This window comes from uncultured Phascolarctobacterium sp., from assembly GCF_958349595.1.
Taxonomy (GTDB): Bacteria; Bacillota; Negativicutes; order Acidaminococcales; family Acidaminococcaceae; genus Phascolarctobacterium.
In genome coordinates this window covers 1-57,671 of record NZ_CATWDQ010000006.1, presented here as the reverse complement: position 1 = coordinate 57,671, position 57,671 = coordinate 1, and the positions used below count along the sequence as shown (strand labels likewise).

49 protein-coding genes and 1 tRNA gene (1 of these 50 running past the window's edge) are annotated in these 57,671 nt (G+C 47.4%); 7 read left to right on the top strand and 43 right to left on the bottom strand.

Translation table 11 applies throughout. The features are described 5' to 3' along the window. The 11 genes from Q4G98_RS06485 to clpB form a co-directional block, all read right to left on the bottom strand. Positions 1-527, bottom strand: the 5' portion of a protein-coding gene (locus tag Q4G98_RS06485; protein WP_177560747.1) for an HD domain-containing protein. 22 nt of this gene lie to the left of the window's left edge; only the first 527 of its 549 coding nucleotides appear in the window; it begins with the start codon at positions 525-527; its stop codon lies off the left edge, out of view. A 24-nt stretch (positions 528-551) separates the two neighbouring features. Further along, positions 552-2,084, bottom strand: coding sequence for a citrate lyase subunit alpha (citF, locus tag Q4G98_RS06480; RefSeq protein WP_298565420.1), 1,533 nt, complete (start codon positions 2,082-2,084; stop codon positions 552-554). A gap of 2 nt (positions 2,085-2,086) precedes the next feature. Continuing rightward, a complete protein-coding gene (locus tag Q4G98_RS06475) occupies positions 2,087-2,962 on the bottom strand; it encodes a CoA ester lyase (protein WP_298565418.1) in 876 nt (291 codons plus the stop codon). 4 nt (positions 2,963-2,966) lie between these two features. Next, entirely contained in the window at positions 2,967-3,245 is a 279-nt protein-coding gene (gene citD, locus Q4G98_RS06470; RefSeq protein ID WP_301961894.1) for a citrate lyase acyl carrier protein, read from the bottom strand. Positions 3,246-3,366: 121 nt separating this feature from the next. Beyond that, positions 3,367-4,251 (bottom strand): LysR family transcriptional regulator, encoded by an 885-nt coding sequence (locus tag Q4G98_RS06465; RefSeq protein WP_298565416.1) that lies wholly within the window; start codon positions 4,249-4,251, stop codon positions 3,367-3,369. A gap of 96 nt (positions 4,252-4,347) precedes the next feature. After that, a complete protein-coding gene (locus Q4G98_RS06460) occupies positions 4,348-5,265 on the bottom strand; it encodes a hydroxymethylglutaryl-CoA lyase (RefSeq protein WP_298565414.1) in 918 nt (305 codons plus the stop codon). A gap of 1 nt (position 5,266) precedes the next feature. Continuing rightward, a complete protein-coding gene (locus tag Q4G98_RS06455; RefSeq protein ID WP_298565412.1) occupies positions 5,267-6,457 on the bottom strand; it encodes a CaiB/BaiF CoA-transferase family protein in 1,191 nt (396 codons plus the stop codon). Positions 6,458-6,470: 13 nt separating this feature from the next. Further along, positions 6,471-7,604, bottom strand: coding sequence for a metallo-dependent hydrolase (locus Q4G98_RS06450; protein ID WP_298565410.1), 1,134 nt, complete (start codon positions 7,602-7,604; stop codon positions 6,471-6,473). A gap of 21 nt (positions 7,605-7,625) precedes the next feature. Next, complete coding sequence (locus Q4G98_RS06445) at positions 7,626-8,828, bottom strand: acetate/propionate family kinase (protein ID WP_298565408.1); 1,203 nt, start codon at positions 8,826-8,828, stop codon at positions 7,626-7,628. 140 nt (positions 8,829-8,968) lie between these two features. Continuing rightward, positions 8,969-10,675 carry an FAD-dependent oxidoreductase gene (locus Q4G98_RS06440; protein ID WP_298565406.1) on the bottom strand — a complete coding sequence of 569 codons (1,707 nt, stop codon included), beginning with the start codon at positions 10,673-10,675 and terminating at the stop codon, positions 8,969-8,971. A 114-nt stretch (positions 10,676-10,789) separates the two neighbouring features. Further along, a complete protein-coding gene (clpB, locus tag Q4G98_RS06435) occupies positions 10,790-13,339 on the bottom strand; it encodes an ATP-dependent chaperone ClpB (protein ID WP_298565404.1) in 2,550 nt (849 codons plus the stop codon). A gap of 196 nt (positions 13,340-13,535) precedes the next feature. Here clpB and Q4G98_RS06430 point away from each other — a divergent pair, with 196 nt between their 5' ends. The 3 genes from Q4G98_RS06430 (at position 13,536) to Q4G98_RS06420 (ending at position 15,850) form a co-directional block, all read left to right on the top strand. Next, positions 13,536-14,594, top strand: a complete 1,059-nt coding sequence (locus Q4G98_RS06430) for a hypothetical protein (RefSeq protein ID WP_293545689.1) — start codon at positions 13,536-13,538, stop codon at positions 14,592-14,594. 171 nt (positions 14,595-14,765) lie between these two features. Beyond that, positions 14,766-15,134 (top strand): CidA/LrgA family protein, encoded by a 369-nt coding sequence (locus Q4G98_RS06425; protein ID WP_177560759.1) that lies wholly within the window; start codon positions 14,766-14,768, stop codon positions 15,132-15,134. After that, positions 15,134-15,850 carry an LrgB family protein gene (locus tag Q4G98_RS06420; protein WP_293545693.1) on the top strand — a complete coding sequence of 239 codons (717 nt, stop codon included), beginning with the start codon at positions 15,134-15,136 and terminating at the stop codon, positions 15,848-15,850. The genes Q4G98_RS06425 and Q4G98_RS06420 overlap by 1 nt, the downstream gene beginning before the upstream one ends. A gap of 397 nt (positions 15,851-16,247) precedes the next feature. Here the strand turns inward: Q4G98_RS06420 and Q4G98_RS06415 are convergent, their stop codons facing one another. Further along, on the bottom strand, positions 16,248-17,519 hold the full coding sequence (locus tag Q4G98_RS06415) for an SLC13 family permease (protein ID WP_177560761.1): 1,272 nt from the start codon (positions 17,517-17,519) through the stop codon (positions 16,248-16,250). 675 nt (positions 17,520-18,194) lie between these two features. On the opposite strand from Q4G98_RS06415, the gene Q4G98_RS06410 reads away from it, so the two are divergent. Next, positions 18,195-19,541, top strand: a complete 1,347-nt coding sequence (locus tag Q4G98_RS06410) for a hemolysin family protein (RefSeq protein WP_298565401.1) — start codon at positions 18,195-18,197, stop codon at positions 19,539-19,541. A gap of 115 nt (positions 19,542-19,656) precedes the next feature. Here Q4G98_RS06410 and Q4G98_RS06405 read toward each other — a convergent pair whose 3' ends face one another. The 12 genes from Q4G98_RS06405 to Q4G98_RS06350 form a co-directional block, all read right to left on the bottom strand. Continuing rightward, positions 19,657-22,197, bottom strand: coding sequence for an autotransporter outer membrane beta-barrel domain-containing protein (locus Q4G98_RS06405; RefSeq protein WP_298565399.1), 2,541 nt, complete (start codon positions 22,195-22,197; stop codon positions 19,657-19,659). A 279-nt stretch (positions 22,198-22,476) separates the two neighbouring features. Continuing rightward, on the bottom strand, positions 22,477-23,991 hold the full coding sequence (locus tag Q4G98_RS06400; RefSeq protein ID WP_298565397.1) for an inorganic triphosphatase: 1,515 nt from the start codon (positions 23,989-23,991) through the stop codon (positions 22,477-22,479). Positions 23,992-24,003: 12 nt separating this feature from the next. Then, positions 24,004-24,261 carry a hypothetical protein gene (locus Q4G98_RS06395; RefSeq protein ID WP_298565395.1) on the bottom strand — a complete coding sequence of 86 codons (258 nt, stop codon included), beginning with the start codon at positions 24,259-24,261 and terminating at the stop codon, positions 24,004-24,006. 6 nt (positions 24,262-24,267) lie between these two features. Beyond that, on the bottom strand, positions 24,268-24,915 hold the full coding sequence (locus Q4G98_RS06390) for a TVP38/TMEM64 family protein (RefSeq protein WP_298565393.1): 648 nt from the start codon (positions 24,913-24,915) through the stop codon (positions 24,268-24,270). A 148-nt stretch (positions 24,916-25,063) separates the two neighbouring features. Next, positions 25,064-25,783: an ABC transporter ATP-binding protein gene (locus tag Q4G98_RS06385; RefSeq protein WP_177560766.1), complete on the bottom strand. Its 720-nt coding sequence runs from the start codon at positions 25,781-25,783 to the stop codon at positions 25,064-25,066. Then, positions 25,776-26,558 carry an ABC transporter ATP-binding protein gene (locus Q4G98_RS06380; protein WP_298565391.1) on the bottom strand — a complete coding sequence of 261 codons (783 nt, stop codon included), beginning with the start codon at positions 26,556-26,558 and terminating at the stop codon, positions 25,776-25,778. The genes Q4G98_RS06385 and Q4G98_RS06380 overlap by 8 nt, the downstream gene beginning before the upstream one ends. Beyond that, the gene (locus Q4G98_RS06375) at positions 26,555-27,619 is read right to left on the bottom strand and encodes a branched-chain amino acid ABC transporter permease (protein WP_177560768.1); all 1,065 of its coding nucleotides are present in this window, start codon (positions 27,617-27,619) and stop codon (positions 26,555-26,557) included. Before Q4G98_RS06375 ends, Q4G98_RS06380 begins: the two co-directional genes overlap by 4 nt. A gap of 5 nt (positions 27,620-27,624) precedes the next feature. After that, positions 27,625-28,545, bottom strand: coding sequence for a branched-chain amino acid ABC transporter permease (locus tag Q4G98_RS06370; RefSeq protein WP_293545702.1), 921 nt, complete (start codon positions 28,543-28,545; stop codon positions 27,625-27,627). 94 nt (positions 28,546-28,639) lie between these two features. Continuing rightward, positions 28,640-29,794 carry an ABC transporter substrate-binding protein gene (locus Q4G98_RS06365; protein ID WP_177560791.1) on the bottom strand — a complete coding sequence of 385 codons (1,155 nt, stop codon included), beginning with the start codon at positions 29,792-29,794 and terminating at the stop codon, positions 28,640-28,642. Positions 29,795-30,175: 381 nt separating this feature from the next. Beyond that, positions 30,176-32,542: a homocysteine S-methyltransferase family protein gene (locus Q4G98_RS06360; RefSeq protein ID WP_298565388.1), complete on the bottom strand. Its 2,367-nt coding sequence runs from the start codon at positions 32,540-32,542 to the stop codon at positions 30,176-30,178. A 4-nt stretch (positions 32,543-32,546) separates the two neighbouring features. After that, positions 32,547-33,179, bottom strand: a complete 633-nt coding sequence (locus tag Q4G98_RS06355; RefSeq protein ID WP_301961893.1) for a vitamin B12 dependent-methionine synthase activation domain-containing protein — start codon at positions 33,177-33,179, stop codon at positions 32,547-32,549. After that, entirely contained in the window at positions 33,176-34,027 is an 852-nt protein-coding gene (locus Q4G98_RS06350; RefSeq protein ID WP_293718929.1) for a methylenetetrahydrofolate reductase, read from the bottom strand. The genes Q4G98_RS06355 and Q4G98_RS06350 overlap by 4 nt, the downstream gene beginning before the upstream one ends. Positions 34,028-34,319: 292 nt before the next feature. On the opposite strand from Q4G98_RS06350, the gene Q4G98_RS06345 reads away from it, so the two are divergent. Next, positions 34,320-35,525, top strand: a complete 1,206-nt coding sequence (locus tag Q4G98_RS06345) for a CaiB/BaiF CoA-transferase family protein (RefSeq protein WP_298565382.1) — start codon at positions 34,320-34,322, stop codon at positions 35,523-35,525. A gap of 72 nt (positions 35,526-35,597) precedes the next feature. Here the strand turns inward: Q4G98_RS06345 and Q4G98_RS06340 are convergent, their stop codons facing one another. From Q4G98_RS06340 to Q4G98_RS06325, 4 genes are all read right to left on the bottom strand, one after another. Beyond that, on the bottom strand, positions 35,598-36,887 hold the full coding sequence (locus Q4G98_RS06340) for an ATP-binding protein (protein WP_298565380.1): 1,290 nt from the start codon (positions 36,885-36,887) through the stop codon (positions 35,598-35,600). 32 nt (positions 36,888-36,919) lie between these two features. Next, positions 36,920-38,200, bottom strand: coding sequence for an ArsB/NhaD family transporter (locus Q4G98_RS06335; protein WP_177560774.1), 1,281 nt, complete (start codon positions 38,198-38,200; stop codon positions 36,920-36,922). Between the two features lie 200 nt (positions 38,201-38,400). Beyond that, positions 38,401-39,672 carry a C4-dicarboxylate transporter DcuC gene (gene dcuC, locus Q4G98_RS06330; protein ID WP_177560775.1) on the bottom strand — a complete coding sequence of 424 codons (1,272 nt, stop codon included), beginning with the start codon at positions 39,670-39,672 and terminating at the stop codon, positions 38,401-38,403. A 61-nt stretch (positions 39,673-39,733) separates the two neighbouring features. Then, on the bottom strand, positions 39,734-41,278 hold the full coding sequence (locus Q4G98_RS06325; protein WP_298565462.1) for an acyl-CoA carboxylase subunit beta: 1,545 nt from the start codon (positions 41,276-41,278) through the stop codon (positions 39,734-39,736). A 365-nt stretch (positions 41,279-41,643) separates the two neighbouring features. Between Q4G98_RS06325 and Q4G98_RS06320 the strand changes: the two genes are divergently transcribed. After that, entirely contained in the window at positions 41,644-42,510 is an 867-nt protein-coding gene (locus Q4G98_RS06320) for a LysR family transcriptional regulator (RefSeq protein WP_177560776.1), read from the top strand. Between the two features lie 112 nt (positions 42,511-42,622). Here the strand turns inward: Q4G98_RS06320 and Q4G98_RS06315 are convergent, their stop codons facing one another. From Q4G98_RS06315 to Q4G98_RS06260, 12 genes are all read right to left on the bottom strand, one after another. Beyond that, a complete protein-coding gene (locus tag Q4G98_RS06315) occupies positions 42,623-43,189 on the bottom strand; it encodes a chromate transporter (protein ID WP_177560777.1) in 567 nt (188 codons plus the stop codon). A gap of 12 nt (positions 43,190-43,201) precedes the next feature. Continuing rightward, positions 43,202-43,771, bottom strand: a complete 570-nt coding sequence (locus Q4G98_RS06310) for a chromate transporter (protein ID WP_293545623.1) — start codon at positions 43,769-43,771, stop codon at positions 43,202-43,204. 204 nt (positions 43,772-43,975) lie between these two features. Further along, positions 43,976-44,332: a molecular chaperone Hsp90 gene (locus Q4G98_RS06305; protein WP_298565377.1), complete on the bottom strand. Its 357-nt coding sequence runs from the start codon at positions 44,330-44,332 to the stop codon at positions 43,976-43,978. Positions 44,333-44,411: 79 nt separating this feature from the next. After that, positions 44,412-44,840 carry a MarR family winged helix-turn-helix transcriptional regulator gene (locus tag Q4G98_RS06300; RefSeq protein ID WP_293545620.1) on the bottom strand — a complete coding sequence of 143 codons (429 nt, stop codon included), beginning with the start codon at positions 44,838-44,840 and terminating at the stop codon, positions 44,412-44,414. Between the two features lie 95 nt (positions 44,841-44,935). Next, positions 44,936-45,023: transfer RNA gene (locus tag Q4G98_RS06295), tRNA-Ser, on the bottom strand. A gap of 56 nt (positions 45,024-45,079) precedes the next feature. After that, a complete protein-coding gene (tadA, locus tag Q4G98_RS06290; protein ID WP_298565374.1) occupies positions 45,080-45,589 on the bottom strand; it encodes a tRNA adenosine(34) deaminase TadA in 510 nt (169 codons plus the stop codon). A gap of 7 nt (positions 45,590-45,596) precedes the next feature. Next, positions 45,597-47,525 (bottom strand): ATP-binding cassette domain-containing protein, encoded by a 1,929-nt coding sequence (locus tag Q4G98_RS06285; RefSeq protein WP_298565372.1) that lies wholly within the window; start codon positions 47,523-47,525, stop codon positions 45,597-45,599. Between the two features lie 100 nt (positions 47,526-47,625). Then, positions 47,626-48,615, bottom strand: coding sequence for a UDP-glucose 4-epimerase GalE (gene galE, locus Q4G98_RS06280; protein WP_293718939.1), 990 nt, complete (start codon positions 48,613-48,615; stop codon positions 47,626-47,628). A 12-nt stretch (positions 48,616-48,627) separates the two neighbouring features. Then, positions 48,628-49,509 (bottom strand): UTP--glucose-1-phosphate uridylyltransferase GalU, encoded by an 882-nt coding sequence (gene galU / locus Q4G98_RS06275; protein WP_367949980.1) that lies wholly within the window; start codon positions 49,507-49,509, stop codon positions 48,628-48,630. A 93-nt stretch (positions 49,510-49,602) separates the two neighbouring features. After that, positions 49,603-50,976, bottom strand: a complete 1,374-nt coding sequence (locus Q4G98_RS06270) for a phosphomannomutase (protein ID WP_293545614.1) — start codon at positions 50,974-50,976, stop codon at positions 49,603-49,605. 113 nt (positions 50,977-51,089) lie between these two features. After that, the gene (locus Q4G98_RS06265) at positions 51,090-51,869 is read right to left on the bottom strand and encodes a retron system putative HNH endonuclease (RefSeq protein ID WP_177560783.1); all 780 of its coding nucleotides are present in this window, start codon (positions 51,867-51,869) and stop codon (positions 51,090-51,092) included. Then, positions 51,866-53,218, bottom strand: a complete 1,353-nt coding sequence (locus Q4G98_RS06260; protein WP_298565369.1) for an AAA family ATPase — start codon at positions 53,216-53,218, stop codon at positions 51,866-51,868. The genes Q4G98_RS06265 and Q4G98_RS06260 overlap by 4 nt, the downstream gene beginning before the upstream one ends. 116 nt (positions 53,219-53,334) lie before the next feature. Between Q4G98_RS06260 and Q4G98_RS06255 the strand changes: the two genes are divergently transcribed. After that, positions 53,335-54,552 carry a DUF401 family protein gene (locus Q4G98_RS06255; protein WP_298565368.1) on the top strand — a complete coding sequence of 406 codons (1,218 nt, stop codon included), beginning with the start codon at positions 53,335-53,337 and terminating at the stop codon, positions 54,550-54,552. A gap of 124 nt (positions 54,553-54,676) precedes the next feature. Here Q4G98_RS06255 and Q4G98_RS06250 read toward each other — a convergent pair whose 3' ends face one another. The 3 genes from Q4G98_RS06250 to dapF form a co-directional block, all read right to left on the bottom strand. Continuing rightward, entirely contained in the window at positions 54,677-55,099 is a 423-nt protein-coding gene (locus Q4G98_RS06250) for a hypothetical protein (RefSeq protein WP_177560786.1), read from the bottom strand. A 158-nt stretch (positions 55,100-55,257) separates the two neighbouring features. After that, positions 55,258-56,454, bottom strand: coding sequence for an LL-diaminopimelate aminotransferase (locus Q4G98_RS06245; RefSeq protein ID WP_298565365.1), 1,197 nt, complete (start codon positions 56,452-56,454; stop codon positions 55,258-55,260). A gap of 33 nt (positions 56,455-56,487) precedes the next feature. After that, positions 56,488-57,354: a diaminopimelate epimerase gene (dapF, locus tag Q4G98_RS06240; protein ID WP_366917018.1), complete on the bottom strand. Its 867-nt coding sequence runs from the start codon at positions 57,352-57,354 to the stop codon at positions 56,488-56,490. Positions 57,355-57,671 lie beyond the last annotated feature (317 nt).

Here is a 57,671-nt window from a genome sequence, read left to right as displayed (position 1 = left end):
TTCAATCCTTCAAAATTCATCATATCGCACTTATTCACAATAACCGCTTCCGGGCTTCTGAGCGTCCCATCACCCTCTTTAGCATGGTTAGCAATAATATGCGCTACCTCAAAAGGCAGTTCGTGCTTAACGGCCAACGCACAGCCCGAAAAAGGATGCCGGAGATTTTTACCCAGTTTTGATTTTTGTGTTTTTCCTTCAGCATTTTTTTCATACTCGATCAATTTTCCCACATCATGCAGTAACGCTCCCGCAATCAAATAATCTTTATCTAGTTTAAATTTTTCTCCGTAAACACCCCATTCTTCATAGACCTTAAGAGCCATTCGCGTAACCGTTCTGACATGGGTTCTGTAACTGATCATAGTATCTGGAATCAACAGGGTAAACGGCAAGCTATCTATATCGCTCAATTTCCAGCCGCCGATCACCAAAGCTTCCTCGCAGGTATCGATAACCTTTTGCTGGAGAACTTTGTCTGTAATCAGTCCAATTTCCGGAAAAGCTTCATACCAATTGTTATACATATTTTCCACCTCTTTTACTAAAATTCACGGCAAATCATAAACAACATCAATAATCGTTCCATCTCGATATTCCACCAGACCGCAGATTTTTTCTCCTATTACTGTTTTTTCTGCGCTACCAGCCAGTCTTCTGGCTTTCTGATACAGTTCTTCCACAGTGACAACAGGCAGCGAAGTTTTACGCAAAGCTGTATCTAAATCCATACGCCTGGGATTAACTGCAATCCCATAATCAGTAACTAAAACATCAACTGTTTCACCAGGAGTAACTACTGTTTGGACATTCTCCAGCAACATCGGCAGCCTACCGCGCAAAAGCGGCAGAGCAACTATCGTCACTTTGGCACCAGCCGCGGCATCTGGGTGTCCTCCCGGTGCCCCTATCAATTTGCCATAAGAATCGGTCAAAACATTGACATTAAAATTAATATCCACTTCTGTTGCACTCAGAACTGCAACATCCAGCAAATTTACATATGGATTGGCACTAAAGGGATTAGCATAAGCCGATGCAGAAATTTCATGGTGCCTGTTGTTCACATACAAAGATGCGATAGCTTTTGCATCAAAATCCTGCGGATCAAAAAATGTTTTTATATATCCTTCAGCCAGCATTTCTGTCAAAAAACCTGAAGCACCTCCTATGCCGGCCGCGGCTTTAATATTGGCAAGTTGCATTTCTTTTTGTATAAATCCAGCTGCAGATATCGCGATACCGCCGCTGCCAAACTGAAAAATAACCCCTTCGCGTAAAATACCCGCATATTTTATAACGTCAGCCACATACTTGGAAATAACCAACTCGGCTGGATTCTTGCTAACCCTTATAGAACCAGTTGCAATCCCTGCTGGATCACCTATACTTTCAATTTCCACTATATAATCTACCTGGGTCTGCGGAATACTTATATAATCCAGCGGTTCCGTAACTAACCCGTCAGTAACCGCAACTACATGCTCCGCATATTCTGCATCCGGCATTGCATATCCTAACGAACCACAGGCGGATCTGCCCTGAACACCATTAATGTTCCCATAAATATCACAGGCCGGAGCAGCAATAAAAGCTACGTCGATATGCAATTCTCCGCTTTCAATAGCTCTTGCCCTGCCACCATGTGTGCGAAAAACAACTGGTTTGTCCAACTTATTTTTTTGGATGAAAGTGCCCAATTTTCCTCTGGCGCCACTGGTATCTATAGCCGTAATCGTCTTGTCTTCCAGATACGGTAAAAGCGCATCCTGTACCAGACTTAATGAACTGGCTGATAAAGTAATATTTTTAATACCTTTAGCGGCAATTGCTGCTATAACCTTTTGCATCACCAGATCACCATTGCGTAAAGCATGATGGAAGGAAATTGTCGTTCCCTCTTTAAGCTCTACTGCATCCAAAACTTTATCCAGTTTCATTATTTTATTTTGCCCAGGCCCAGCATACTTCAGCGGCCTTTTTGCCATTTTACCTTCAGGCTTTACTGTAAAGGGCCCCTGATAGGCTATTTTATTTTCAAAACCTGCTATCTTGTTAATTTTTTCCATAAGGCCTTTTTCCATTTTTAAACCTCCATACCAGCTGCTTTAGCATAGGATAAAATCGACATGGCCCTTGTTACCATCGGTTTATCAATCATTTTTCCGTTGAGAGCAGTAACTCCCGAAGCATTTTTCAGAGCTTCCTCATAAGCATCTAAAATATTTTTGGCAGTATTTATTTCTTTACCAGTGGGGGTATATAGTTCGTGTACGATACCGATTTGATTTGGATGCACCACTGATTTACCGGTATAACCTAATTGTTTACCAAGTTTAACATCTCGTTTCAGGCCTTCGTCATTTTTAATATTACTGTAAACATAATCCATTGCCATAATCCCCGCCGCATGTGCATTCAAAGAAATCAGATTACGGGCAAACAATATTTCCAAAGCTTCCTCTGAACGTTCCATACGCATATCAGTTCTGAAATCTTCAGCCCCTAACCCAATAGCCAACATTCTCTCAGAGGCACTGGCTATTTGATAAGAATTTATGACCCCTAAAGCAGTTTCAATACTGGCAACAATTTTTATCGTTCCGGCCTCTATTGAATGAGCTGCTTCTATTTCACTAATCAATCGATCCAAATTCCTTATATCGTCTGCAGTCTCAGATTTCGGCAACCTTAAAAAATCAGGTTTTAAAGGAACCATACTGCGTACATCAGCTTCATAATAAGGAGAATCTGCCTGATTAATCCTTATTCCTATCCTGCAATCAGGCCTATTATACTGTAAAGCATATTTAACCAATATTCTGGCACTGTCTTTTTCAAACACCGATACAGAATCTTCCAAATCATAAATAATACAGTCGGGACGATAAATTTCTGCACCAACGATCTTTCGCGGATCATTGCCTGGCACAAAAAACATTGTTCTGTATAAAGAGTTCATAGTACTACTCCTTTTCTGCCAAAGCTCTTTGGATAGCAGTCTCTGTTCTAGCCCGGATCACAAAGTCCAAAGCTCCATAATCTTCAACTGCAATCCTTGCATGCTCTACATTTGCTTTGCTTAAAATCTCTCGAATACTGTTTTCAATAGACTGCCCATATTTAGTCAAGGCCTTACTTATGATTTCTATTTTGATGCCGCCGCTTTTCATAATTTCTAAAGTCACTGATGCATCTCCCTTATTATTTGTCCCCGCAACAAATTCATGTCCTCTAAATACCATATTCACACCACCTTTTATAGTATTATCTTGATTCAATTATATATACTTTCAGGATATATGAAAAATAGGCATTTTCGATGTCAACCATCAAAAATGCCTATCTCAGAACACTTATAAAGATTTAATGATTTCTTTGGAAACTATCAAAATCCGAATCTATCACAAACTCAAGAAAAACTTTAGGAAGTTTTAAATCAAGCAATTCTTTTTTATAAATCAGCCATGTATTACGTTTTACCCTGCTTCCATCCTTATGTACCAGAGGAACAGAATGCAGCTGCGGATATTCTTCGATCAAAATAGACGGCAGTAAACCATAACCTAATCCATTAAAAACCATTTCTTTGCATAAATCCAGATTACTGACGCGCGTACCAATAATCGGCGGTTCTTCAAAAATCTCATACCACCATTTGTCCAGCAAATTCTGATAGTATTGGTCGGTATAGTAATCTACACGCACCATATGCGGTAAATCACTCAAAACAAAAGGCTTCGCCGCAACAGCACAAACATAATTAGTTGCCAGAAGTATCCGTTCATATTCCGGCCAGTCAAATTTGTTTCTTACGAAACCAAAGTGCACATTCAATGCTCCCGTCAAGCTGATAACATCACTGCTTTGCGCAACCTGCACATCAAATTTTGCTTTTGGATACATATCCTGAAACTTTCCCAGCAGTTTAGGTAAAAAATAACGTGCCAAAATACTGGGAGCAGCAATACGCAAAATCCCAGCTACATCTTCCTGCATATTCGTAATAGTTTCCCTGAAATCCTGTAATTCACCAAGTATCTTTTCCGCAAATTTAACGGTATATTCACCGGTTTCCGTAAAAGTTATCCCTTTATTACCGCGATACAGCAGCTTGGTCCCTAAAGATTCCTCTATTTGCTTAATCCGCGCTGTCAAAGTAGGCTGAGAAATATACAATATCTTTGCCGTTTTTGTAATATTCTTCTGTTCATAAAGCGTTTTTAAAATCAGCCAATCCCGTTCTTCCATAATGCACCGCCTAGCATAACACCATCTTTGCTTTCATTATAGCATGTTTGTTTTTCTCCGGTTTCATTAAACAATAAATAAAATCATATTTGTTGTTTACTTTTTCATGATATCGCAGCAGCGACCCGCCCGTAAAATAGAACTGGAACGGGCTCCACCTATATAATCTTCTACTTTATGACCAAGCGCAATATATTTTTCTAAATCAATACCGGTTGCGATTCCCATTTCTTCTGCCATATTTATCAGATCTTCTGTTGCGATATTTCCAGAAGCTCCAGGAGCAAACGGACAGCCCCCTAATCCTGCGAAGCACGCATCATAGGTAGTGATTCCTGCCATAAGCCCAGCCAGAACATTAGCCAATCCCATACCACGCGTATTATGGAAATGCAGCACCCAGTCAATATCCGGGAACAATTTCTTGACTTCTGTTCCATATTTGTAAACCTGTAATGGATTAGCCATACCAGTAGTATCCGATAAAGAGATCTCTCTGATACCCAACTTTCTTATCTGCACAATAATGGCAATTACCTGTTCCAACGGAACAGCACCGTCAATAGAACAACCAAACGCAGTAGAAACAGCTCCCGATAAACTTATTTTCTTTTGAACAGCATAATCAGCTATCTCCGCAAAAGACTGAACTGCTTCTTCGGGAGTTTTATTCATGTTGCGCAGGCAATGTGAACGACTTGCCGAAACTGTTATTTTGGCTTTATCAATGCCTGCGGCTTCTGCTCTTTTCAGTCCCTGCATGTTAAAAATCAGGGCTCTGTACTCAACGCCTTTCTTCTTATGTATTTTCTGCGCAACCTGATCCGTAGCGGCCATTTGCGGCACAGCTTTGGGACTGACGAAAGAACCTACCTCAATAACACTTACACCCGCATCTGCTGCAGCTTCAATCAGCTCAATCTTTTTTTCCACAGTCAGAAGTTCTTTTTCATTTTGTAAGCCGTCTCGTGGTCCGACTTCGCAAACCTTTATAGAACCAGGCAATTTTTTCATCTTAAATCACGCCCTCTTTTTTCAGTTCACCTAAATAACTTTCATTATATTCCAGCAGCTTTCCATATACTTCCTGATTATGTTCCCCTAATTCCGGTCCTACCCATTTTATTTCTCCAGGAGTTTCGCTGAAAACAGGAGTTATCCCCGGCATTTTAATTGAGCCCAATACGGGATGCGGCATTTCCACGATGTCATTCCTTACCTGATAATGCGGGTCTGCAAAAATGTCTTCAATACTGTACACTAAATTAACAGGTACTCCCGCTGCATCAACAATTGCTTTTAATTCCAGATAATCCTTACTTCCGATCCAGTCGCTGACTATTTTATCCAGAGAACTGTCATTTTTAACACGATCCCGCATCGTCACATATAACGGATCAGCCAGCAAATCCTCTCTGTGCATGGCCGTGGTCAAATATTCCCAGGTCCTGTCAGTACTACAGACAAGAACTACCCATTTTTCATCTTTAGTTTTATAAGTTCCTCCAGGGCTCGAAGTCCCGTTCAGTTTAGGACGGCGTTCCCTGATAATTCCATTTTTGTCATAATCAGCACATAGTATTTCCATAAACCTGAAAACACCTTCATATAAGCTTACATCGATCTCCTGTCCTTTACCATGCAGAGCGTCGCGATGATATAGCGCCATCATCGTACCCATTGCCGTATATAAGCCGGCAATATAATCAGTCAGCGAAAAAGACGGGCTTACCGGAGGTCTGTCCGGATACCCTGTAATATAGGTCATTCCTGAGAAGGCCGTAGCCGGTGTACCAAAACCAGGAATATTTTTATACGGACCTGTTTGCCCATAACCAGTAACATGGCTGAGAATGATATCAGGCTTTCTTTCCTTCATCTTTGCGTAGCCGATGCCCCATTTATCAAGTGTCCCAGTCCTGAAATTTTCAATTACAACATCACTTTTTTCTACTAACTGTAAAAAGATTTCCTTGCCTTTTTCCGTACGCAGATCCAGTGTAACCGATTTTTTATTACGCCCCATACAGGCAAATCTCAGCGCCTGGCCGCCATGATAAGGTCCCAGCCTCCGAAAAGGGTCTCCTCCCTCCGGCATTTCTATTTTTATAACCTCTGCACCAAAATCTGCCATCAGTCCAGCGGCAAATGGAGCCGCAATAACTGTCGAAATATCTAAAACCCTTACGCCCTCCAGTAATTTCATAATACTTCTCCTCTCACAATGCTATATTACGGTATAAAATCTCCCCGCCAGCAATTGTCATCTGTGGTACCAGTACAGTTTTACCTATTCGCGTTTCTTTCTGCGTGTCCGTAAAACACATATACTTGTCGCAAAGCTTAAAGACCGCTATGTCAGCGTCAAAACCTTCCTGCAGTGATCCCAACTGTTTGTCCATTTCCAAGATCTGTGCCGGTATGCTGGTACATCTTGCAACAACATCCAGTAAATCCATACCCAATAATAAATATTTAGACATAATATATGGCAGTGAAAAAACCGGGTCTTGAAAAAGCGTCTTCCCTGTCAGATCTGTTGAAATAATATCCGGCGCAAAACCTTCAGCCAATGCCCTTTCAGCTACTTTAAATGACCAGTGATTGCCGCCATTGGCTGCATCCATGATAACACCGCGTTGCTGTGCCTCACGAACCTTTGGCAAAACCTTCCCTGCAGCATCCATAATCGTCTGGCCAGTCCCATGATAACAATGTGCCAAAACATCACCAGGCCGCAGCAACTCTGCAATTCGGCCCATACCTTCCGGCGGATCAGTCACATGCACAACGAGCCGTGTTTTTAACCGTTCTGCCAAAGCCACGGCTTTTATCAGTACGTCTATTCCCAAATAACCTACTATTTCCTTACTGATTCTTACTTTAAGTCCTAATAAAATGTCCTTATGCTCAGCAAGAAGTTTCTGCAGTTTACTTTCATCCCAATATTGAGGGTCTACATTCTCATGATATTTCATTGTTGCCAACCCGCTTGGGCAAACGTTAAGAAAAGCTTTGATACGCATTTTTGATTGACTGACAATATTTTTCAGAAAACATTCCACATTAGCAGTACCGGCGCTTCCAGCATCAACAGTTGTCGTTACGCCCTGTGGGATCAAGCTCAGATCAGGATCAATACCTATTTCTGTTCCACTGTAAAAAACATGGCTATGAAAATCTATTAATCCCGGCATCACCAGACAACCTTTAACATCAACAGCTACATCTGCTCCTTTAAACTTTTTCCGGGCAACTATTTTACCATCCTGAATATAAATATCCCTCTGCTGTTTTTTTCCAAGTACAGGATCCAGTACTATACCATTTTTCAATAAAATATTTTTCTGCATTTTTTCAGGCCTCCTTTGCTTTTATCCATATTGTTCAAATAACCGTTTTGTTTCTCTGGCGATCATCAATTCCTCATTCGTCAAAATCGTCCAAAGTTCTACGTCCGAATCATCCTTATTGACCTGCGCATCTTCACCCCTGATTTCATTCTTTCGCAAATCAATTTTAGCGCCGATGACTTCTAAGCCATCGCAGATCTTAGCACGCATATAAGGAGAGTTTTCGCCCAGCCCTGCCGTAAAAACGATTGCGTCCAATCCGCCCATAGATACCACGTAACTCCCGATATATTTTTTCACCTGATACGCAAAAACATCTATCGCCAGCTGCGCCCTGGTATCGCCAAATCTGGCCGCACTTTCCAAATCCCTGAAATCGCTGGACAGCCCTGACAAACCCAAGATCCCCGATTTACTGTTCAAATACCGGTAAACCTGTTTGCCTGTCATATCCTCCTGTTCCATGATAAAAGGAATAATAGCGGGATCTATTTCTCCTGATCTGGTACCCATAATCAAACCTTCCAGCGGCGTAAATCCCATACTGGTATCTATTGACCGGCCATACTTTACCGCATCCACACTGGCACCGTTGCCCAGATGACAGGTGATTATTTTCAACTCCTCAAGCGGACGTCCCATTTTCTGCGCCAGTGTATTGGTAACATACTGATGGGAAATGCCATGAAAACCATAACGTCTTATACCATATTTGATATACAGCTCATAGGGCAAGCCATACAAGTACGCTGTTTCCGGCAGCGTCTGGTGAAACGCGGTATCAAAAACAGCGACCTGTACCACCTGCGGAAACAGCTCCAGACATATTTTGATCCCTTCCAGATTGACTGGATTATGCAGCGGAGCGATCATAATACAGGAACTGATCGTTTTGATTACTTCGTCCGTGATCACAACCGCCTCTGTAAATTTTTCGCCGCCATGCACGACCCGATGCCCGATACAATCTATTTCACTCAACGCATCGATAACTCCATAATTGGCGTCCGTCAAACTATCTAAAAGCAGTTGGATACCAGTCCTGTGGTCAGGTATGGTATGCTTGATCTCAATAACATATTCCTGTTTGCCCTGCAACTTTAACCGGCTGCCGTCCATACCAATCCGCTCAATCTGTCCTTTGACAAGCAACTGTTCCGTTTCCATTTCCAACAGCTGGAATTTGATCGAAGAACTACCGCAATTGATTACCAAAACCTTCATAATATCAACGCTCCTGCCTTTTACAATTCTTTAAATTCATTATATTCTAAGCCAATTTAAATGAAAAATAGGCAATTTCTATATTGAATATAGAAATTGCCTATTGCAGGATTTAAGTCTGTATTATTTTTCTGTAAAGCTTACTTCTTGTCGCCGCTTTCGGTTTCATAAGGCCAGCCGCTCAAGCTGCCTTCCAGGCTTTGTACGTTTTTATAACCCAGCGCCCGCAGCATCGTTTCGCCTTCATAACCGCGCAGGTTGATCTGGCAAGAGCAGACCAGTTTCGCCTCTTTATCCGGCAAAACCGTTTCAGCTTCACTGCGCACCTTGCCCAGCGGCAGGTTGATGATATTAGCGCAGCCGGCGATACGATTGGCTTTAAATTCACCGGGCGACCGCACATCGACCAGCGTATATTCGCAGTTTTGCCGCAGCTCTTTAAAATCTTTAGGATTGATGCTGCGCAGTCGTCCGCAGATCTTATTCAGCAGCACATTGGCCGCAGTCGCTATATTATCGATCGGCCCGTTAAAAGGCGGCGCGTAAGCAAAATCGATATTGCTCAGATCCTCTAAAGTAGCGCCAAAGCTCAGCGCTGTCGCCAGAGCATCAACACGTTTATCGACACCGCCGGTACCGACGACCTGGGCCCCGATGACCTTTTGCGTTTTGACATCTGCCAAAAGCTTCAGCACCAGACGCTGTGCGCCCGGCATATAGCCAAGTCTGTCAAATCCTGGCACTACTACCGACTCAAATTCGATACCGGCAGCCCGAGCAGCCCGCTCGTTAAGGCCGGTGCTGCCAGCCTGCCAGTTCAGTATCTGGCAGATACCAGTTCCTAAAATACCGGGATATTTAATGCCGTCGCCGCAAATATTGTCGGCGATCACACGGCCATGCTTATTAGCCGTTGAGCCCATCGGCGCAAACATTTTCGCCTTGCTGACGATGTTAGTATTTTCCGCACAATCGCCGCCCGCATAAATAGACGGATCACTGGTCTGCAGATACTCGTTGACTGCGATCGCGCCGCTGGGACCAATCTCCAGCCCGGCCGCCTTCGCCAGCTCAACATTAGGGCGTACGCCCACAGCAACAATCACCAGCTGCGCCGGGATCGTCCTTTTATCTGTCTTAACCGCGGTAACACGGCCATTGACGCCTTCAAAGCCCAGCGTCTTTTCCTGCAGATACAGCCTGATGCCTGCTTTCTCCACCGGCTTTTTCACCAAATCAGCCATTTCCAGATCCAGCAGCTGCGGCAGGATCCTGTCCTGCATCTCCACGATGTTCACTGTCAATCCCTGTTTATGGAAGGCCTCGGCAAGTTCCATACCGATCAGGCCAGCGCCGACGATAACCACGTCCGTCACCTTGTATTCCTGCATCTCCGCCTTGACCTGTAAGGTTTCCCACGGGAACCAGAAATTATGGATACCGCCCAGGTCAGCGCCCGGCAGCGGCAATTTTACAGGTGTCGAACCAGTGCCCAGTACCAGCACGTCGTACTGCATTTCTTTTACTGTACCGTCAGCTTTGTCCAAAACCGTTACCGTTTTTCTGGCACGGTCTATTTTCTGCGCCTCATGTCCTGTCAGCACGTCGAAGCCCTTGACCGTTTTAAAAAATTCCGCATCACGGACAAATCCCTGCGGCGTATGGGTAAAGCTGGTAAAATCCTCTACATCGCCGCCGATATAATACGGAAAGCCACAGGCGCCGTAGCTGACCTGCTGACCCCGTTCCAAAACAGTGATTTCCGCATCCTTATCTCTGCGGCGCAAACGTGAAGCTGTTTTCATGCCGGCAGCAACGCCGCCGATGATCAATACCTTTTTAGCCATTGCGATCGCTCCTTCCAAAGTAAAAATTTACTTTATATCTTCATTATATACGCAAACAGGGCTGCGTTCAATGAACACAGCCCTGTTTTCCAAAAATCTTTACTTACTAAATACTCAGACAGTCCGTTCTATATCGATAGCGCCGTTTTTCAGCACTACACGAACAGTTTCGCCACTCTTAATCTCGCCGCTGACGATCTTCTTACCCAAAAGGTTTTCGACCGTGTGCACGATCAACCGTTTCAGAGGCCGCGCACCAAAGGCAGGATCAAAACCGGCTTCCGCCAGATAGGCAACAGCCTCGTCGCTGTAGGTCAGTGTCAGATCAAGCTGTTTTTCCAATCTTTCGTCCAGTTCCTTCAAGATCATTTTCACGATATCGTGGATCTGCTCTTTCTCCAATGCCTTAAAGACCACGATATCATCGACACGGTTCAAAAATTCCGGACGGAAGAACTGCATCAGCATGCTTTGTACTTCCTCGCGGGAGATCTGCCCCTGCTTCTTCATGATCTCGGCCGAGCCCAAATTACTGGTCATAATGATCAGCGTATTCTTAAAGTCTACGTTACGTCCCTGACCGTCAGTCAGACGGCCATCGTCCAATACCTGCAGCAATACGTTGAAGACATCGGCATGCGCTTTTTCGATCTCGTCCAGCAAAATTACCGAATACGGATGGCGGCGTACAGCCTCGGTCAGCTGACCGCCTTCATCGTAACCAACATAGCCCGGAGGCGCGCCGATCAGACGGGAAACGGTATGCTTCTCCATATATTCGCTCATATCGATACGGATCATATTACGCTCGTCGTCAAACAAAATCTCGGCCAGCGCCTTCGCCAGCTCCGTCTTGCCGACACCGGTAGGCCCCAGGAAGATAAAGGAACCGATCGGCCGGCTGGGGTCTTTGATCCCCGCACGGGCACGCACAACTGCCTCGCTGACCGCTTTAACAGCGTCGTCCTGGCCAACTACCCGCTGATGCAGGATATCCTCCAAATGCACCAGTTTTTCGCGTTCGCCGCCGCTCAGCCGGGATACCGGAATACCGGTCCAGGTGCTGACGACCTTGGCGATATCTTCCTCGTCAACCTCTTCCTTCAGCAATATGTTGTCGTTGGTATTTTTATTATGGGCCTCCACCTCGGCCAGTTCTTTTTCCAACGCCGGCAAACGGCCATACTTCAATTCTGCCAGTTTATTCAGATCATAGCCGCGCTCAGCACTTTCCATTTCCTGTTTTACGGCGTCGATTTCTTTCTTTACCTCACGCACACGGGCGATAGAAGCCTTTTCAGCATCCCAGCGTTTGACCAGCGCTTCGTTTTCCTTCCGCAGTTCGGCCAGTTCTTCTTCAATTTTCGCCAGACGATCCTTCGACTGCTCGTCCTGCTCTTTCCCCAAAGCCTGAGCTTCGATCTCCAGCTGCAGGATACGGCGCTTACTCTCGTCCAGCTCGGCCGGCAGCGAATCGATCTCCGTCCGCAGACGGGCAGCCGCCTCGTCCACCAGGTCGATAGCCTTATCCGGCAGGAAACGGTCATTAATATAACGGTTACTCAAAACAGCAGCAGCTACCAGCGCCGCGTCTTTGATCCGTACGCCGTGATGCACTTCATAACGCTCTTTCAGACCACGCAGGATCGAAATCGTATCCTCAACACCCGGCTGCTTGACCATTACCGGTTGGAACCGCCGTTCCAGAGCGCTGTCTTTTTCGATATACTTACGGTATTCATTCAGCGTCGTTGCGCCGATACAGCGCAGCTCGCCGCGGGCCAGCATCGGTTTCAGGATATTGCCAGCGTCCATTGCGCCTTCGGCAGCGCCGGCGCCGACCACCGTATGCAGCTCGTCGATAAACATAATGATCTGCCCGGCAGAATCAGAAATCACCTTCAACACCTTTTTCAGACGCTCTTCAAACTCGCCGCGGTATTTGGCGCCTGCTACCAGTGCCGCCAGATCCAGAGCATACAGCGTCTTGTTCTTCAGATTTTCCGGTACGTCGCCGGCCACGATACGCCGTGCCAAACCTTCGGCGATAGCAGTTTTACCAACGCCAGGTTCGCCTATCAGCACCGGATTGTTTTTCTTGCGGCGCGACAGGATCTCGATCACACGGCGGATCTCCTCATCACGGCCGATAACCGGATCCAGCTTACCGTCCATAGCCTTGGCAGTCAGATCCTGACCATATTTTTCCAGGGTCTGTTTACTTTCTTCGTCAGCCTGTCCGTTAGTGTAAGCCATATATAGCCCTTCTGCTTTTTTCTTATCGATACCGTATTTTTTAAGCAGAGACACAGTATCACTGTCACCATCGCTGGCTAAAGCCGCTACCAAATGACCGATGTTTACCTCGCCCTGACCGGCAGCCTGTGCCGCCAGACCTATCACACGGGCCAAAGCCGTACTCATCGTCAGCTGACGGTCCTGCCCTTTGACAGAAGGTATCCGCTGCATCAGCGCCTTGGCTTCCTGCGCAAAAGTTTTTTCATCAGCCTTGACATTGGCCAGCAAAAACTTAAAAAAGCCCTCGCTGCTGCTCAAGGCCACTAAAAGATGCGCACAGGCCAACTCCTGCTGATAATTCATTACAGCCTGCTGCTGTGCGGCTTCTAAAATACTTTTTACTTCTTCACTGTAGCGTTCTTGCATAGCGCTACACCTCCTGACTATCATCAAATTTTAATCTTTTAACTTGTTTTTACAGAAATTTTTTTATCGTCACGCAGGGAAACTAAACTCTGCGGCGAATACACAAAATAAGTATTGCACTGATTGCAACAGCTGTCACTCTCACAGCCGCGGCAGCTGCGACCCAACTATAAAAAATCATTATATGGAGGCAAGTATGAATACATCCATGATCGTTTACCGACTGTTCGACGTCGCCGACGAAATCAATCTGGATCTTGTGCAGGCCCTATGGACAAGCCGTAACAAGATCGCATCCCGTTTACGTCTCGACAGGATCTCTACAAAATCCATCACCTTTAAAGATCCGCCGGTTTTGGTCGAACTTGGCTCCCACGAAATGGAGCTGGGCGGCAAAACCTATCTGGCTGAAATCAAAGCCCGCATTTTTGACCTGGGCGTTATCAGCCTGATCCTGCGCATTCCCTTCGAAGACGATGTTACCTACGACGAATATCTCGATATGGCCATCGTCAGCGAAAATATGCCCGAAGACGAGATCCGCAGTTATCTGGACGCCGTCCTCGAAACTATCCGTCCCGCCTGCTCCAACGAGCGCGTTTCGGACTTTGACGAAGACTTTGTCGTTTATTACTTCCAGGAAAAACGAGCCGACTGGGATCTGGTCCCCTTACTCTTAAAAGACCGTACACCTGTCAGCCAGCAGACCCGCCGGGAAACGCTGGAAAACAGCTTCTCCTACGCCGACGACGTTACCTATCTGGCCTGGGATTCGGCAGTTGTCTACGATCCCAGCGGCAGCCTTGACGTGCCCGACCTGCTGGAATTTGCCAACGCGCAGTTTTTAGAACTGCGTTATTATGACAACGCCCTCAACAACGCCATCGACAAAACCTATGACGAGCTGGAAGAAGCTAACATGACCAGCAAGGCCACCCGCCTGGAAAGCTATCGCCAGATCCGCGGCAACCTGATGGAGCTGATGGCCGATGTCAGCAGCCTGACCAGTAACATCAACAATGCCCTGCAGGTCACCGAAGATATCTTCTACGCCCGCATCTACACCCGTTATCTGTCCCTGCTGCGCGCTTCCGTCTGGAAGGACAACATCGAAAATAAGATCCATGTTATCCAGCGCAGCTACACGCTGCTCAACGAAGAAGTATCCATGTACCGCTTCGAGCTGCTGGGGCTTTTTGCCATGGGACTTTTGGGACTGATATTTTTGACCAACCTCTATATCGCCTTTAAATAAGGTAATTTTCAAGGAAGCTGGCACTGCCGGCTTCCTTAATTTTTATTATAAGCGCCAAAAGTCAAAAAGTCAAATATTTTTATTATTATTTTAATTCGGCATAATCTTGACAATCATCTGCACAATAGTACAATAGTAGTTATTCCAAATTATAGATTGAGGGGAATTATTATGACACCTGGTTCTATCTTACGTGGTACAGCTATTTTACTGGCTCTGCAATGGGTCAGTGTTTTATTTCTACAGGCGCTGCACATCGCTTTTCCTCCGGCGCTGCTGGGCATGATCCTACTGGCAGTCTTACTTTTGACCGGCGTTATCCGCGAACAAAGCGTTGAAGACGCCTGCACCATACTTATCGAAAAAATGGGTATGTTGTTTTTACCGGCCGGCATCAGTATGCTGCTTTATCTGGATATCATCAAAGCGGAAAGTATAGCCATTTTTGTCACTATCATCGTCAGCAGCCTGATCATTTTAGTTACTACAACAGCTTTTGTCGAGCTGCTTTCACGGCCTAGAAAAGGAGGTAAAAACTGATGCTGTTTCCCGAAGCTTTGCTCAATTCACCCATGTTCGGCATTGGTCTCACCATCATTGTTTATGTTTTCTGCGAGTTGCTCGTCAACCGCCTGGAACTCAACATCATTCCGCCTTTTGTGCTGGCCTGCCCCATCATCATGGGCATCATCTATTTTCAGGCGCCTCATATCACTTACGAGCAATACGCCTCCGGCGCCAGTTTTATCAACTTTCTTCTGGGACCGGCTACAGTAGCTCTGGCTCTGCCGTTGTACCGCAACCGCAAAACCTTAAAAGCCAACTTTTTTATCATTGTCAGCGGCGTGCTTGTCGCTACCACCGTTGGCATCACAGCCATTTTTATCTGCGGCACTCTGTTCGGTGCCAGCCAGCAAGTGTTGCTCTCGCTGGTTCCTAAGTCGGTAACTACGCCTATCGCCATGGATATTTCCAACGTCATCGGCGGTATCCCCTCCTTAACGGCAGCCTGCGTCATCTTCACCGGTATGTTCGGCTCCACCTTCAATCATAAGATCCTTGAGCTGCTGGGCTTTAAAAACGATATCGCCATCGGTCTGGCCATCGGTGCCTCCAGCCATGGCCTGGGCACCAGCGCCTGCGTCAATAAAAGTGCAGTCCAGCTGGCTATCGGCGGCGTTGCTATTGGACTTACCGGTATCGCTACTTCTATTTTAGCGCCGCTGCTGCTGCCTCTGCTGACTAAATTGTTTTGAATAAAGCTTTAATTATTTAAGAAATAGAAAGTCCATTCCTCAAATGAGGAATGGACTTTCTATTTTTGCATGTCATTGCAAATATCCATAAAAAAGCAGAAGCACTTATAAGTACTTCTGCTTCAGTGAAAGATTACCTTACGCGCTTTCTCAGTTGGTTCTAATTAGTCGAAAAAGCCGCGCTTACGAATTTTAATTGTTAAAATCAACTTTTAACCAGCCACCAGCAAGTAGAGAAAATAATTGCAACAATACCACCTGCAATAGCTTCTGCTCCCATACCAGTCACACCTTCTTTCACTTTAAATCCCGGGTAAACTGGCAGGAATGCCACCCAAAAAGCATTCCTGCTGTAAAAAGGAGAAATTTATGTACAGTTCTTCCACAGCCGTCCCAATTAACCGGGGAAGAATGGCCATACCATCGGAATAACGATGATAGAAACGATAAAGCAGAGAATTACCAGCGGTACGCCTACTTTTACATAGTCCATAAACTTATAGTTACCAGGCCCCAATACCAAAGTACAGGGCGGAGTACCTACCGGAGTTGCGAAAGCGCAAGAAGCTGCGACACCGATAGCCATCAATACTGCTTTCGGGGAAGCTCCCAGCTGCTGCGAAATGGCTACGCCTACCGGAGCCAACAAGGCTGCAGCAGCCGTATTCGACATAAACTGCGTCAACGTACAGGAGATGATAAACAATACTGAAGTCATAATGATCGGGGTAGGAGAACCTCCCATCAGGCTTACTGCCCACTCGGCGATCAATTTACCGGCGCCGGTCTTATCCATTGCCGTAGATACAGGCATCATACCTGCAAACAGGAAGATCGTTACCCAGTCGATGGACGCATAAGCCTGCTTTTCAGTCAGGCAGCCCGTCAGCACACAAACCAGGGCGCCGATGATAGCGGCCATTTCCAAAGTTACGCTCTTCAGATCAAGTGCCATAACGATAACAACTACTGCCAGGATCAAACCGGAAATAACTTGTTTTTTACTGTCATGTACTGTCGCTTCAATTTCCTGTTCGATTTCCTGATCTGCGTCCAATTCAGCTTTCGGCAGCAGATACTTGCCGATAAACATCATATAAGCAATAGCCACAATAGTCAGAGGAACACCTATCCAGGCAAACTCGAAGAAAGAGAAGGGCGCATACCCAAAAGAAGTCAAAGCGCCGGAAACGATAATGTTAGGCGGAGTACCTACCAAAGTAATGATACCGCCAACACCTGCGGCGTAAGCCAACGGCATCAACTGGCGTGAAGCAGGGATCTTTGCCGCAGCACAGATGCCCAGAACAACCGGCATCAGGCAGGCTGCCGTACCGGTATTAGACAGAACAGAAGATAAACCTGCACCAACGATCATGATACCAAACATCAAACTGTTTTCACTGGTACCTGAAAGTTTAACGATAGAGATACCAATCTTCTGGGCCAGTCCAGTATGGAACATAGCCGCACCAACAACGAACATACCAGCAAAAAGCACTACTGTTGAATTAGAAAGTCCCGAAAAAACCTGTTTAGCCGGGATAAATCCCAAAAGTCCGCAGGCGATAGCGCCGCCCATAGCGGTAATGGCCAGAGGAATAAGTTCAGTAATAAATAATAAGGCCACTATTGCTAAAACAATTAAACATTTGACTGCTGAAGACATAAACTCACCTCATTTCCTAAAATAGTTTATACATAATCCTCCTTTTTGTTTACTTAATCACCCTTGTGATTACATTTTCATTGTAGAATTTTATAATTACACCGTCTAGTTTAACAATGTATGAAAATAGCGAACATTATTGTTTCTAATAGTTTAATTAATTTAAACAATATTTCAATTTTTTGTTACTGTAGCAACATGGGGTCTAAACTGGCCTGGAGCCAGCTTTTATCGGCATTGTTGCTACTGCATATTTTAAATATTATAGATATATTTCAGCTTTTATTTTTTGCCATAAATTTCAAAAACACTTGCAATAAAATATTAAAGCACTTCCATCTCTTTTTCAGGCGCAACTGCTGTTTTAATAATGTACACTCAGCCCGACTGCCAAAATGCGCTTAGCCTGAGTTGATTATCAGCACAGCAACTGCAAAACATTATTTCCAAACATCTGAATATTTTGAAAAACTGCGATATACAGCGTCTAGGCTACTATACATTCTTCGCAGGAAGTAGTTAAGCCCTGACCTGCCAAAACGGCTTATCAACAACTGATTTATACTAAAATGAAACTTTATTTATAACCTCGACCTATGATAAAATTATTTTTATATAATATACTGCTTTAAGCAGCAACGGAGGTGAACATGTTTCCGCAGGGAAACAGATTCTTTGGAATATCTCAGTATAATCTTTAACATCATTATTATTTTATTTTTAGTCGCGCTCAACGGTTTTTTCGTTGCATCAGAATTTTCTATAGTTAAAGTGCGTCCTTCGCGCCTTGACACTTTAATAAAAGAAGGCAACAGGCAGGCTGTCCATGCCCGTCAGGTCACCGAACATCTTGATGCCTATTTATCAGTGACCCAACTGGGCATCACCCTTGCGTCCCTTGGTCTTGGCTGGATCGGCGAACCGGCTGTAGCCAAAATGCTGACGCCGTTATTTCATTTATTCCATGTACCGGCACAGCTTGAGCATACGATTGCCTTCGTTGTCGGTTTCTCTGTCATTACCGCTCTGCATATCGTACTGGGCGAGCTGGTTCCAAAATCCTTATCGATCCAGAAAACAGAAAAAGTAGTGCTTTTTGTCGCCTGGCCGCTGATCATGTTCAATAAACTGATGTATCCGGCCGTCTGGTTTCTCAACCATGTTGCCAACTGGACCCTGAGGCGTATGGGTATCCACGCTGCCAGCGAAGCTGAGGAAGCGCATAATGAAGACGAGATCCGCCTTTTGATGGAACAAAGCTATAAATACGGCTATATCGACAAAAGCGAGCTGACCTATCTGGACAATGTTTTTGATTTTTCCGAGCGCCACGCCAGCGAGATCATGGTCCCGCGTACAGATATGATCTGTATGTTTCTGGATGACACCTTTGAGGAAAACATCCAGGTCGCTCTCGGTGAACGCATGACCCGTTACCCGATCTGCGAAGAAGATAAAGACCATATCATCGGCTTTCTGCACATCAAAGACCTGCTGCGGGCTTTAAACGCCGGTCAGAAACCTGATTTACGCACCCTGGCGCGTGAAGTTCTGGTCGTGCCTGAATCCATGCCGATCAGTAAGCTGCTGCGCCTGCTGCAAAAACAACGTAAACAGCTGGCAATTTTGATCGATGAATACGGCGGCACCGCCGGTATGGTCACCATCGAAGATATATTAGAAGAAATCGTCGGCGAGATCCAGGACGAATTTGACGAAGAACGCCCGGAAATAGAAGCTGAAGGCGATAAGATCTATTCCATCGACGGTAAAATGCTGCTGGAAGACGTCAACGACCTGTTCGGTCTGGAATTATCCTCTGAAAGCTGTGACACCATCGGCGGCTGGGTCTATTCCCAACTGGACTATCCACCTCAATTAGGTCAGACTGTAAAACTGCCCACTGCGGAATTTTCAGTCGAAGAGCTGGATAACATCCGTATCACACGCCTGAAAGTCCAACTCCTGCAAGATCCAGAAGGAATCCATCAGGGTATGCTGGAAGAACATTTGCATATGTAAAGAAACAGATCCCGTCAGCTTTTAAGCTTGACGGGATCTGTTTTTGCTTTGAGTGTTTGAATTTAATTTTTTGTTTCTTTATTATAGCACTTTCTTGAAAGAAAGCGCCGCTCACTTAAAACGTCCATACAAAATTTACATTGCCCGTGAAGCCTTGTTTTTTACCACCCCAGCCCTGCAGGCCGATGTTGATGGACGGGTCATTAGCCCCTTGGGGCTGCAAAATGTAGCCCAGCTCCAGCATACCGCTGCTGCCTTTGATACTGGGCGACGGGGTGCTGAACCCTTTGACGGTGGCTCTTGCTTCACCGTTAAATTCGTATTCATAGGCCACGCCTACATAACCGCTGCCACGCTCGCCGTAAGCTTTGCTTACCCTTGCCCCCACTCTGGCGCGGGTGCTGTCTACGGCATCAAAGTCATATTCTTCCCCTGCGCCCTGGCCCTGCAAAGTAACGCTGTCGCCCCTTTGGTGGGTGTACAGCAGCTTGGCGTAAACATCGGCTTTGGTACTATCGTTCAGTTCCGTCACTTTGCCGATGCCCAGATGCGCGCCATAATAAGCGTTGCTGCTGTCATATTGGGTATATACTTTACCCAGCGAACCGCTCATGTCGTTGCTGCCATAGTCGGCGTCCATGCGTCCGTAACGCAGGCTGCCTTCGTAATATACACCGCTGGTATTATCCTGCCGTGCCAGCATACCGATACCATAATATTTGGTATTGCCGTCGCCACGCACGCCGCTGTCCAAATGGCTGGTGTAATTGCCGTGGCCGTATTCTACAAAGGGACCGAAGGTCAGCTGCCCTGCCTTGTTGGCGATGGCTTTGCCAACGCCCAAGGCTAAATTATAACCATGCACATCGGCATGGGAACCGCTCTTGTAGCGCATACTGCCGCCGCCCATAGCGCCGAACATTTCCGCATTACCGCTGCCCGCCGCCGTTACCGCACTGCTTACGCCGCTGCCTGCCAAAAGGTCTGCGCCACTGTTGATAAAGGCTGCAGCCGCCAGCTGTGTCTCCACCGGGGACTTGCTGTCGCCGCTGATACCGGCTCTGGTGACCCTGCTCACCAAAGCTGTACCGCCCTCTAACTCAGTTGTAAATTCATACTCGATGCTGACCCCGTCTTTGATCTTGCCGTAAGTCACATCTCCAGTAATACCGTTTTCATTCTTGACAAGAATAACGCTGTCGCCTACCTGCAGAGCAGGGGCTGAACCTTCCATGCCAACGTTGATAGTACTGCCGTCAAGGCTGGTACTCTTATCACTGCCATTACCGCCTGTCAGGGTCAGCAGGGTGTTGCCGGCCTGGGTGTCGTTTTGCAGATAGAAGTTATAAACGTCAAAACCCTTGACGTTGGCTACCTCAAGCCCTTTGGTATGGATATTCAGTATATTGCCGCTGACCGTACCGCTGGTAGTAGCGCCGCCGTACAGCACCGATTCAGTGCCAAATTTTGGTGCGCCGCTGATAGTGACGCTGTTATCTGTGACAGCTCCCCGCTGTCCATACCCACCATAGACAGAGCCGCTAATAATGCCGCCGCTGATACGGACTTCATTGCCTGTTACAGCGCCGCTGGCACTGCCAAAACCTCCGTAGACATTTTTAGCGACCTCACCGTTACCGCTGATGACTATCAGATTGCCCATGACATCATCATTGCCAACGCTATTGCCAGCGCTGTAGCCTCCGTAAACTACATCTTTGACAGTGCCGCCGCTGATATAAACTTTATTGTCTGTAGACTTACCGCTGCTAGCATCGCCGCCGGTGACGCTGCCGTTGACAGTACCTTTTTCAATGATAACAATATTGTCTGTAGCAGCCTCAACACCATTACCGCCAGCGACATAATAAGTATACATGCCGCTGCCATCGTCTTGCCCGATAGTACCGCCCGTAATAGTAAGAATGTTGCCCACAGCCGTACTGTTTATGGAATCTCCGCCATAGACAATCTTGTGTACCTCACCACCGCTGATAGTGACACTATTGCCTTCCACCTTGCCGATGCCATAACCGCCCTTGACATAATCTTCAATGGTGCCTTTGCTGATAGTGACGCTGTTGCCTGTGACCGTATCGCTATCGCTATAGCTATTGCTATAGCCGCCAATAACATAACTCTTAACCGTACCGTCAGTGATATCCACTTTATTGCCTGTGGCTGAGCTGCCGTTGCTGTAGCCGCCAATAACACTGTCTGTTATCGTACCGCCAGTGACGGTTATTTTGTTATTTGTTACTGCACCATTGCTGCCGGCATAACCGCCGTAAACTTGTCCCATCTGGCCGCTGATTATATAGACATGATTATTATCGACAACAGCGGAGCTAAAGCCATAACCGCCATAAACATTTTTTTGTTCGCCGCTGCCAGTTCCGGTGCCAATCAGCGGTACGTCACCGCCGCCAGCTGTGCCGATGGTCACTTGGTTACCGGAAGCAGAACCGCTGGGGCTGATATTACCTGCGCTGTCTTTAACGTCATTGCCTGCTTGAATATAATCATCCTGCGTCTCTATCTTGACGATCTGCCCCGCAGCAGCCGCAGGCTGTACATAGCCCACGCTGCCCAGCAGCACCCCTGCCAGCAGTCCGGCCAGCACGCGCCTTGTCAAAACACTTTTACCCTTTTTCATAAATCTCCCTCCCTTGTGTAATGTTTATTATTTAAAATAATTTTTTATAACCAAAACTTTGATTATTAAATATATTTTAACACGATGTCCCCCCCCCGGACAAGCAAATGTCGCATCGAGCCACATTCGCATTGTCAGGCTGACGCCTGAAACCAGCATCCGCACGCTTAAAGTAACTCGCCAGAAAAAAATAAACCCTGTCAACTTTTCAGTTGACAGGGTTTATTTACCTGTTCACTCGAACTTTTTTAGGTTTTATTTTTGAATTTCTTTAGATGTTCATTTCTTCAGATCTTCCAACAATTTCTCATATGCTTTCAAAGCTTTAGCATTCGCTGACTGCAGGGCCTGCAGGCGCCAGCCCAAAAGCAGGCCGCCGTCGCGATAGAGCGCCCGGCTGTTGTTTCCCTTGACGCAGTTCAGCAGACATTTACTGCTGTACACATCGTAAACCAGTATTTGTATCCTCTGATACAACTCTTTGACGTCTTTCCAGACTGTTTTACTGAGCCGGTCGATCTTAAGGCTGCGGCGGGCGTAATAAATCACTTCACAAATGCGTAAAATGCTTTGAGCCTGCGCCTCGTCTATTTTATCGCCTTTAATGTCCAGTTCTTTCAGCATATTATACCAGTCTTCGATCCGGCAGCCTGCCAGCTGCTCAACTTCCACATAATAACTGTTCTGCCATAACGACTGTTCCGTCCAGGCCAGCAATTTGAAGATACAATGACTGTAAACACCCTGCTGCAGCTGTTTATCAACTTCAGCCAGAATGTTTTCTATTTCTTCCGTCAGTTTTTCAGCCAGCTGCGGCCGCTGCAAAAAGCTGCTGCCCGCTGTTCCCTGCAGCAGCTGCCACTGCTGCAGCAAACGTTTATACCGAAACAGAACATTCAGCGTACCGGCAGGTTCTGCCAGCAGCTTCCGCATTTTCTCATACTCGCCTTCAGCCAGCAGCGGCTTGATCAGCGCCAGCAAAGCCTGCAAATGCCTGAATTGGGGCAGCAGCAGTTTATCAGCCTGCACCAGCATGGTTTTGTCCAGCAGCAGCCTGTTTTGCAGCTTTAAGATCCTGTCGCCATAATATTCCAATAGTTTGCCAAGCTCATCCTGGACCATGCCGCCCCGGTCGATTTTCAGCCGTCCCTTCGGCAGTTCATGCTCTTCACCGTTGCCCAGCAAATGCAGCCCACGGGCAAACTTGCTGCGCGGCTCGATAAAAACAGGGATCTTCGCAGCCACCTGCGCCGTAAAATCCAAGAGATCAGCTTTTGTCCCCTCTTTGAGCTCCAGTTCTACTTCGTCAATTTTTTCTTTCTGCTTCCCGGCGCTGATCTTGCCCTGGTCAATTGCCATTTCCAGAACGGTAGCGGGCGTCACCTGCAAGAGTCTGACCTCTCTTTTTACTTCCACGGTGAAAAGCTTCTGCAGTTCTTCTCCTGCCAGCAGCTCTTCCAGATCGGCCTCCAACCCCAGCTCTGCAAAACCGCTTAGCAGCGGAGCATCTTTTTTGAGAGGGATATTAAACTCGCGGCGGGCCGAAAGGCCTCCGCCCGAGCTTTGTTCTGTTTTGATAGTAGCTTCGTATTTTTTACCGTTGCGCCTGATGCGATATGCCATACCGGCTTCAGTCAGCTTATAGGACTCCGTATCATAATACGTTGTCAGCAGCTCCTGTTTAGCCAGGCTGCCTTTGATAGTTTTGACCGTAATCAGCTCAGAAGCCAGCAGCTTTTTTAAATCTTTACGGGCAATCGTCAGTTTCATTTCCATTTCCACTGTTTTATCCATGTTATCGCCTTCCTATTCCGCTATGGAGCCGCGGACTTCTGTAAAAATAACCTGGGGAACGTCCAGATCATAAACCTTTGGAGTAAGCTCGCGCAGATCTTCGATCCGCCAGCCTGCGTTCTGTTCCGCCAGCTTGGCCAAGGCCTCTTCCAGATTATTGGCAGCGACGATCGCCAGCGCGTCCAGATAAAAATGGCTCTGCACGCAGGGTTCATTGATCATACTGTGACTGTGATAAGTTTTGTTATGACGCCAAACGTAAACATTCATCAGTATCTACTCCTTTAATTTTTTATGTTCGCCGCCCCAGGCCCACCACGCCAGCGGCAGGCCAAAAGCTATAACGACTACGGCAGCAGACACATATAAGCCGCTGCCGCCTGAAACAGCATCAGCCAGCAGATTATAAGCAATCGCTCCCGGCAGCATGCCCAGTACAGTTGCCGCAGCATACAGCTGCAGATTCATCTTACAGCAGCCGGCAATAATGCTTACCGGATCATACGGAAAAATCGGTACTGTGCGCAGCCACAGCATCTTGACGAAGCCGCCGCTGCCGCTCAGATAATTGGTCAGCCTTTCACCCCAGCAGCCGCCATAACGGTCAAGCAGCTTTCTGCCGCCGCCCAGACTTCCCAAAGCATAGCACAAAAGAGCACTGCTCAGACCGCCGCATAACAAATAAACTATACCCAGCATGGGTCCAAACAAGATCCCCGCACTGAGATTCAAAAAAATACCCGGAAAAAACAGCAGCGGCCGTACCGCATATAACGCTACATAAACCAGTGGCCCCAGGTTGCCGTACGATGCGACCCAGCGCCGCACATCATCAACTGAAGCAGGATGAAAAATATAGGGCGAACTGTGCAGTTGCCAGATGACCCAGAGCAGCAACAGCGCCAAAACTGAAAAACGCAGCATTTCCCGATGCCGCCTGCAACTTCTAAAAAAATTTTCTACCATTTATTTACCACCATTCTCTTTTTATATGATAGCCTGTTTGAGCTATTTTCGCAAGAAAATGCTGCTAAATACAAAAACAGCCGGCAAATACTGCCGGCTGCTGCGTTTATTTTTGATTACGTTTTTTACCAAGATAGGCCGCTTTGATGTCAGGATTTTCCAAAAGCTCCTGACCGGTCCCGCTCATAGTTATTTTGCCTGTTTCCAGTACGTAAGCCTGATGAGCGACCTTCAGCGCCATATTGGCATTCTGTTCGATCAGCAGGATCGTCATGCCTCTGCTGTTGATCTCCTGAATGATATTAAAAATATCTTTGATGATCAGCGGCGCCAACCCCAGGGAAGGCTCGTCCATCATCATCAGCTGCGGCCTCGAAAGCAGCGCTCTGCCGACAGCCAGCATCTGCTGCTCGCCGCCGGATAAGGTACCGGCCATCTGCCAGCTGCGTTCTTCCAAACGTGGGAACAATTCATATACCCATTTGATGTCTTTGGCTATTTCTTCCTTATCATTGCGCATATAAGCGCCGATCTGCAGATTTTCCAGCACCGTCAGATTTGGAAAAACCCGGCGGCCTTCAGGAACAAGAGTGATCCCTGTTTTAACGATCTTCTGCGAATTGAGCCCGGTAATATTCTGCTCGTTATAGCTGATGCTGCCGCTTTTAGGCTTTACCAGCCCGACTATTGTCCGCAGTAAGGTGCTTTTGCCGGCGCCGTTAGCGCCGATGAGCGTCACGATCTTACCTTCAGGCACTTCCAGGGAAATACCTTTGAGCGCTTCGATGCCGCCGTAAGCTACAAATAGGTCCTGTACTTTAAGCATCTTCGTCCACCCCCAGATAAGCGTCGATAACGCGCCTGTTATTTTGGATCTCTTCCGGCGTACCTTCAGCAATAGTCATGCCAAAATCCAAAACATAAATGCGGTCGGATATTTCCATGACCAGATCCATATGATGCTCGATCATGAAAACCGTCAGATCATATTCATTGCGGATCTGACGAATAAATTCCGTCAGTTCATCAGTTTCCTTAGGATTCATACCCGCAGCCGGCTCGTCTAAAAGCAGCAGCCGCGGCCCGGTCGCCAAAGCGCGGACGATCTCCAGACGACGCTGCTGACCATAAGGCAGGCTGGATGCTTTTTCATCACGCAGCTCCCACAAATCAACCTTACGCAGCAGAGCTTCCACAGAGGCTTCCATTTCCCGCTGTTCTTTATTATACCAGGGCAGATGCAGCGCTGCCGACATGAAATCGGATTTCAGATGTAAATGCTTGGCGATCATAACATTTTCGTAAACCGAAAGATTTTTGAACAGCCGGATATTCTGAAAGGTACGCGCCACGCCCATTTTTGCGATCTCGCTGGGTCTCTTACCGGTTATTTTCTGCTCTTCACCCTGTGCGTCCGTATAGATCACGTCGCCGCTGGTTGGCGTATAAACGCCGGTGATCATATTGAATGCCGTTGTCTTACCGGCGCCGTTAGGGCCGATCAAAGCAACGATCTCATGCTCATTGATCTCGATATTGAGCAGATTAACAGCCGTTACGCCGCCAAACTGCATCGTGATATTATCAGTTTTTAAAATCATCTGGCCGCTCCTTTCCGCCCAAAGAAGCTCAATGGATTTTTACAGAAGGCACGAATGTTTTTCCAGGTCAGCTCGCTGGTGCCCATGATGCCGTGCCGCCAGAAAAGAACGCAGGCCATCAGCAGCGCTGAAAAGATGACCATCCGGAACCCTGGCCTGAACAGCGGGATATCCATACCGAACAGCATCAGCGGTTCGTCAAAGACACGCAGGAATTCCAGCCCCGCCGTAACGATAACGGCTCCCAGCATACTGCCGGTGATACTGCCCATACCGCCCAGAACGATGATCAAAAGGAAATTATAAGTCAGCGTAAACAGGAAATTTTTAGGATCGACAGTACCTAACAGCGCACCGTACAGGCCCCCGCCCACACCGGCAAAGAAAGCGCTGATCATAAAGGCCAGATTTTTATGCCAGAACAGGCTGACACCCATCGCCTCTGCCGCGATCTCATCCTCGCGGATCGCTTTAAAAGCGCGTCCGTAGGAAGAATTGATCAAAAGCGCGATAAAAACAAAAGTCACTGCCGTCGCTAAAAAGATATAACGCACATCATTCAGCGGCGGGATATCTTTGATCCCCAAAGCGCCGTTGGTAATGCTCTGCGCGTTAGTGATCCAGATACGGATGATTTCGGAGAAGCCCAGCGTCGCTACGGCAAGATAGTCTCCGCGCAGGCGCAGTACCGGCGTCCCGATCAAAAAAGCCACTAATGCCGCCAAAAGTCCGCCGGCGATCAACGCCAGCCACAAGGGCATTTGGATATCGGCGATCATGGGATTCATCGGCGCCGCATAAAAAACATTGGGACGCAGCTCGACAGGTACGGTAAAAATACCCACTACATAAGCCCCGATAGCCATAAAGCCGGCCTGCCCCAGAGAAAACTGCCCGACAAAACCGTTGGTCAGATTCATGGATAAGCCGATGATCGCATAAACCAGGCACAAATTGACGATCCTGCGGATATAAGAATCCATCTCCGTCTGGACAAAGCAGGCGACGCCAAAAAGTGCGGCAACAGCGATCAAAGTAAGGAAAATATCTTTCTTTTTCATCTTCGTCACACCTTCTCAGTCGTTTTTTCGCCCAAAAGGCCCGTAGGTTTATAAAACAGGATCACGATCAGTACGATAAAGGCAAAGGCATCGCGGTAACCGGACAGCTGCGGGAAAAAAGCAACGATCAGGATCTCGCCCAGGCCCAGGATAAAACCGCCCAGAACTGCGCCCTTGATATTGCCGATACCGCCGATAACAGCCGCTATAAAGCACTTCAAACCCGGCATGACGCCCATCATCGGAGTAATGCCGGGGTAACGTATTCCCCACATAATGGCGCCGATAGCCGCCAAAGAGGAACCGATGATAAAGGTGATCGAAATTATTTTATCAATATCGACGCCCATAACGCGTGCGATCTCATAGTCTTTGGAAACTGCACGCATAGCCATACCGGTTTTAGTATGATTGACGATGTGCAGCAGCACAACAAGGCTGATAATAGTAATAACGGGAATGACCAGACAGATAGCCTGGATCTGGATCCCGCCGACAGAAATATTCTGCGATAAAAGTTCAATGTTCGGAAAACGCATCGGACGGCCGCTGAACAGGTAATTGGCCAGGTTTTCCAATAAAAACGAAGCGCCGATAGCAGAAATAAGCACAGAATTTTTCGGTGCGTCACGCAAAGGACGATAAGCCGTCCGTTCGATAACTACGCCTAAAATCGCCGTGGCAATAATGACCCCGATAAAAGTAATATACCAGGGAATGTGAAAAACGGTAATACCGAAAAAGGCAAAATAACATGCCATCATAACGATATCGCCGTGTGCAAAGTTTATCATCAATAAAATGCCGTAAACCATCGTATAGCCGATGGCGATCAAAGCATACAGACTGCCGAGAGATATGCCGTTAGCCAAATGCTGCGCAAGGCTCTCACCCGACATATTCGCGATCGCTTGGAAAAATTCCATGAAAAACACCTCATGACACAAAAGAATTGCTCCCTTCCCTTAAGGAGAAGGGAGCACTAACAGAAAGAAAAAGGGTTATGAAAGAACCAATAAATTATTTAGCTTCTACGAAATCGAGGAAGGTAAATTTACCGTCTTTAACAGTTTTGATCACAGCGCCTTTGATCGGGTCGCCGTTTTTATCAAGCGTGGTCATACCGGTGACACATTCCAGATCTTTAGTGGCTGCGATAGCGTCACGGATCTTGACAGTATCGGTGGAGCCTGCGCGTTTAATGCCGTCAACAGCGATCAGATAAGCGTCATAAGCCATTGCGGTCAATGCGGAAGGTTCGCCTTTATACTCTTTTACATATTCATCCAGGAATTTTTTGGCTTCCGGAGTGGTTGCTTTTTCACGGTCGAAAGCCGTAGAAAGAGCTACGCCTTCAACATCTTTACCGCCGACGTCGATGAATTCCTGAGTTTCCCAGGTATCGCCGCCCATAAAGGGAGCTTCGATGCCAAGCTGACGCGCCTGTTTTACCAGCAGTGCAGATTCGGTAAAGTTACCCGGTGCAAAGATAGCATCAGGATTCTTAGCTTTGATATTAGTAAGGATAGCACTGAAATCTTTATCTCCGGTTTGATAGTTGGCGATCTCAACGATGCTGTTTTCATCACCGGTAAGTTTTATAAAAGCTTCTTTGAAGAATTTTGCCAGTCCGACTGCATAGTCGTTGGAAACTTCCTGTACGATGGCAACTTTTTTAGCGCCCTGTTTGAAAGCATAGTTTGCCATAACTGTGCCCTGGAACGGATCAATAAAGCAGGCACGGAAATAATAATCGTTGTTGGCAGTTACCTGCGGATTGGTGCAGCTAGTACCAACAGCCGGAACCTTGCTGTCTTTGACGATATTGCCTGCCGCCATGGACAGGGAAGAACCATAAGAACCTACGATAACGCTGACCTTATCTTTTTCGATGAGGCGGGCGGCAACGGAAGCAGCTTCCGCTTTATCGGATTTGTTATCAGCCACAACGAGCTCGATCTTTTTGCCTAAAACTTCAGGATGCAGCTTATTAGCAAGCTTGATGCCACGGAGCTCCAGTTCGCCGCCGGCTGCATTATCGCCTGTCAACGGCAGGAAAACGCCGACTTTGATCACGTCAGAGGCTTTCGCCGCTTCCTTTTTCTCGCCGCCGCAGCCTGCCACCAAACTCATTGCTACTGCCGAAGCCAGCAGCGCTGATAATAATTTTTTCATTTTCAATGTAATCTGTCCCTTCTTTACTGTTTACACAGCTTTTTCCCCTTAACTGTAAATGATTATAACACCAAAGCGCGAATGTGACAATATTACCGTTTCTTCATATTTTCTTTACGATTTTACAGTATACTTTTGGCTATTTTAACATTTTTGTAAGAATATTGTTGTTTTAAAGTGCTGGAAGATCACTGTTTTGTCCTTTTTAAAAGGACTTTTGCGAAAACAGCAACGCAGCAAGTCCACCTCTCGCGTACACTGCTGTAAGAGATTTTCTTGCTGCGTGATTTTGTATACAATATACTTTGTATATTTTTTTACATATACATCTGTTATTGCGTTTTTACCGCAGGCTCAGCTTTTCAGGCTCCTGCCAGAAACTTATTTTGCCAGAGCCTCATTCACATAGCCCACTGCACTGACAGCGTTAGGCGCATAGTGATCGGCGCCAATACTGTCAGCATACTCCTGCGTTAAAACAGCGCCGCCAACGACGATGCGGCAGTCGCAGACATCCCGTAAAGCTCTGATCGTCGCCTCCATCGCCCCGACCGTAGTCGTCATTAAAGCTGACAGGCCAACGACATGCGCCTTATGTTCCAGCGTAGCCGCTACAACCGCTTCTATAGCCACGTCTTTCCCCAGATCGATGACATTATAGCCATAATTTTCCAGCAGCACCTTCACGATATTTTTACCGATATCGTGGATATCGCCTTTGACTGTCGCAAGGACGACAGCCTCGCCTTTGGCTGCTGCGCCGCCGTCAGCCATTCGGTCGCGGATCACGTCGAAAGCAGCCTTAGCCGCGTCAGCACTCATCAGCAGCTGCGGCAGGAACAGTTCTTTTTTCTCAAAGCCATTACCGACAAAATCTAAAGCAGGGATCATCTGGGTATTGATAATATCCAGCGGTTTTTCTGTTTCCAGCAGTTTTGTCACCGCCAACCGGCTCTGCTCCTGCAGGCCTTTGACGATCGCGTCATGCAGCGTATATTCGCTGACTTTCGCCGCCTGTACCTGCGCGCCCGCATCGGCAAAACGCCTGACATAAGCTTTACAGCCGGCATCCAGCCCTTTTAAAGCCCTGTAAGCGTAATAAGTGTCCAGCATCGCCCTGCTTTGCGGATTGATGATCGCACAGGACAGCCCTGCTTCCATTGCCAGCGCCAAAAATGTGCTGTTGACGGCATCGCGCAACGGCAGTCCAAAAGAAATATTCGACACGCCCATGATCGTTTTGACCTGCTGCGCCGCCAATGCGCGGATCACTTCCAGATCGACCGCAGCATTATCCGGCCCCGTGCTGATAGTCAGCGCCAGCGGGTCGATAATGATATTACGTTTTTCGATGCCGTATTCTGCCGCACGGGCAAGTATTTTTTCAGCCACGGCCAGACGTCCAGCCGCTGTCGCAGGGATCCCGGCATCGTCTAAGGCCAGCCCTACTACTACCGCGCCGTATTTTTTAGCCAGCGGCAGCACCTGCGCCAAAGCTTCTTCCTTCCCGCTGACAGAATTTAACAGCGGTTTGCCGTTATATAACCGCAGCGCCCGTTCCATCGTCGCATAATCCGAGGTATCGATCTGCAGCGGCGCTGAAGTAACAGCCTGCAAAGCCAACACAGTTTTCGCCGCTGCGGCAGCTTCGTCAATGCCAGGCACGCCTACATTGACGTCTAAAATATGCGCGTCATTTTCCAGCTGTTCCAACCCCAGACGGCAGATATAATCCAGATCGCCGTCCAAAATAGCCTGTTTTAGCCGCGGCTTGCCTGTAGGATTGATCCGTTCGCCTATCAGCACCGGCTCCCCGCCGATAACGACTGCTTTGCCATAAGAAGAAACCACTGTCAACTCACAGGCGCGGCGGCCGCCAGGCTGCAGCCCGCGGCATTTTTCGATCAGCGCCCTGATATGCGCGGGCGTAGTCCCGCAGCAGCCGCCGGCTACAGAGATACCCAGCGGGATCATTTCCTGCATCATCCGGGCAAATTCTTCCGGCCCGACGTCAAAAACAGTTTTACCGTCACGCTGCACCGGCAAGCCGGCATTGGGGTTCAATACTATCGGCAGTGAACAGGCTTCCAGAAGCTGCGGCAGCAGCCTGCGCATCTGTTTGGGACCCAGACCGCAGTTAAAGCCTACGGCATCGGCACCCAGCCCTTCCACCATTGCTACGGCACTCAAAACGTCCGCCCCGGTCAGCAGCTTACCGTCTTTATCAAAAGTCAAAGTAACGATCACCGGCAGGTCGCTGTTTTCTTTGGCGGCTAAAAGTGCGGCTTTGATCTCATAGGTATCGCTCATAGTTTCGATCAAAATCAGATCAGCGCCATGCCTGGCTCCACTGCGTACCACTTCCCCATAAATATCCACAGCTTCTTCAAATGGCAGATCACCATAAGGCGCCAGTAATTTCCCGGTCGGGCCCAGATTCAGGGCCACAAAAGCTTTCTCTCTTCCTGCGCAGGCAGCCCGCCCTATTTTTAAAGCCGCTGCCACGACCTCGTCAACAGTGATGTCCATCTCTTTGAATTTGAGACGGTTCGCCCCAAAGGTATTACTTTTTATGATATTCGAACCGCTGTCCAGGTACGCTTCATGTACCGACTGTACCTTATCAGCATGCGTAAAATTCCACAGCTCCGGCAGCTCGCCAGGCTGCAGACCCAGCGCCTGCAGCATCGTCCCGGTCGCGCCGTCAAAAAATAATAACTCCCTGCCTAATAAATCCCTGAAACCCATGCTTTCATTCCTTTCTAAATTCGCACTCTTGATTAAGGCACGCCGCACATTTACTGCTATTACAAACAGTATCTTCTGTCAGGCCTATGACCGCAGTCACCGATTTTACCGGCGTCAGCATATAGCCGTCGGTCAAAGTCAGTCCGATACTTTTACCGCAATCCAGCAAGGCCAGCAGCTGCTGCTGGTCCTCCAGCCGCCAGTCGCCATATCCCGGCGAAAACCGCGGTTTTAAATGCAGGCCAGCAGCCGCAGCCGCTATCTCTGCTTCCGTTTCATCACAATAGCTTTCGATCAAAGCGGCACATACTGCCTGCGCCGCAGCCGCCTGCGCTACATTGGTCAATGCCAGACGCCGCAGGACGATATCGGCATTGCTGCCCAACGTCGCCGCCAGAACGGCAAGTTTTTTACACCCCTGCAGATGAGCTGCCAAATTTTTGCTCTCAAAACGCATACCATTCGCCACTAAGGTTACACCCCCGGCATCGACACTGCAGCCGCAAATACGCCAGCAGCTTTTAGGCCGTACCTCATTACGCAGCTGCAGATAAGCCAGATCTGCCAGAACTCCGGCATCACGGTCATCTTTTTTGGCACCCATATATCTCACTGCTTCAGCTCTGACATATTTCATTTAACTATCTCCGACAAATTTTTCATGATCCCGCCAATGATCTCCGGCCGGTTCATCGTATAAACATGGATATTTTTCAGCCCGTTGGCGATCAGATCAACGATCTGCCCCGTAGCATAAGCTATCCCGGCCTGCTTCAATGCTTCGGGATCATCGGCAAACTTCTCAACGATAGCCCGGTAATTTGGAGGCAGCTTCGTACCGCTCAATTCGCAGATACGGTTGATCTGTCTGGCATTTGTCACCGGCATGATACCAGCCACTACCGGCACATCTATCCCATGCCGCAGCAATCTGTACATATAGTTATAAATAATATTATTATCAAACACCATCTGCGTTACCAAAAAGTCACAGCCATTGTCGATCTTGCGCCGGGTATTAGCAATATCCCTATCCAGCGAACCGGCCTCAGGATGTCCTTCAGGATAACAGGCGCCGCCGATACAAAAATCACCCGACGCTTTGATTTTCCCCATCAGATCACTGGCATGGGCAAAAGCCCCGCTGTTGCCATTAACAGCGTCGCCGCGCAGTGCCAGGACATTCTGTACCCCAGCCGCACGCATCTGCGTCAAAACACCGTCGATCTTTACCTCATCGGCGTCGATACAGGTCAGATGCGCCAGCGCCGGACGGCCGCTGCTCTCTATTGCCCGGGCAATAGCCACAGTCTGTCCCACCGACGTACCGCCGGCGCCGTAAGTAACGCTCATAAAATGCGGCCCTACCTCCGCGATCTCACTGACTATATTCAAAGCATTCTGCAGTTCTGTCCCCGCTTTCGGCGGGAACAGCTCGCAGGAAATACACACCTTTTCACTTTTTAATAAATCGACAATTTTCATCAGCAGTTACCTCTTTTTCTCTCTACGCATTTCTAATAATTCTAAACAAAAATCCCGACAAACGCAAATACTATTTAAACTTGGCAGCAAAACTCTTTCCATACCGCTACAGATGTTACAGAAAAACTTCCCTCACAACTTTTACATTGCAGGAAGCGGCTTTATTCTGCGCCGATCCCGTATCCATTCTATAATAAAAAATTTTTAAGCTGAAGTAAAAATATCTCGATTTAATTTTTTAAAATTCTTGCTTTATACTTAATGTAAGAGAAAATATAAGGAGGTCAAAATTATGAGCTTGCTGAGTGGTTATAAAGTTATCGATTTTACCAGTTTCGTTTCCGGGCCTACCTGCACCAGACTTTTAGCAGATTTAGGCGCAGAGGTCATCAGAATCGAAAAGCCCGACAAAAAAAAGGGCAGCGGCCCCTATTACGGCGGTGAACGAACCGTCGACCTCGGCTTGATGCGGGGTAAAAAAAGTGTAACCTTAAATGCCAAAGATCCGGAAGATTACAGTATTTTAATGAAACTGATCGCTACAGCCGACATTATCGTGGAAAATTTCCGGCCCGGCGTTACCAAACGCATGGGAGTCTCTTATGATGACGTCATCAAAGTGAAACCGGATATTATTTATACCTCGATCTCAGGCTTTGGCCAGGTCAGTCCCTATCAAAACAGAGGCGCTTTTGACATCATAGCGGAGGCTATGAGCGGCTTCATGAGCATCACCGGCGAAAGAACAGGCAAGCCTGTACGCGCAGGCGCTTCTATCGCAGATATCTTCAGCGGCCTGGAAGCCGCCTACGGCACTGTCTGCATGCTGCTGCACCGCGAAAAGACCGGTAAAGGCAACCATCTTGATCTGGCGATGCTGGATACCATGTTCGCCGTCCTCAACAACCCTGTTACAGCCTATCTCAACGGCGGCGGCGTAGCCCAGCGTATCGGCAACGAGCATCCTCAGGATGTACCGTGGGACGATTTCCCGACAGCAGACGGGATCTTCGTCATTGCTTCTGCCAGAACCAACACCTTCGTTAAGATCTGTCAGGTACTTGGCTGCGAGCAATACAGCACCGACGCCCGTTTCTGCAACGACGACGTCAGGCTGCAGAATAAAGAAGCCTGTCACGAGATCATCAGAAGCTACACCAGAAAATGGAAAACCAAAGATATCATCGAGGCCTTCAACGAAGCCGGTATCCCCTGCGCAACGATCAATTCTATCGACGAAGCCTGTAATGACGAAAGCCTGCAGGCCCGCGGCATGATAGCTACCGTTACGCATAAGACAGGCGGTAAATACAAACTGCCAGGTTCACCGCTCAAATTTGCTCACGAGCCGGTCAAACTGGCCAAAGGCTCCCCGATCCTGGGTGAACATAATCGTGAGATCTTCAGTCGGCTTGGTCTCAGTAAAGAAGAAATCGACGCGCTCCTGTCCAAACAGTCTAAAGTCCGCACTTTCTTCAAAGAATTTGAAATGGAATAACCCGGCCACATAAAAATACTGCAATAAAAAACCAGAGCTTAAGCTCTGGTTTTTTCATTTCCCATGCTGCAGTCAATCTTCAGCAAACTCATAATCCTGCTTCAGCAGAAAATCAGGCAGATTGATAAATTTGACCGACGGTATTTGTTCCTCATAAAATCTGTTCATGGCAATGATGTATTTTTGATAACCATCAGGCACTGTTTGTAGATCCTGAATTTTTTTCTTCCAAATTTCTTCTTCCTTAAGATTGACGGCAATTTGGATACAGATCTTTCTCTCCTGCCGGACGGCATAAAAATCGATCTCACAGTCGCCGTATTTGCCCCAGAACACAGTATAGCCCCTTCGCAGCAATTCAAAATAAACGATAGTTTCCAGATTATGCCCTTTACCTGTATCGGAAAACAATAACAATGTATTGCGTACTCCCGTATCGGCGATATAATAACGGCATTCGTCTATCAGCATGGCTTCCTGCTGCAGATCATAGCAGTCCTCTGGATAAAAAATATAGGCTTTTTCCAGCAGTTCCATATACAGGGCTACTTCTTTATACGCAAAGCTGTCACTCTGATATTTGCTCAAAAAATGCTCGCTAATGATTTGAGGGCTTAATACTTTGCCGGTATTGCTGGCTACATAGCGGATGATCTTTTTCAGCGCCTGAATATTATCGATGCCTCTGTTGGTAAGGATATCCTTGACAACGACGCTGTTATAGACGCCTTCCAGATATGTGATGACCATACTTCTTTCCTGCGGCAGGAACGGAATCATCGGCAGTCCGCCAAAACGGATATACCGTTTGATGTCCAAAGCTATATTATTTTCCTGATCCAGGTCTTTTCTTAAGCTACGCCGCAAAGAATTATACTGATGCTCTTCCCGCTGTTTTCGCTCTAAAACAAACAATAAATATTCCTGGAATGACAGCGGCAGGATTTTAATGATCACATAGCGCCCTGATAACAAGGTTGCTATTTCCGAAGATAAAAGATTGGAATTAGACCCGGTCAAATAAATATCCGCCACACCTTCGGCATATAAACTGTCTATGGCTTTTTCCCAGCCTGGGATCATTTGGATCTCATCCAGCAGCAGATATGTCGGGCCGCTGGCAGGTATTTTAGCTTTTATAAGCTTATACATCTGCCTATAGTCTGTAATATCATCAAATTCCATCATTTCCAAGCTCATACTGATGATATTTTCCGGATTTATGCCGGAGCTCAGCAGATAATCTTTATATAAAGCCATGATCGTGGACTTGCCGCAACGCCGCATACCGGTAATGATTTTGATGACAGGCCGATCCTTATAAGCAATCAACTGATCCAGATAGTTTTGTCTGATGATCATCTTTATCCCTCACCTTTTCGGTTATTTGTCTTTTAAAAGTATAAATAAAGTATATAACAATGGCTGATGGCAATAGAAAGCAGCATCAGCGGAAAAGCAATGTAAAAGTATTTCAGAAAAGAAATATTTTTACCGCGTTGGGCCGACATCGAAGCAACCACAACGTTAGCGCTGGAACCTACCAGAGTACCACAGCCGCCCAGGCAGGCCCCTAAGGAAAGCGCCCAGTAAATCGGGTTCAAATCTTTGATGCCCATTGCGCCTAATTCCTGGATCAGCGGCAGCAAGGTCGCCACAAAGGGAATATTATCAATACAGGCCGAAGCAATGGCGCTGAGCCATAAAACCAACAGCGCGCTACCTTTGACATCGCCGTGCGTCAGTGCCATAGCTTCCTGAGCCATGATCTTGATAACGCCGGTTTCTACCAGGCCGCCTACTAAGATAAACAGACCAATGAAAAAGAAAATGGACAGCCATTCCACCCGGCTGAAAATGTCCGTTAAAATTTCTTCGTCATTAGAACAGGTCAGCAGCAGCATGACGCTGGCGCCCAAAAGAGCAGCGGTCGCCGTTTCCATATGCAGCAAGGAATGAGTAGTAAATAAAATGATTACCAAAGCCAGACAAAACAGACACTTTTTTAGTAAGACCGCATCTACGATTTCTTTTTTCTCGTTTAAACGCATTACACGTTCCTGTAACTGCGCAGTCGTATGTAATTTTTTCCGGTACAAAAGAAACAGGATCGCCATATTTATTATAAAAACGATGATACTGACAGGAGCAACATTAATAATAAAATCCATAAAATCAAAACCGGCGGCACTGCCAATCATTATGTTAGGAGGATCACCAATAAGAGTGGCCGTGCCCCCGATATTTGATGCCAGGATCTGGGCAATCAGAAAAGGTTTTACATCTATCTGCAGCTGCGAAGTCAAACTGAAAATAATCGGCACGATCAGCAAAACGCTGGTTACATTGTCTAAAAACGCCGAGCTGACCATTGTCAGGCAGGAAAGTACGAAAAAAAGCTTTACCGGCTGAGCATGCACCTTTTTCGCCGCATAAACAGCCATGTAATTGAATAAGCCTGTCCTGCCTGTAATATTAACGATGATCATCATACCGATCAATAAGCCCAGAGTATTAAAGTCAACATAACTCAAAGCCTGCGATTGCCCGAACACTCCAAGGATCAGTAAAATAACAGCCCCGGTGAGGGCGATAACAGTCCGATGGATTCTTTCCGAAATGATCAAAATATATACTGCTATAAAGACGATAACAACCAGCAGCATCTGATTCATAATAAAATCCCTTTCTTTGCTTATTTTCCACGTTCAGAAAAAGCCCCTTTGGGGCCGCGTTCTCCCTAGCAAGGAAAAAGGGAGCGGTATCAGACTCACTCAAAGTCGTAATCACCAGCTCCCGCTCAATGCCCAGCTGATACTAATCATGTTTAAATCAACTGCTGCAAGCTTCCTTCTCCGCTCTCATAAAATATTTATCAACTATGCATAAAGAACAGTATCGTCATCACGGTAACCGCAACGATCATGACCGGCGCATTCCTTTTCGCCAGATCCACAGGATTATCCGTTCCCGCCAGAGCGCAGCAAACCATTGCGCAGCCAGCGACCGGCGACATCGTACGCCCCAGGCAGCCGGCAAAAGCCGCACTGCTGCCAAGATCCATCGGCGCTATCCCCAGAGCTCCGGCCAGCGGAGTGATAGCCTGATTAAACGCCAGCGACGCAGCATCACCGCTGCCGCAGATGACGGCCAGAACAAACGGTCCAAAAGAACCTGTCAGCCGGGCCAGATCCGGATTAGTTTTCATAAAATCGATCATGACCTTCAACAGGCCGCAGGTAGTTAAACCGGCTACAAAAACACCCGAACAGATGATAATGCCGTAAATGCTCTGGAAGCCTTCGCCAAAACCTTTAAAGAAAGCTTTAGTGATCTCACCTGGGCCTGTTCTTGTAACAACACACAGTACCATTGCGCCGATGATCATCGCGTAAGCGATTTTCAAAACCTTCAAAGCCGGAATGATGTTCATGGAACCCAAAAGGATCAATAACAGCGGCACCAGCGGCGATAAGGCTTTTAAAATATTTACCTGAAACTCCTCTTTCATGCTTTCATCCACATAACCGCTCTGCTCTTTCAAATAATAGGCAACTAATGTGACACCAACGATTACTACTGCCCCTACGATCAGAACGATATAAAAATGATTTCCCACAATATCTACAGGCGTTCTGTGCGTGGCCTCTGAAATAATCACATTTTGATGAAAACCAGGATGCAGCATCGTAGCCCCAAAAGTACCGGCAAATAAGATCGTCGCCGCCATAACAGGATGTACGCCAGCGCCCTTTAAGATCGGGATCAGCACCGGCCCGACTGAAGCTACACAACCGGCAGCGCTGGGCACAGACATATGTACGAATGCTGTAATAAAAATCGCGCCCGGGATCAAAAGCTTCGGTCCTAATTTGGTCAGTCCGCTGGAAAGCAGATGCACCAGATGCGCATCGCATTTCGTATATTGCATAACATAGGCAAAAGCCATCGACCCGGCAATTGTTTCAATTACCGGCGCTGCTTTGATCGCCTTGGAGAACCCTAAAAACGCTTCAATAGGCGCCCAGGCAATCGTACACAAAATCAGACCTGATAGAAAAAGCACCATTCTGGGTTCATATCTTTTCATCAAAAAATAGACAGTCGCCAGAAGAATAAGCGTACTAATAGAAATCAACATGTTCATCACCATTTCCCTTCTATTATTTTCAACCCCCAATTAAACAGCATTAAATGGTATCTACCTCTTAGAGCGGAATATTGTCATGTTTCTTCCATGGTAATTTTTGCGATTTATTTTTTAAGGCGTCCAACGCTTTGATCAACTCGATCCGTGAATCCTGCGGCTTGATGATCCTGTCGGCATAACCGCGCCGGGCTGCCGCTAACGGGGTCGAGAATTTTTCATTATACTCGGCGATCTTTTCGGCACGCAGCTGCTCGGGATCTTCCGCTTTGGCAATATCTTTACGGAAAATGATCCTGACAGCAGCTTCCGCCCCCATAACGGCGATCTCCGCCGTCGGCCATAAAAACAGTACATCCGCTCGCAATTCCTTGCTGCACATAGCGTTCTGCGCTCCGCCATAAGCTTTCCTCAGTACCATCGTGATCTTCGGCACCGTTGCTTCCGAATACGCATACAGCAATTTGGCGCCGTGCCGGATGATCCCGCCATGTTCCTGCGTAACCCCAGGCAGATAGCCGGGAACATCGACCAGCGATACGATAGGGATATTGAAGGCGTCGCAGAACCTGATAAACCTGGCGGCTTTAGTCGACGCATTGATATCGATACAGCCGGCCATAAATTTAGGCTGGTTGGCTATGATACCTACCGATTCGCCGTTTAACCGGGCAAAGCCAATGACGATATTCATCGCATAAAGCGGCTGGATCTCAAAGAAAGAATCATCATCAAAAATGCATTTTATGACCTCTTTGATGTCATAAGCCAGATTTTTATCCGCAGGCACGATATCCAAAAGCTCGTCTAAAACCTGCTTTTTGTCCGCCGCTGCTTTTACTACCGGCGCACCAGCTTTATTGGAAGCCGGCAGATAACTCAGCAGCCGGTGGATCATGGCAAAACATTCCGCTTCATCCTGAGCCATCAAATGAGCAACACCGCTGGTGCTGCTTTGTGACACCGCTCCGCCCAGCTGTTCTTCCGTCACATCTTCATTCAAAGCCGATTTACATACTTTCGGCCCCGTTACGAACATATGGCTGATATGGTTGACCATAATAATAAAATCTGTCAAAGCCGGGGAATAAACCGCGCCGCCGGCACAGGGGCCGATAATAGCCGATATTTGCGGTACAACGCCCGACATAATGGAATTTCTGTAAAAAATCTCGCCATAGCCATGCTTGGCATCAACGCCTTCCTGGATCCGTCCGCCGCCGGAATCATGCAGACCGATAACAGGACAACCTGCATCCAATGCCATATCCAGGACCTTACAGATTTTTTTGGAATTCATTTCACCCAGCGTGCCGCCAAAAACAGTAAAATCATCTGCATAAACATAAACTAATCTGCCGTCTATTTTCCCATACCCAGTTATAACGCCGTCGCCGACACCGCTCTTTTTTTCCATACCAAAATTGCTGCAGTGATGCTCAACGAACTTATCTAACTCCACAAATGTATCTGCATCAAACAGAGCCTGGATGCGTTCACGCACATGCAGCTTGCCCTTTTTATGCTGGCTTTCGATTTTATCGCCTTGTCCTGCCAGTTCATACTGCTGGTCAAGCACCTCAAATTTTTCTACAATTTCCCGCATACTTGTCAATTGAATCACCCCGTCTGTTCTTTTAAATTTTACTTTCCGCTTTCAGTTAATGCTATAGTTAACTTCCTTTATAAATAGTGTAAAATAGTTGTCATCATAAATAAAATAGAAAAATTATTCAGAAGTCATTAAAAAAAATCATGATAAAAAAATTTTTCTGTTTCCTATAATTTTTTTTATGGCTCAAAATCGGTTCTTCATAGTTTTTCCGAATTTTTTCTGCTATCATATTAAATAAGAAGCAAGTTAAATTCATTGTTAAATCCGAACATAAAAATAACGAAATGTTTTGCACATTTCGTTATTTATGCATAGTTTTATACATTTTCAGTAAAGGCGTTTCTATGGAGGTCACTATGAACATTCAAGATTATGAACTGATAACCACTGTAGCTAAAACGAAGAATTTAACTATTGCTTCCGAAAAACTTTATATGAGCCAGCCAGCGCTTTCCTACCGCCTGAAAAATATGGAAGAGGAGTTTAACTGCGCCCTGGTATATCGAACGCCTAAAGGTATAATTTTGACCAGCAAAGGCGAAGAAGTAGCTCACTATGCAGAAAAAGCTTTATTGGAATACAACAAAATGAAAGATAAGCTTTCCACAATGGACGATGTCTTGAGCGGCACCATCAAGATCGCTGTCTCGCCGGCCTATGCAAAATATAAATTATCACATGTACTGACATCTTTTAAGGCTCAGTTCCCCAATGCCAATATCTATATCAAGACCTGCCTGAGCAGCGCCGCGGCGCACCTTTTAGACAGTAATGACGTCCATGTGGTCATTGTCAGAGGCGATCATTTGTGGAATGAAGAAAAAATTCTTATCAACGAAGAACCTATCGTGCTTGCGGCCAATTCAGAAATTGATTTACAGGATCTGCCCAGCCTTCCCTATATAGAGTACGGAACAGACATTTTCCTGGAAAAGGAGATCCGCAACTGGTGGACCGAGCACTATGACGTACCGCCAATGGTGACCATGAATATCAATGATTCAGATACCTGCCGGCAGCTTGTCGCCGCAGGACTGGGCTTTTCCATTCTGCCCAGCATCAGTCTAAGCAAAGAAGAATACCCTAATTTATATTTGCTGCCTTTGCAGCATAAAGACGGCTCGCCTTTATTACGCGGCACCTGGATCATGTACCGCACTATTGTTTCTAAAATCCTTATCGTCAACAAATTCATCGAACATCTGCAAAATGCTTTTAAATAATTGTCCACTGTTTCCAACACCTGCGGTGCAGGTGTTTTTTTATTGTGCGTGCTCCCGACATCTGCACCAATAAAAAATACCCCGGCTTTACAAAGCCAGGGTATAAAAACAGTTATTTTAAAAATAAATGCAGCGCCAGGCTCAAAAGGCCCGAACCTACCAGCGTCTGGATCACGCCGCAGATTTTTTTCTTGATCAAAACCAGTGCCACCAGCAACACGATCGTACTGACAAGATCAGGATCAGTCCAGACAGCCGGCAATCTTTCTTCGTTCCACAAAGAAAGCGTCAAAAACATCACGCCTGCCGAAGCGATCAGCGCGACCACCGCTGGCCGCAGCCCGTTCAAAACACCTCTGATAGCTCCCATATCTCCATATTTAGCCAGTAGCTTTGCCAAAGCGATCATAATGATCAGCGAAGGCGTAACAAAGCCTGCTGTTGCCGCCACAGCGCCGCCAATACCAGCCACCTTAGTGCCGACAAAGGTAGCTGCATTGATACCGATCGGCCCCGGCGTCATTTGTGAAATAGCCACAACATCCATAAATTCACTGAATGAGATCCAGTGATGGATGTCAATCACCTGCGTCTGGATCAGCGGTATCGAAGCATAGCCGCCGCCCACACAAAACGCGCCGACCAGACAGAAACTCCAAAACAAACTCAAATATAGCACTGCCATGCCTCCCTAGCTGTATTTTTCATCCTGCAGCCACAAATAGCCAATAACTGCGTCCATCAGAATCAGATACATGATATTGATCTGTAAAAAATAATTGGCGATAAAAGTTCCTAAAATAATCAGACCCGGCAGCAACAGCTTCTTTTGCAGCTCCTTCTGCAGCAGATTGATGCCGACATCAAGTATCAGGGCCGTAGCGCCGCACTGCATACCGCGCAGCAAAATCTGTACATAATAATTATGTGCAAAAGCATCATAAAAATATGAGATCGCCGTCAACGTAATCAGCGGCGGCAGCACTGTCGCCAATAAAGTTACAGCCGCGCCTGTATAACCGGCCAGACGGTAACCGATAATGATCGCGGCATTGACAGCTACCACTCCCGGCGCCGACTGCGCTACCGAAACAAGATCCAGCGCCTCTTTATCACTCATCCATTTATAATGGTCAACATATTTTGCTTTCAGCAGCGGAATGATGACAAAACCGCCGCCCACTGTAAAGGCGCTGATCAAAAACGTAGATTTAAACAGCTCCCAGTAAAATTTTTTATCTATTATCAATGAATTATTCACTTGCCTGCCTCCGCTGTCAATTTAGCTGATATTATTATCATAACAAAATTTTTACCGGCAGTACAGCTTCTACCGCCTGACTAAAATTAAAAATCCGGCACCAATACTTAATTATAAAAAAATCAACGGCCCTCAAATTCAATGAAGGACCGTTGAACGCAATCTTTGTTTTCAAACCGTCGGCGGCAAGCCGCCTGTAAAACTTTACAGTAATTCTGTTTTTCTGGCAAGGATCTCCGCTACTGCCGTACAGGCCGGGCAATCACAATACCCTGCACCGGCAGCTTTGATTTCTCTAGCATGGGCAGCGATATTCTTAGCCAGTTCTGCGCCAAAGCACTTTACGCCGGCCTCAGAGTCTGCAAAACCGATCAGATTGTTGATCGGCATAATATCGGCTTCCAGCTCGGCGATATATTTTTTCGTTTCAGCAGCTTCGTTTGCCGTACCGACTGCGTCCAGCCAGCTTTGAGCTGCTGCTTTGGCCTCGCTGCTGCAGGAAGCCGCATTCATCAGTACATGAGTCTTTTCAATAACATAATCCAATGTTTCTTTTTTCATCGTCCTCTACCTACTTTCCTGGATGTATATTCTAAAAAATCCGCAAATAGTTAGACTTCTAACTATTTGTTTAAATTTTTTATTCTAAATTGGCAAGAATTTTCTGCAAAGAGCTTTCCAGCTTTTTTATTTCTTCCTGCGTCATATCCCGAAAAACCTGCTGCATCAAATCCTCAGAAATCTTTTCAAAAATTTTCTGCAATTCTTTACCCTTACAGGTAAGCTCTGCATAAATGACACGCGAATCTTCGGCAGCCTGCGCCTTACGCACCAGCCCCAGCTCAGCCAGTTTATTGACCAGTACCGTCACCGTCGGCTTCGTCCGGTGGATAGCGTCTGCAATCTCTTTCATCGTCACCCGCTCTTTTTGATACAGGCACGCTAAAATATCCCCGTGCGAAGGAGCCAGATTGGTGATCCCATGCTGCGCCAGATCTGCCAGAATAAATTTATTAGCGTTTTCTCTTATTTTACTGATCAAAAAAATCGTATTTCTCTGCTTCATCATACTTTAATTATAATTAGACATCTAACTATTGTCAAACAAAAATTTAACAAAAAAATAAACGGTCCTTCAACTCAATGAAGGACCGCATAAATTCCTGGCGGAGAGGGTGGGATTCGAACCCACGGTACGTTGCCGTACATTTGATTTCGAGTCAAACACCTTCGACCACTCGGACACCTCTCCGCATAAACCAGCCTTATCTATTATATCATAAATCCGTATTTTGCAAAGGTTTTTTCTTAATTTTCAGCACTGCTTTCAGTCCTGCACGCCTTGGTCTGCCTGTTTTCCAAGCGGCGGCGTCTGAAAAAATCCTTCATCACCTGTGCGCATTCAGCTTCGCAGACTCCGCTGACGACCTGCGCCTTATGATTAAGATTAGGGTTGCTGATAATATTGAAGATCGACTCTGCTCCGCCGGCTTTAGCGTCCGGGCAGCCGTAGACCACCTTCTCGATCCGGCTGTTGACGATAGCTCCCGAACACATCGGACAGGGCTCGACCGTAACGTAAAGCGCAGCGCTTTCCAGACGCCAGCGCCCCAGTTTTTTACACGCGTCCCGGATCACAATGATCTCGGCATGTGCCGTCGCATCGTTCCAGGTCTCCCGCATATTATGTGCCCGTGCCACCACTGTCCCAGCAACGACCAAAACAGCGCCGATCGGTATTTCGCCGATTGCTGCCGCCGCCCTGGCTTCCTGCAGCGCCAGCTGCATATAATCCTTATCAGTCATTACACGTTCCATCCTCGTCTTATTCCTGCACAGCTTCCGCTGCCGTCATCAGTTCTTCCCAGCGCAGCATCAGCTTCCCGATCTCCGCCTGTAGTGCCGCATGTTCCGCCGCCAGCGCAGCGCTGGCTTCCGGGTCCGTGTGGCTGGCCGGGTCCGCCAGCCGCTGCTCCAATACGCCCAGCAGCGCCTCCTGTTCACGGATACTGAGCTCGACCTTCGCCAAAAGCTTTTCCGCTTCCTGCGGACTGTAGGTACGTTTACTTTTACCGGCATTTTTTGTCGGCCTGATCTCGGTTTCAGACTCCGTCTTTGCTGCCGTGCCGGGCATTATCTCAGCCGTCTGCTGCGCCTGCCGTTTGGCTTTTTCCTCTAAATAAAAATCATAATTGCCCTTATAATCATAAACACGATGGTCTTCCAGCTCCCAGATCCTGTCTGCTATCTCGTTGATAAAATAACGGTCATGGCTGACCACCAGCACCGTTCCGTCAAAAGCAGTCAGGGCGGCTTCCACCGTCTCTCGCGCCATAATATCAAGGTGGTTCGTCGGTTCGTCCAGCACCAGACAGTTTGCGCCGTCCAGCACCAGCTTCAGCAGTACTAGCCGGACTTTCTGCCCGCCGGACAAGGTGCCGATCTCCTTGAAAACATCGTCGCCGTGAAACAGCATTCCCCCCAGCAGCGAGCGGGTCCGCTCTTCTGTAAAACCATATTCCACTAAAAAGTTATCCAGCAGCGTCTGTCGGGGAGCAAGCCTTTCATAGCTCTGCGAAAAATACCCAACCTTCACACGGCTGCCGATCCTGGCAGTTCCCTTCAGCGGCGGCAATTCGCCCAAAACAGTTTTCAGCAGCGTCGTTTTCCCGGTACCGTTAGGCCCTAAAAGACCAACCTTCTCACCCTTGCGCAGCACCAGATCAATATCGTGCAGCAGTACGTTATCGCCATAACCAACAGACAACTGCTCCAAAATCAGTACCCGTTCAGCCGATTCCGGTGCCGGAGGCAGCCTCAGCTCAAATTCCTCATGCTGTACAGGCGCGTCCAAACGCTCCAAACGGTCAAGCTGCGACTGACGTCCACGCGCCATCTTGCTTTTGATGCCGGCCTTGAACCGGCGGATATAAGCCTCCGTCCGCGCGATATGATCCTGCTGCGAAGCGTATGCAGCTTCCAGTGTCGCTGTCTGGATCTCTTTCTGCACCAGATACTTGCTGTAATTGCCTTTAAAAGAAGTCAGATGCCCGCCTTCCATTTCCAGTATCCGCGTCGCGATATTATCCAGAAAAGCGCGGTCATGACTGACTACCAATAACCCGCCCTTAAACTCCTGCAGATATTTTTCCAGCCACTCCGTCATTACGATATCCAAATGGTTGGTCGGTTCGTCCAAAATCAGAAAATCCGGCTGCCGCACCAAAGCCGCCGCCAGCATCATCCTTGTTTTCTGACCGCCCGAAAAATGCCCGGCCGTCTTATCCCAGACCGCTTCTTCAAACCCCAGGCCGATCAGCACTCTTCTGATAAAAGCTTCATAGTTATATCCGTCCAGATGCTCATAAAGTCTGGTCACACGTGCATAATCTTCTAAAACCGAGTCCAGTTCATCTCCCGGTTCCAGCCGTGCGGAACGTGCTTCCAACTCCGCCAACTGTTCACGCAGCGCTATGATCTCCGGACAGGAACGCAGCATAAACTGCCACAGACTGCCGCTGCCGATATTCTGAAAGCCCTGCTCCACATAGCCTATCTTGAGACCCGGCTCGAACCGCACCACGCCGGCGTCAACTGTTTCCGGCGCCAGAAGGCAGCGCAGCAGTGTTGTTTTACCGCTGCCATTCACGCCTACCAGACCAATTTTTTCACCTTTATCGATCATAAAGCTGATCTCTTTAAATATTTCATGAATGCCAAAGCTTTTGGCAATCTTATCCACTACAAGCTGCATTTTTTCGTCCTCTGTTTTCTTCTTTCTAAGTTCTTATTTTAACAAAAAAACGGCTTGAAAGCAAAAAGACCGGCCGCTAAAGCAAACCGGTCTTACCTTTTCAGCCTTCATACCCCTGCGGGTGGCCTTTATGCCATTTCCAGGCCGTACTGATAACTTCGCTGACAGTACTGCGCTCAGGCACCCAGCCCAGTTCTGCCCTGATCTTCTCGGAAGAAGCGATCAGTACAGCAGGATCACCGCTGCGGCGGTCTTCTTCTACCACCGTAAAATCAATCTCCGTGATCTTTTTAGCCGCGTCGATGATCTCGCGGACACTGAATCCCTTCTCGCTGCCCAGATTATATACCCGGCTGGCCCCACCGTTCAGCAAATGCTTCAGTGCCAGCACATGCGCCGTCGCCAGATCGCAGACGTGCACATAATCACGCACACAGGTCCCGTCAGCAGTGGCATAGTCCGTACCATAAATAGCCACCTGCCGGCGCACGCCCTGCGCTGTTTTTAAAACCAGCGGGATCAAATGCGATTCCGGATTATGGTCTTCACCAATATCGCGGCTGGGAGACGCCCCTGCGGCATTAAAATAACGCAGCGCCACATAACGCATCTCGTAGGCCATATCATAATCAGCCAGCATTTTCTCGATCATCAGCTTGGTGCGGCCATAGACATTGGTCGGCTCCAGTTTACTGTCTTCTTTGATCGGCACCGCCTCAGGCTCGCCATATACCGCCGCCGTTGACGAAAAAACGATATAATCGACGCCGGCGCCCTTCATTGCTTCCAAAAGATGCAGTGATCCCTCCACGTTATTAAAGTAATATTTGGAAGGATTTTCCATCGATTCGCCCACCAGACTGCTGGCGGCAAAATGAATCACCGCATCAATCTCAAACTGGCCCATGATATGCTTTAAAAAAGCAACGTCATGGATATCGCCCTCGACCAGCTGCACCTCTTCGGGCACAGCAGCCGCATGACCTGTAGAAAGGTTATCATAAACGATCGGCGTAAAGCCGTTTTTCTGCAATTCTTCAACAACATGTGAACCAATATACCCGGCGCCGCCGGTAACAAGAACATTCATCTTCCGCTCTCCTTAGTTTTTACTGACCAGCGCCTGCAGATAGGCCAAAAACTTTTCCTGCAAATCAGGACGCTTCAGCGCCATTTCTACCGTTGCTTCCAAAAAGCCCTGCTTGTCGCCAACATCATAACGGCGTCCTTCAAAATTATAAGCATACATCTTCTGCAGCTTCGCCAGCTCCTTCAAAGCGTCCGTCAGCTGGATCTCGTTGCCGCGTCCCGGACTGGTTGTCTCCAGGATCGGAAAGATCTCCGGATTGATGATATAGCGCCCCAAAACAGCCAGCCGCGAAGGTGCTTCCTCGACACTGGGTTTTTCGACCATATCGCTGACCGTAAAAGTCCGTGTCTCTGCCGTAGGCTCAGAGGCCACGATACCATAAGCAGACACCTTCTCCTGCGGCACCTCCTGTACGCCCAGAACGCTGGCCCCGGTTTTAGCATAAACCTCCATCAGCTGTTTCAGCGCCGGCACTTCGCCGTCCACAACATCATCGCCTAAAAGTACCGCAAAAGGCTCGTCGCCGATAAACTGCTTCGCACATAAAATAGCATGACCCAATCCGCGTGGCTCTTTCTGGCGGATATAATGGATACGGATATCGGAAATCTTTTTGACCATCTCCAGCTCCTGCGTTTTGCCGCCAGCCGCAAGGTTCAGTTCCAGTTCGATACTGCGGTCAAAATGATCCTCGATCGCGCGTTTACTGCGCCCGGTAATGATCAGGATATCTTCGATCCCGGACGCAAGCGCTTCTTCAATAATATACTGGATCGTCGGCTTATCGACGATTGGCAGCATCTCCTTCGGCGTAGCTTTGGTAACAGGCAGAAACCGCGTGCCTAAACCAGCCGCCGGTATAACGGCCTTGCGTACTTGTTTGATTGCAGTCATCTATATCACTCTTTCTCCAGTTTACTTAGAAATAAATTTTTTCAGCCGCTTTCAGGCATCTCTTGGCACTATATTTGCCCGGCGCAGGCCAACTTACGCCTCTTCGCCGCCGATCATAGCCAGCAGCTCGGCAGTTTTTTCCGCCAGCAGCTTTTTATCGCCTCTGGTCTCCACATTCAGGCGCATCACCGGTTCCGTATTGGATACGCGCACATTAAAGCGCCAGTCAGCGTAATCGATACTCAAACCGTCCAGCTTATCGACCTGACCACCGTCTGCATATTTAGCTTCGATAGCAGCCAGCACGGCCGCCGAATCCTCTACCTTACGGTTGATCTCGCCGCTGCAGGGGAATTTCTCCATCCGTTCAGCAACCAGCTCCGACAAAGTCTTACCGGTAGTACATAACAGTTCTGCCACCAAAAGCCAGGGTATCATACCGCTGTCGCAATACGAAAAATCCTTAAAATAATGGTGCGCCGACATTTCTCCGCCGTACAGCACCTCATTGGCACGCATACACTCTTTCATAAAGGCATGGCCGCTTTTGCAGCGTACGGCAGTGCCGCCGGCAGCGTCAACCACCTCCTGTGTGTTCCAGGTCAGCCGCGGATCGTACATGATCTTGGCTCCCGGCTGCTTGCGCAGAAATACTTCCGCCAGCAGACCGACTATATAATAGCCTTCAATAAATTCGGCTTTTTCGTCAAATAAGAAGCAGCGGTCAAAATCACCGTCCCAGGCCACGCCCAGATCAGCCCCGTTTTCACGCACCAGTTTAGCCGTAGCTTCACGATTGGGCACCAGCAAGGGATTCGGCACCCCATTCGGGAAAGTGCCGTCAGGAGTTTCGTTGATCTTGATAAATTCAAAAGGCAGATATTTAGCCAGTTCGTTCAAAACCGGTCCAGCCCCGCCGTTACCAGGGTTAGCCACTATCTTCAGCGGTTTCAGCGCCTGCACGTCAATATACCCCAGCAAATGCTCGATATATTCCGGCATAATATCATACCGCCTTACAGAGCCCTCGGTTTTGCCCGGCACCTTGACATGCGGAAAATCCTTGCTGTCGACTACCATATCGGCGATCTCCATCAGTCCTGTATCCGCCGAGATCGGCCTGGCACCGCGGCGTACCAGCTTCATCCCGTTATACTCAGCCGGATTGTGACTGGCAGTTACCATAATACCACCGTCGGCATCAAGATGAGCCGTCGCAAAATAGATCATCTCCGTACCGCACTGCCCAATATCGATCACATCGCTGCCGCCGTGGCGCAAGCCTTCTGTCAGCGCATCGACCAGCTCGCGGCCGCTTAAACGAATATCATGGCCTACAACTACTTTTTCCGCAGCGAACATCGCCGCAAAAACACGTCCCACCCGATAAGCCATTTCCGCATTGACCTCTGACGGCACCACCCCGCGCACATCATAAGCTTTGAACGCCTTTTTCGTTAATTCCATATTTCTCCGCTCCCCTATATATTCTGCAATTATCTGAAAACATGATAATTATTACTTTCTACCTTTACACAAAAACTCCTGCTTAAAATCTCTTTTTAAGCAGGAGTTTTACACTAAAGTCTATATTCCCGTTCTCTTAAAATATCCTCGGCAACTTCACCCAAATACCAGCGTGCTACCGAAAAAAACGGCTGATAATTACCATCTTCATCCGGCAGCAGAATACTCTCAGCCAATAGCGGCAAAAATTCTTCCAAATCCGCACCACCGGCCAAAGCATTATTGATCTCATCTTCCAGTATCCTGATCAGCGCCAGCCGCATCCGCTGCAAACGCGGCGCGTTCAGGTTCAGTTCACGGATCGTATTACGTGCCCTGGACTGCAGCTTTTTCGGGCAGGAGTCTTCATCAACGATCATCTTCCCAGTATGCTCCTGATAACGGAACAGCCTGACTGACGCCGGTATTTTCAACGGATTCAGTATCCGCTCGGAAATCGGCTTGCCGCCCTTCGGCACATCACAGCTGCGGTCGTTCTTTCTGCTGGAATAACGCCATTCCGGATTAGAAACATACGGCTGGCTGCCGCCGTGGCAGACCCCCAGCAGGTTATGCCAGTCCAGATGATAATTATGCCCGCTGAGCTGAGTGCCAACTTTGGGGAAGAAATGTTCCACCCGGAAATCATCGACATTGTCCTCATTCTCTGCCAGCTTGATGCTGATCTCGCAATAAGCGCATAAACCGTGCTGATCCTGCAGCAGCTGCTGTTTGACTTCGCGGTAGCCTCTGCGGTTGCGCCGGCGGAAATGCTCCCACGTCTCGTCAGGAAACGCCTGTGCGTAATTGTGCAGACGTTCGGGTGTCACCGGCGATTTATACACCCGTTTCATTTTTTCTTCCTCCTGAAAGCCTTCATCCTGATTTCAGTATCGGCACGCACCAAAGCCGGTTCGCACCCCTTCGACCATTCGTCCAGACGTTTACGCAGCTCCCTGGCCTCGTCCGTATCCCATTTATCCTCGCTCACCAGCGTCAGATAGCGGTGCAGATCCTTTACGATCGGCAGCGCCTGCGGCCTGGTATCCACATTCTGAATATCCTTCAGCAGCTGGAAGCTTTCAGCGCCCAACGAAAATACCGGTTTATCGATATTGATCAGGTTATTATCCCAGCGCAGGATACGGATCGACTCTGCCGGCACTGTACTCAGTACCTGCGGACTATGGGTCGTCACAATAAACTGGACGTTGGGAAAGGCCTTCCGCACATCATAAACTACAGCCTGCTGCCATGAGGGATGCAGATGCATATCAACTTCGTCGATCAGCACGATACCCGGCGTTTCCAGCGCCGCCATAGCGCCCAGATCCGGGTTCAGCCGCACCATTCTGTAAGCAAGATCGGCCGCCATACTGATCACGCTGCGGGTACCGTCACTCAAAGCCTCCAGCGGCAGCACGCCCATCGTCTCATGCATAATGATCAGATTCTGGAAAGCAAAGCTGTAATCAATATCCGTCCAGCCCATACTGCCAATACAGGTAACAATCGCCTGCTTAACAGCCTTCAGCACTTCCGTATACGGATTTTTTTCCTCTTTTTTACCGCTCTCGGCCAGATAACGGTCAAATTCCAACGCGCTCATAGCCGCATATTTGAACCATTGCCCAAAGGTATTGTACGAAGACGACGGTTCCATACAGTCCACATAACCGCTGCCGCGTTCCAGGCTGATATCCTTGCGCAGCTCAAACAGCTTATTATCTTTCCACATCCTGCTGGTACCATAATAAGCCATTACCGGCAAAATGATCTTACTGTCATTGACCTCGCGCAGAGCCTTGACTGTCTGGCGTCCATACTCGCTCAAAGCCTTGGCATTCTGGATCGTGGTCCTGCCACCAGCAGCCTTCAGCTCTCTTTTCCAGCTGATTTTGGTGCAGTTCACAACACCCTCGGCACCGATCACGACAGGATACTGGCTCTTCATGCGCAATACATGCTCCAAGGTCCTGCCCACAGTATCCTTGGTCTGGCGCACGTCTGTATCGCTGATCTGGTTAGCTTTCACGCCGTCAAAACAGGCCAGATAGGGTCCTAATGCCACAGCGACCGCATCTAAAATAGCAGTTTTGCCCTTACCATTTTCAGCAACGATAACAGTCAGTTCTTTATTGAAATCGATCTCAAATTTATCATAGCAGCGGTAGTTCTGCAAACATAAACGACTGATATACATAGTACACCTCCAGCAGTATATTTTTCTTTTATTATACCTTTTTTCTGCAAAATATGGAAATTTCTCTGCATTCTCTGTATAATAGAGATATTCTTTGAGAGTGAGAAGGGTTTAAAATGAATATTTTTCTCGTTATCGCTTTAGCGATGCTGTTGATCATTATCCTGCTGCGCAAACACATCCCCATCGGCCCGGCCATTCTGGCTGGCGGTTTACTTATCTGGGCTCTGGTGGCCCCGCAATTCCATTATCTTGTCAGCGCCTTCACTACCACGCTCACCATGCAGCGCACCTATGATTTGATCCTGGCGCTTTATTTCGTTATGTGTCTCGAGATCGAGCTGCGCACCAGCGGCGCTTTAGACGGTATGATCCGCGCTTTGCAGCGCCTGTTTGCCAGCGAAAAATTCACGCTGGCCATCATGCCGGCTTTTCTCGGGCTGCTGCCGTCACTGGGCGGCGCGCGTTTTTCTGCGCCTATCGTCGAAGCTGCCAGCCGTAATACCGACCTGACCAAAGAACACAAAGCCGCTATCAATTTCTGGTTCCGGCATATCTTTGAATTTTCCAGTCCCATCATCCCCGGTATGATCATGGCCTGCAGTATCGCCGGTGTGGCTTTCAGCGACTTTATCGCCCATCTGTGCTGGCTGACGCTTTTAGCCTTCGCACTGGGCTGGCTGGTCCTCATCCGCCCGCTGGACATGCCGCAAAACAGCAATCTGGAAGTCAACCCGGACGAACGCCGTCACGACATCATGAATCTGGTGCTGTCGCTGTCCCCGGTCGTCATCAACTTCCTGCTGGTCGTCTTCTGCGACCTGAACGCTTCCACCGCCATGGCGCTGGTCACCTTCGCCATGATCCCCGTACTGCGCATGACCTGCCGTGTCATCAATATCAAAGAAGTTTTTACCGGCGCCTGTGACTGGAAAATGCTGATGAACGTTCTGTGCATCCTCTATTTCATTCAAATTCTCACAGATACCAACGTCCTGCATACCATCGTCGAAGACTTCAAGGCTTCACCGCTGCCAGTACCCGTCATCATCGCCGCAATCTCCTTTATTATCGGCATCCTGACTGGTCTTTCACAGGGCCATGTAGCGATCGTCATGCCTATCGTTGCCGCCCTCTCGCCCGGCGACCTGAATCTGGCCGGCGTAGCTATGGCCTTCGGCGTAGCCGGACAAATGCTGACGCCGACCCATATGTGCTTTATCGTCACACTTGATTATTTTAAGGCAGATTTCTTCAAGACCCTCAAACCCATGTTTATTCTGGAAGTCATGCTGCTGACCGTTTTCAGCATCTATACCTATTTTACCTGGTAAATATCTCTGCCTATCTACGCTCATAGCAAATATTTTTTAATACCTAAAGGCCGGACTCAATGAGTCCGGCCTTTAGGTATTAAAAGCAAAGGACTGCCGAATGGCAGTCCTTTTTAGCGCTGATTTATTTAGCGGCTTCTTTATTTTCTTCTTTCTGCGGCAAAGCAATACCAAAATCACCCAATAAAGGTTTCTCGTTTTTAACTGCAAACAGGAAACTCATCATTGCTTCAGGCTGTTTGGCAAATTTCATGCTGTATCTTAAAATATCAGCATCTGCGCCTTTTTCGATCACAACCAGGCGTTTTTCGCTGACTGCGCCAAAGTTTTTATCCATTTGCTCTTTGAAATTTTTAAAGACTTCTTCTGTAAAGTCTTTTTTCATCTCAGCAGACATGATAGAGGTGATAGCGGAATAATTGGAAGCGTCCAAAAACTTATTGACCATTGCTTCTTCGGCGTCAAGCACCTTGCCGTTGCTGGCACTGCAGATAGCGCTGAAACCAAGCACTAAAACCATAGTCAGCATTAACAGAATTTTTTTCATTAATAATTACCTCCGGCTCTCTTTGAATATTAGGGGACTTTTTGATTCTTTACTATTATACATCGCCCCTGCTGTTGCTTCAAGAAAAGTTTCCTGATTCTACAAAAATCTCACAAAGAAAAACTTTTAGGTAATTTTTCCATGTTTATTTTTCAAACTTACAGACCTTGTGCGATCCGTTCCATAGCCTCGATAGTATTTTCACGGCTGCCAAAAGCGGACAGACGGAAATAGCCTTCGCCCATCGCGCCAAAACCGGCGCCGGGAGTGCCGACAACAGCCAGCTTCTCAAGCAGGAAATCGAAGAATTCCCAGGAAGACATTCCCTGTGGGCATTGCAACCAGATATATGGCGAATGAGTGCCGCCATAAAATTTGATGCCTTTCTTACTCAGGCCTTCAGCCATGATCCTGGCGTTTTCTTTATAGAAGGCCAGCATTTCACGGCATTCCTTTTGTCCCTGTTCGCTGAATACAGCCTCAGCACCGCGTTGAATGATATACGGTACACCGTTGAATTTAGTCGTTTGACGGCGCAGCCACATTTTATTCAGTTCCATTGCTTTACCGCTTTCAGTTTTACGTACTAAAGCATGCGGAACTACGGTATAGCCGCAGCGGGTACCGGTAAAGCCGGCAGTTTTAGATAAAGAGCATAATTCGATCGCGCATTTTTTTGCATCTTCAACAACAAAAATACTGCGGGGAATTGCAGGATCGTCAACAAAAGCTTCATAAGCGGCATCATACAGGATCACTGCATCGTTTTTCAGTGCGTAGGCCACCCAGGCTTCCAACTGTTCTTTGGTATAAACGGCGCCGGTAGGATTGTTAGGCGAGCAAAGATAAACAATATCAGCTTTTACACTGTCGTCAGGCATCGGCAGGAAATTATTTTCCGGCTTACCGTCCATATAAACTATTTTGCGGCCGCACATGATATTGGTATCCAGATATACAGGATAAACCGGATCAGGAATCAGGATAGTATTCGCATTGCTGAAAATATCGGTGATATTGCCGCAGTCACTTTTAGCGCCATCACTGATAAAAATTTCATCACTGGCCAGTCTAACGCCAAAGCTGGCATAATACTTTACGATCGCTTCATGCAGGAAATCGTAACCCTGTTCAGGCCCATAGCCGCGGAAGGTTTCTTTGACGCCCATTTCGGCAACAGCCTTCTGCATAGCGTCTATAACTGCCGGCGCCAGAGGCAGGGTAACGTCGCCGATACCCATGCGAATAACCTTTTTCTCCGGATGTGCTGCCACATAGGCATTAACTTTCTGCGCGATTTGCGAAAACAGATAGCTGTCTTTCAAATTGCAATAATTTTCATTTACAAAAGCCATTTTTTTGTCCCCCATTAAACTAAAAATATATTTTTATTTATTAATGACTTCATCAGGAATATCGATGACGCCTTCAAATACTGTTACAGCAGGCCCCTTTAAGATAACATGATTATTGGCCTGATGCGTAAGCTTCAATGTACCACCTTTGGCGATAACAGTCAGTTCCTCACCTTTTTTACCGGCATGTCCCAGCATGATCGTAGCCACGCAGACCGCAGTAGCGCCTGTACCACAAGCCCAGGTCTCACCGCTGCCGCGTTCCCAGACGCGGAATTTAACGGTATTTTTATCAATGACCTGTACAAATTCTGTGTTGACGCTTTCCGGAAATAATTTATGCTTTTCAAATTTCGGTCCCAGTTTTTCCAGATCCAGAGCATCCACATCTTCAACAAAAGTAACAAAATGCGGATTGCCCACCGAAATAGCCGTACCGTTATAAACAACGTCTTCCTCTATCACCAGTCCCTGATCGACAAACATAAAGTGGTCGCTGATCATCGGGATCTCAGTGCATTTGAAAATAGGCTCGCCCATATCGACGCTGGCTTCTGCCACTTTACCGTCTGCACCTAAAAACACATCTATGGTTTTGATACCGGAAAGAGTTTCCAGCGTAAAAGTGGTCTTATCAGTCAAACCTTTATCATAAACATACTTGGCAATACACCTGGTACCATTACCGCACATCTTGCCTTCAGAAGCATCGGCGTTAAACATTCGCATTTTAAAATCAGCAACATCAGATTTGCAGATCATGATCAAGCCATCGCTGCCAATACCAAAACGTCTGTGACTGATGTATTCTGAAATAGCTCCCGGATTAGGCAATTCCTGTTCCATACAGTTGACATATACATAATCGTTACCAGTACCGTGCATCTTCGTAAATTCCATTTTCATGGCAATATCCTCCTAGTCAATTCATAACTTGCCTTATATTATAGCAAAAAACAAGCAAACAATACAGTAATTAAAAGTCTTTTAGATTGTTCCTTATCAAGAACACTATTTTCCGTCTGCCTATAGTATACTATTAGCGTAGGCTAACGTCAAGCAAAGAATGAAAAATAATAAGCCGCTTTTATCACACGCGCATGCTCCTTTTTATCCACCGGCGGTCAGCGGATGTTATCTCGCCTGGTCGGTTAAAAGTCAACACATAGCAAAAAGACCTATACCAAATGGTATAGGTCTTTTTGCTAACCGGCAAC

Coding starts and splice junctions, on each gene's coding strand:
- Q4G98_RS06245 (WP_298565365.1), bottom strand. CDS start 56,454: ATGGCTTTTGTAAATGAAAATTATTGCAATTTGAAAGACAGCTATCTG.
- Q4G98_RS06345 (WP_298565382.1), top strand. CDS start 34,320: ATGAGCTTGCTGAGTGGTTATAAAGTTATCGATTTTACCAGTTTCGTT.
- Q4G98_RS06365 (WP_177560791.1), bottom strand. CDS start 29,794: ATGAAAAAATTATTATCAGCGCTGCTGGCTTCGGCAGTAGCAATGAGT.
- Q4G98_RS06255 (WP_298565368.1), top strand. CDS start 53,335: ATGAATATTTTTCTCGTTATCGCTTTAGCGATGCTGTTGATCATTATC.
- Q4G98_RS06420 (WP_293545693.1), top strand. CDS start 15,134: ATGCTGTTTCCCGAAGCTTTGCTCAATTCACCCATGTTCGGCATTGGT.
- Q4G98_RS06360 (WP_298565388.1), bottom strand. CDS start 32,542: ATGGGTTTCAGGGATTTATTAGGCAGGGAGTTATTATTTTTTGACGGC.
- dcuC (WP_177560775.1), bottom strand. CDS start 39,672: ATGAACATGTTGATTTCTATTAGTACGCTTATTCTTCTGGCGACTGTC.
- Q4G98_RS06305 (WP_298565377.1), bottom strand. CDS start 44,332: ATGAAAAAAGAAACATTGGATTATGTTATTGAAAAGACTCATGTACTG.
- Q4G98_RS06375 (WP_177560768.1), bottom strand. CDS start 27,619: ATGAAAAAGAAAGATATTTTCCTTACTTTGATCGCTGTTGCCGCACTT.
- Q4G98_RS06285 (WP_298565372.1), bottom strand. CDS start 47,525: ATGCAGCTTGTAGTGGATAAGATTGCCAAAAGCTTTGGCATTCATGAA.
- Q4G98_RS06395 (WP_298565395.1), bottom strand. CDS start 24,261: ATGAATGTTTACGTTTGGCGTCATAACAAAACTTATCACAGTCACAGT.
- Q4G98_RS06450 (WP_298565410.1), bottom strand. CDS start 7,604: ATGCAGAAAAATATTTTATTGAAAAATGGTATAGTACTGGATCCTGTA.
- Q4G98_RS06260 (WP_298565369.1), bottom strand. CDS start 53,218: ATGTATATCAGTCGTTTATGTTTGCAGAACTACCGCTGCTATGATAAA.
- tadA (WP_298565374.1), bottom strand. CDS start 45,589: ATGGAACGTGTAATGACTGATAAGGATTATATGCAGCTGGCGCTGCAG.
- Q4G98_RS06335 (WP_177560774.1), bottom strand. CDS start 38,200: ATGAATCAGATGCTGCTGGTTGTTATCGTCTTTATAGCAGTATATATT.
- galE (WP_293718939.1), bottom strand. CDS start 48,615: ATGAATGTTCTTGTTACCGGCGGCGCCGGGTATATTGGTTCACATGTT.
- Q4G98_RS06320 (WP_177560776.1), top strand. CDS start 41,644: ATGAACATTCAAGATTATGAACTGATAACCACTGTAGCTAAAACGAAG.
- Q4G98_RS06355 (WP_301961893.1), bottom strand. CDS start 33,179: ATGAAATATGTCAGAGCTGAAGCAGTGAGATATATGGGTGCCAAAAAA.
- Q4G98_RS06400 (WP_298565397.1), bottom strand. CDS start 23,991: ATGGATAAAACAGTGGAAATGGAAATGAAACTGACGATTGCCCGTAAA.
- Q4G98_RS06340 (WP_298565380.1), bottom strand. CDS start 36,887: ATGATCATCAGACAAAACTATCTGGATCAGTTGATTGCTTATAAGGAT.
- Q4G98_RS06405 (WP_298565399.1), bottom strand. CDS start 22,197: ATGAAAAAGGGTAAAAGTGTTTTGACAAGGCGCGTGCTGGCCGGACTG.
- Q4G98_RS06380 (WP_298565391.1), bottom strand. CDS start 26,558: ATGATTTTAAAAACTGATAATATCACGATGCAGTTTGGCGGCGTAACG.
- Q4G98_RS06430 (WP_293545689.1), top strand. CDS start 13,536: ATGAATACATCCATGATCGTTTACCGACTGTTCGACGTCGCCGACGAA.
- Q4G98_RS06325 (WP_298565462.1), bottom strand. CDS start 41,278: ATGCGGGAAATTGTAGAAAAATTTGAGGTGCTTGACCAGCAGTATGAA.
- dapF (WP_366917018.1), bottom strand. CDS start 57,354: ATGGAATTTACGAAGATGCACGGTACTGGTAACGATTATGTATATGTC.
- Q4G98_RS06460 (WP_298565414.1), bottom strand. CDS start 5,265: ATGAAAAAATTGCCTGGTTCTATAAAGGTTTGCGAAGTCGGACCACGA.
- Q4G98_RS06445 (WP_298565408.1), bottom strand. CDS start 8,828: ATGAAGGTTTTGGTAATCAATTGCGGTAGTTCTTCGATCAAATTCCAG.
- Q4G98_RS06465 (WP_298565416.1), bottom strand. CDS start 4,251: ATGGAAGAACGGGATTGGCTGATTTTAAAAACGCTTTATGAACAGAAG.
- Q4G98_RS06265 (WP_177560783.1), bottom strand. CDS start 51,869: ATGAAACGGGTGTATAAATCGCCGGTGACACCCGAACGTCTGCACAAT.
- Q4G98_RS06415 (WP_177560761.1), bottom strand. CDS start 17,519: ATGTCTTCAGCAGTCAAATGTTTAATTGTTTTAGCAATAGTGGCCTTA.
- Q4G98_RS06385 (WP_177560766.1), bottom strand. CDS start 25,783: ATGCTTAAAGTACAGGACCTATTTGTAGCTTACGGCGGCATCGAAGCG.
- Q4G98_RS06475 (WP_298565418.1), bottom strand. CDS start 2,962: ATGAACTCTTTATACAGAACAATGTTTTTTGTGCCAGGCAATGATCCG.
- Q4G98_RS06270 (WP_293545614.1), bottom strand. CDS start 50,976: ATGGAATTAACGAAAAAGGCGTTCAAAGCTTATGATGTGCGCGGGGTG.
- Q4G98_RS06425 (WP_177560759.1), top strand. CDS start 14,766: ATGACACCTGGTTCTATCTTACGTGGTACAGCTATTTTACTGGCTCTG.
- citD (WP_301961894.1), bottom strand. CDS start 3,245: ATGGTATTTAGAGGACATGAATTTGTTGCGGGGACAAATAATAAGGGA.
- galU (WP_367949980.1), bottom strand. CDS start 49,509: ATGACTGCAATCAAACAAGTACGCAAGGCCGTTATACCGGCGGCTGGT.
- Q4G98_RS06250 (WP_177560786.1), bottom strand. CDS start 55,099: ATGAAAAAAATTCTGTTAATGCTGACTATGGTTTTAGTGCTTGGTTTC.
- Q4G98_RS06390 (WP_298565393.1), bottom strand. CDS start 24,915: ATGCTGCGTTTTTCAGTTTTGGCGCTGTTGCTGCTCTGGGTCATCTGG.
- clpB (WP_298565404.1), bottom strand. CDS start 13,339: ATGCAAGAACGCTACAGTGAAGAAGTAAAAAGTATTTTAGAAGCCGCA.
- Q4G98_RS06455 (WP_298565412.1), bottom strand. CDS start 6,457: ATGAAATTACTGGAGGGCGTAAGGGTTTTAGATATTTCGACAGTTATT.
- Q4G98_RS06350 (WP_293718929.1), bottom strand. CDS start 34,027: ATGAAAATTGTCGATTTATTAAAAAGTGAAAAGGTGTGTATTTCCTGC.
- Q4G98_RS06370 (WP_293545702.1), bottom strand. CDS start 28,545: ATGGAATTTTTCCAAGCGATCGCGAATATGTCGGGTGAGAGCCTTGCG.
- Q4G98_RS06300 (WP_293545620.1), bottom strand. CDS start 44,840: ATGATGAAGCAGAGAAATACGATTTTTTTGATCAGTAAAATAAGAGAA.
- Q4G98_RS06440 (WP_298565406.1), bottom strand. CDS start 10,675: ATGGCTAAAAAGGTATTGATCATCGGCGGCGTTGCTGCCGGCATGAAA.
- citF (WP_298565420.1), bottom strand. CDS start 2,084: ATGGAAAAAGGCCTTATGGAAAAAATTAACAAGATAGCAGGTTTTGAA.